The 55,851-nt window shown below is 59.3% G+C and carries 57 protein-coding genes; 40 read left to right on the forward strand and 17 right to left on the reverse strand.

From position 1 onward, the window contains the following. Nucleotides 1-265: 265 nt before the first annotated feature. Nucleotides 266-586, reverse strand: coding sequence for a DUF2288 domain-containing protein (locus QMX93_RS08825; protein WP_282354702.1), 321 nt, complete (start codon nucleotides 584-586; stop codon nucleotides 266-268). 352 nt (nucleotides 587-938) lie between these two features. On the opposite strand from QMX93_RS08825, the gene QMX93_RS08830 reads away from it, so the two are divergent. The 9 genes from QMX93_RS08830 (at nucleotide 939) to QMX93_RS08870 (ending at nucleotide 8,665) form a co-directional block, all read left to right on the forward strand. After that, nucleotides 939-2,066 carry a branched-chain amino acid ABC transporter substrate-binding protein gene (locus QMX93_RS08830; protein WP_282354704.1) on the forward strand — a complete coding sequence of 376 codons (1,128 nt, stop codon included), beginning with the start codon at nucleotides 939-941 and terminating at the stop codon, nucleotides 2,064-2,066. Nucleotides 2,067-2,296: 230 nt separating this feature from the next. Beyond that, a complete protein-coding gene (gene livH / locus QMX93_RS08835; protein ID WP_008082254.1) occupies nucleotides 2,297-3,220 on the forward strand; it encodes a high-affinity branched-chain amino acid ABC transporter permease LivH in 924 nt (307 codons plus the stop codon). Next, nucleotides 3,217-4,473, forward strand: coding sequence for a high-affinity branched-chain amino acid ABC transporter permease LivM (locus QMX93_RS08840; protein ID WP_008082257.1), 1,257 nt, complete (start codon nucleotides 3,217-3,219; stop codon nucleotides 4,471-4,473). Before livH ends, QMX93_RS08840 begins: the two co-directional genes overlap by 4 nt. Then, complete coding sequence (gene livG / locus QMX93_RS08845) at nucleotides 4,470-5,237, forward strand: high-affinity branched-chain amino acid ABC transporter ATP-binding protein LivG (RefSeq protein ID WP_034154995.1); 768 nt, start codon at nucleotides 4,470-4,472, stop codon at nucleotides 5,235-5,237. Before QMX93_RS08840 ends, livG begins: the two co-directional genes overlap by 4 nt. After that, nucleotides 5,238-5,939, forward strand: coding sequence for an ABC transporter ATP-binding protein (locus QMX93_RS08850; RefSeq protein ID WP_008082262.1), 702 nt, complete (start codon nucleotides 5,238-5,240; stop codon nucleotides 5,937-5,939). A 282-nt stretch (nucleotides 5,940-6,221) separates the two neighbouring features. Beyond that, nucleotides 6,222-6,524 carry a DUF2282 domain-containing protein gene (locus QMX93_RS08855; protein WP_053117837.1) on the forward strand — a complete coding sequence of 101 codons (303 nt, stop codon included), beginning with the start codon at nucleotides 6,222-6,224 and terminating at the stop codon, nucleotides 6,522-6,524. Nucleotides 6,525-6,549: 25 nt separating this feature from the next. Beyond that, on the forward strand, nucleotides 6,550-7,437 hold the full coding sequence (locus QMX93_RS08860) for a DUF692 domain-containing protein (RefSeq protein ID WP_282354724.1): 888 nt from the start codon (nucleotides 6,550-6,552) through the stop codon (nucleotides 7,435-7,437). Then, a complete protein-coding gene (locus QMX93_RS08865; RefSeq protein ID WP_282354726.1) occupies nucleotides 7,434-8,192 on the forward strand; it encodes a DNA-binding domain-containing protein in 759 nt (252 codons plus the stop codon). The genes QMX93_RS08860 and QMX93_RS08865 overlap by 4 nt, the downstream gene beginning before the upstream one ends. Further along, a complete protein-coding gene (locus QMX93_RS08870) occupies nucleotides 8,189-8,665 on the forward strand; it encodes a DoxX family protein (RefSeq protein WP_282354728.1) in 477 nt (158 codons plus the stop codon). The genes QMX93_RS08865 and QMX93_RS08870 overlap by 4 nt, the downstream gene beginning before the upstream one ends. A 101-nt stretch (nucleotides 8,666-8,766) precedes the next feature. On the opposite strand, the gene QMX93_RS08875 is transcribed toward QMX93_RS08870, so the two are convergent. Further along, on the reverse strand, nucleotides 8,767-9,681 hold the full coding sequence (locus QMX93_RS08875; RefSeq protein WP_282354731.1) for a LysR family transcriptional regulator: 915 nt from the start codon (nucleotides 9,679-9,681) through the stop codon (nucleotides 8,767-8,769). A gap of 104 nt (nucleotides 9,682-9,785) precedes the next feature. Between QMX93_RS08875 and QMX93_RS08880 the strand changes: the two genes are divergently transcribed. From QMX93_RS08880 to QMX93_RS08890, 3 genes are all read left to right on the forward strand, one after another. Then, nucleotides 9,786-10,385, forward strand: coding sequence for a short chain dehydrogenase (locus QMX93_RS08880; RefSeq protein WP_282354736.1), 600 nt, complete (start codon nucleotides 9,786-9,788; stop codon nucleotides 10,383-10,385). Between the two features lie 172 nt (nucleotides 10,386-10,557). Beyond that, nucleotides 10,558-11,211 (forward strand): hypothetical protein, encoded by a 654-nt coding sequence (locus QMX93_RS08885; protein ID WP_159815827.1) that lies wholly within the window; start codon nucleotides 10,558-10,560, stop codon nucleotides 11,209-11,211. A 97-nt stretch (nucleotides 11,212-11,308) separates the two neighbouring features. Further along, nucleotides 11,309-12,922 (forward strand): NAD(P)/FAD-dependent oxidoreductase, encoded by a 1,614-nt coding sequence (locus tag QMX93_RS08890; RefSeq protein WP_282354746.1) that lies wholly within the window; start codon nucleotides 11,309-11,311, stop codon nucleotides 12,920-12,922. A 118-nt stretch (nucleotides 12,923-13,040) separates the two neighbouring features. Here QMX93_RS08890 and QMX93_RS08895 read toward each other — a convergent pair whose 3' ends face one another. After that, a complete protein-coding gene (locus tag QMX93_RS08895; protein WP_282354749.1) occupies nucleotides 13,041-14,135 on the reverse strand; it encodes a PLP-dependent cysteine synthase family protein in 1,095 nt (364 codons plus the stop codon). Nucleotides 14,136-14,386: 251 nt separating this feature from the next. Between QMX93_RS08895 and nhaA the strand changes: the two genes are divergently transcribed. The 6 genes from nhaA to QMX93_RS08925 all read left to right on the forward strand — a co-directional run bounded on the left by nhaA (nucleotide 14,387) and on the right by QMX93_RS08925 (nucleotide 18,559). Beyond that, complete coding sequence (gene nhaA / locus QMX93_RS08900; protein WP_159815724.1) at nucleotides 14,387-15,574, forward strand: Na+/H+ antiporter NhaA; 1,188 nt, start codon at nucleotides 14,387-14,389, stop codon at nucleotides 15,572-15,574. A gap of 124 nt (nucleotides 15,575-15,698) precedes the next feature. Further along, nucleotides 15,699-15,968, forward strand: coding sequence for a hypothetical protein (locus QMX93_RS08905; RefSeq protein ID WP_282354752.1), 270 nt, complete (start codon nucleotides 15,699-15,701; stop codon nucleotides 15,966-15,968). Further along, nucleotides 15,965-16,705, forward strand: coding sequence for a zeta toxin family protein (locus QMX93_RS08910; protein WP_282354755.1), 741 nt, complete (start codon nucleotides 15,965-15,967; stop codon nucleotides 16,703-16,705). Before QMX93_RS08905 ends, QMX93_RS08910 begins: the two co-directional genes overlap by 4 nt. Before the next feature lie 185 nt (nucleotides 16,706-16,890). Next, the gene (locus QMX93_RS08915) at nucleotides 16,891-18,078 is read left to right on the forward strand and encodes a colicin E3/pyocin S6 family cytotoxin (RefSeq protein WP_282354759.1); all 1,188 of its coding nucleotides are present in this window, start codon (nucleotides 16,891-16,893) and stop codon (nucleotides 18,076-18,078) included. Beyond that, nucleotides 18,075-18,305: a hypothetical protein gene (locus QMX93_RS08920; protein ID WP_282354762.1), complete on the forward strand. Its 231-nt coding sequence runs from the start codon at nucleotides 18,075-18,077 to the stop codon at nucleotides 18,303-18,305. The genes QMX93_RS08915 and QMX93_RS08920 overlap by 4 nt, the downstream gene beginning before the upstream one ends. Continuing rightward, entirely contained in the window at nucleotides 18,302-18,559 is a 258-nt protein-coding gene (locus tag QMX93_RS08925) for a hypothetical protein (RefSeq protein WP_150651391.1), read from the forward strand. The genes QMX93_RS08920 and QMX93_RS08925 overlap by 4 nt, the downstream gene beginning before the upstream one ends. A gap of 63 nt (nucleotides 18,560-18,622) precedes the next feature. On the opposite strand, the gene QMX93_RS08930 is transcribed toward QMX93_RS08925, so the two are convergent. Then, nucleotides 18,623-19,087, reverse strand: a complete 465-nt coding sequence (locus QMX93_RS08930) for a glycine zipper 2TM domain-containing protein (protein WP_007918566.1) — start codon at nucleotides 19,085-19,087, stop codon at nucleotides 18,623-18,625. Nucleotides 19,088-19,264: 177 nt separating this feature from the next. Here QMX93_RS08930 and QMX93_RS08935 point away from each other — a divergent pair, with 177 nt between their 5' ends. After that, on the forward strand, nucleotides 19,265-19,501 hold the full coding sequence (locus QMX93_RS08935; protein ID WP_282354773.1) for a hypothetical protein: 237 nt from the start codon (nucleotides 19,265-19,267) through the stop codon (nucleotides 19,499-19,501). Nucleotides 19,502-19,506: 5 nt separating this feature from the next. Here QMX93_RS08935 and pdxH read toward each other — a convergent pair whose 3' ends face one another. The 5 genes from pdxH to dinG all read right to left on the reverse strand — a co-directional run bounded on the left by pdxH (nucleotide 19,507) and on the right by dinG (nucleotide 27,461). After that, nucleotides 19,507-20,154, reverse strand: a complete 648-nt coding sequence (pdxH, locus tag QMX93_RS08940; RefSeq protein WP_282354775.1) for a pyridoxamine 5'-phosphate oxidase — start codon at nucleotides 20,152-20,154, stop codon at nucleotides 19,507-19,509. Nucleotides 20,155-20,177: 23 nt separating this feature from the next. Further along, nucleotides 20,178-21,281, reverse strand: a complete 1,104-nt coding sequence (locus QMX93_RS08945) for an OmpA family protein (RefSeq protein ID WP_282354778.1) — start codon at nucleotides 21,279-21,281, stop codon at nucleotides 20,178-20,180. Between the two features lie 113 nt (nucleotides 21,282-21,394). Further along, nucleotides 21,395-22,540 (reverse strand): serine hydrolase domain-containing protein, encoded by a 1,146-nt coding sequence (locus QMX93_RS08950; RefSeq protein ID WP_053117808.1) that lies wholly within the window; start codon nucleotides 22,538-22,540, stop codon nucleotides 21,395-21,397. Nucleotides 22,541-22,749: 209 nt separating this feature from the next. Next, nucleotides 22,750-25,221, reverse strand: a complete 2,472-nt coding sequence (locus QMX93_RS08955; protein ID WP_282354782.1) for a beta-galactosidase — start codon at nucleotides 25,219-25,221, stop codon at nucleotides 22,750-22,752. Between the two features lie 95 nt (nucleotides 25,222-25,316). Further along, nucleotides 25,317-27,461 carry an ATP-dependent DNA helicase DinG gene (gene dinG, locus QMX93_RS08960; RefSeq protein WP_008085357.1) on the reverse strand — a complete coding sequence of 715 codons (2,145 nt, stop codon included), beginning with the start codon at nucleotides 27,459-27,461 and terminating at the stop codon, nucleotides 25,317-25,319. Between the two features lie 99 nt (nucleotides 27,462-27,560). Here dinG and QMX93_RS08965 point away from each other — a divergent pair, with 99 nt between their 5' ends. After that, nucleotides 27,561-28,019: a DUF2269 family protein gene (locus QMX93_RS08965; RefSeq protein ID WP_282354791.1), complete on the forward strand. Its 459-nt coding sequence runs from the start codon at nucleotides 27,561-27,563 to the stop codon at nucleotides 28,017-28,019. A 167-nt stretch (nucleotides 28,020-28,186) separates the two neighbouring features. Here the strand turns inward: QMX93_RS08965 and QMX93_RS08970 are convergent, their stop codons facing one another. The 4 genes from QMX93_RS08970 to QMX93_RS08985 form a co-directional block, all read right to left on the reverse strand. Then, on the reverse strand, nucleotides 28,187-28,945 hold the full coding sequence (locus tag QMX93_RS08970) for a collagen-like protein (RefSeq protein WP_282354794.1): 759 nt from the start codon (nucleotides 28,943-28,945) through the stop codon (nucleotides 28,187-28,189). Further along, the gene (locus tag QMX93_RS08975) at nucleotides 28,938-29,219 is read right to left on the reverse strand and encodes a DUF1145 domain-containing protein (protein WP_053117797.1); all 282 of its coding nucleotides are present in this window, start codon (nucleotides 29,217-29,219) and stop codon (nucleotides 28,938-28,940) included. Before QMX93_RS08975 ends, QMX93_RS08970 begins: the two co-directional genes overlap by 8 nt. A gap of 162 nt (nucleotides 29,220-29,381) precedes the next feature. Continuing rightward, complete coding sequence (locus tag QMX93_RS08980; protein ID WP_053117796.1) at nucleotides 29,382-30,104, reverse strand: OmpA family protein; 723 nt, start codon at nucleotides 30,102-30,104, stop codon at nucleotides 29,382-29,384. An 88-nt stretch (nucleotides 30,105-30,192) separates the two neighbouring features. Continuing rightward, nucleotides 30,193-30,888 carry an OmpA family protein gene (locus QMX93_RS08985; RefSeq protein WP_053117794.1) on the reverse strand — a complete coding sequence of 232 codons (696 nt, stop codon included), beginning with the start codon at nucleotides 30,886-30,888 and terminating at the stop codon, nucleotides 30,193-30,195. A gap of 199 nt (nucleotides 30,889-31,087) precedes the next feature. On the opposite strand from QMX93_RS08985, the gene QMX93_RS08990 reads away from it, so the two are divergent. The 4 genes from QMX93_RS08990 (at nucleotide 31,088) to QMX93_RS09005 (ending at nucleotide 32,886) form a co-directional block, all read left to right on the forward strand. Further along, the gene (locus QMX93_RS08990) at nucleotides 31,088-31,585 is read left to right on the forward strand and encodes a DUF6231 family protein (RefSeq protein WP_159815023.1); all 498 of its coding nucleotides are present in this window, start codon (nucleotides 31,088-31,090) and stop codon (nucleotides 31,583-31,585) included. Nucleotides 31,586-31,589: 4 nt separating this feature from the next. After that, on the forward strand, nucleotides 31,590-32,066 hold the full coding sequence (locus QMX93_RS08995; protein WP_282354807.1) for a YchJ family protein: 477 nt from the start codon (nucleotides 31,590-31,592) through the stop codon (nucleotides 32,064-32,066). 119 nt (nucleotides 32,067-32,185) lie between these two features. Next, nucleotides 32,186-32,680 (forward strand): LEA type 2 family protein, encoded by a 495-nt coding sequence (locus QMX93_RS09000; RefSeq protein WP_212545297.1) that lies wholly within the window; start codon nucleotides 32,186-32,188, stop codon nucleotides 32,678-32,680. Continuing rightward, on the forward strand, nucleotides 32,677-32,886 hold the full coding sequence (locus QMX93_RS09005; protein ID WP_008083915.1) for an SEC-C metal-binding domain-containing protein: 210 nt from the start codon (nucleotides 32,677-32,679) through the stop codon (nucleotides 32,884-32,886). The genes QMX93_RS09000 and QMX93_RS09005 overlap by 4 nt, the downstream gene beginning before the upstream one ends. A 265-nt stretch (nucleotides 32,887-33,151) precedes the next feature. Here QMX93_RS09005 and QMX93_RS09010 read toward each other — a convergent pair whose 3' ends face one another. Then, the gene (locus tag QMX93_RS09010) at nucleotides 33,152-33,709 is read right to left on the reverse strand and encodes a cysteine hydrolase family protein (protein ID WP_282354866.1); all 558 of its coding nucleotides are present in this window, start codon (nucleotides 33,707-33,709) and stop codon (nucleotides 33,152-33,154) included. 147 nt (nucleotides 33,710-33,856) lie between these two features. On the opposite strand from QMX93_RS09010, the gene QMX93_RS09015 reads away from it, so the two are divergent. The 11 genes from QMX93_RS09015 to pdeM all read left to right on the forward strand — a co-directional run bounded on the left by QMX93_RS09015 (nucleotide 33,857) and on the right by pdeM (nucleotide 48,162). Beyond that, entirely contained in the window at nucleotides 33,857-34,501 is a 645-nt protein-coding gene (locus tag QMX93_RS09015; protein WP_053117786.1) for a glutathione binding-like protein, read from the forward strand. A gap of 299 nt (nucleotides 34,502-34,800) precedes the next feature. Continuing rightward, entirely contained in the window at nucleotides 34,801-37,251 is a 2,451-nt protein-coding gene (locus QMX93_RS09020; RefSeq protein ID WP_282354814.1) for a penicillin acylase family protein, read from the forward strand. Between the two features lie 300 nt (nucleotides 37,252-37,551). Further along, complete coding sequence (locus QMX93_RS09025) at nucleotides 37,552-38,586, forward strand: ligase-associated DNA damage response exonuclease (protein WP_212549559.1); 1,035 nt, start codon at nucleotides 37,552-37,554, stop codon at nucleotides 38,584-38,586. Then, nucleotides 38,583-40,271 (forward strand): ATP-dependent DNA ligase, encoded by a 1,689-nt coding sequence (locus tag QMX93_RS09030; protein WP_282354817.1) that lies wholly within the window; start codon nucleotides 38,583-38,585, stop codon nucleotides 40,269-40,271. The genes QMX93_RS09025 and QMX93_RS09030 overlap by 4 nt, the downstream gene beginning before the upstream one ends. Nucleotides 40,272-40,636: 365 nt before the next feature. Further along, on the forward strand, nucleotides 40,637-41,419 hold the full coding sequence (locus tag QMX93_RS09035; protein ID WP_008083900.1) for a transporter substrate-binding domain-containing protein: 783 nt from the start codon (nucleotides 40,637-40,639) through the stop codon (nucleotides 41,417-41,419). Nucleotides 41,420-41,475: 56 nt separating this feature from the next. After that, nucleotides 41,476-42,204: an ABC transporter permease gene (locus QMX93_RS09040; RefSeq protein ID WP_008083898.1), complete on the forward strand. Its 729-nt coding sequence runs from the start codon at nucleotides 41,476-41,478 to the stop codon at nucleotides 42,202-42,204. Further along, on the forward strand, nucleotides 42,201-42,911 hold the full coding sequence (locus tag QMX93_RS09045; RefSeq protein WP_008083897.1) for an ABC transporter permease: 711 nt from the start codon (nucleotides 42,201-42,203) through the stop codon (nucleotides 42,909-42,911). Before QMX93_RS09040 ends, QMX93_RS09045 begins: the two co-directional genes overlap by 4 nt. 28 nt (nucleotides 42,912-42,939) lie before the next feature. Further along, nucleotides 42,940-44,058, forward strand: a complete 1,119-nt coding sequence (locus QMX93_RS09050) for a succinylglutamate desuccinylase/aspartoacylase family protein (protein WP_212545300.1) — start codon at nucleotides 42,940-42,942, stop codon at nucleotides 44,056-44,058. A gap of 13 nt (nucleotides 44,059-44,071) precedes the next feature. Beyond that, nucleotides 44,072-44,836, forward strand: a complete 765-nt coding sequence (locus QMX93_RS09055) for an ATP-binding cassette domain-containing protein (protein ID WP_008083895.1) — start codon at nucleotides 44,072-44,074, stop codon at nucleotides 44,834-44,836. Nucleotides 44,837-45,019: 183 nt separating this feature from the next. Then, nucleotides 45,020-47,509 (forward strand): ligase-associated DNA damage response DEXH box helicase, encoded by a 2,490-nt coding sequence (locus tag QMX93_RS09060; RefSeq protein ID WP_282354829.1) that lies wholly within the window; start codon nucleotides 45,020-45,022, stop codon nucleotides 47,507-47,509. Further along, nucleotides 47,506-48,162: a ligase-associated DNA damage response endonuclease PdeM gene (gene pdeM / locus QMX93_RS09065; RefSeq protein ID WP_282354832.1), complete on the forward strand. Its 657-nt coding sequence runs from the start codon at nucleotides 47,506-47,508 to the stop codon at nucleotides 48,160-48,162. Before QMX93_RS09060 ends, pdeM begins: the two co-directional genes overlap by 4 nt. Nucleotides 48,163-48,281: 119 nt before the next feature. Here pdeM and QMX93_RS09070 read toward each other — a convergent pair whose 3' ends face one another. Further along, nucleotides 48,282-48,491, reverse strand: a complete 210-nt coding sequence (locus QMX93_RS09070) for a hypothetical protein (RefSeq protein WP_053117770.1) — start codon at nucleotides 48,489-48,491, stop codon at nucleotides 48,282-48,284. 107 nt (nucleotides 48,492-48,598) lie between these two features. Next, nucleotides 48,599-49,165: a dCTP deaminase gene (gene dcd, locus QMX93_RS09075; protein WP_053117768.1), complete on the reverse strand. Its 567-nt coding sequence runs from the start codon at nucleotides 49,163-49,165 to the stop codon at nucleotides 48,599-48,601. A gap of 354 nt (nucleotides 49,166-49,519) precedes the next feature. Here dcd and QMX93_RS09080 point away from each other — a divergent pair, with 354 nt between their 5' ends. Then, on the forward strand, nucleotides 49,520-49,729 hold the full coding sequence (locus tag QMX93_RS09080; protein WP_002554837.1) for a cold-shock protein: 210 nt from the start codon (nucleotides 49,520-49,522) through the stop codon (nucleotides 49,727-49,729). 148 nt (nucleotides 49,730-49,877) lie between these two features. On the opposite strand, the gene QMX93_RS09085 is transcribed toward QMX93_RS09080, so the two are convergent. Next, nucleotides 49,878-50,885, reverse strand: a complete 1,008-nt coding sequence (locus QMX93_RS09085) for a DUF481 domain-containing protein (protein ID WP_159815002.1) — start codon at nucleotides 50,883-50,885, stop codon at nucleotides 49,878-49,880. Nucleotides 50,886-51,049: 164 nt separating this feature from the next. Between QMX93_RS09085 and QMX93_RS09090 the strand changes: the two genes are divergently transcribed. From QMX93_RS09090 to QMX93_RS09105, 4 genes are all read left to right on the forward strand, one after another. Beyond that, a complete protein-coding gene (locus tag QMX93_RS09090) occupies nucleotides 51,050-51,403 on the forward strand; it encodes an MGMT family protein (RefSeq protein WP_159815001.1) in 354 nt (117 codons plus the stop codon). A 43-nt stretch (nucleotides 51,404-51,446) separates the two neighbouring features. Beyond that, a complete protein-coding gene (locus QMX93_RS09095) occupies nucleotides 51,447-53,006 on the forward strand; it encodes an AmpG family muropeptide MFS transporter (RefSeq protein WP_053117762.1) in 1,560 nt (519 codons plus the stop codon). Between the two features lie 129 nt (nucleotides 53,007-53,135). Next, on the forward strand, nucleotides 53,136-54,851 hold the full coding sequence (locus QMX93_RS09100; protein WP_053117760.1) for a proline--tRNA ligase: 1,716 nt from the start codon (nucleotides 53,136-53,138) through the stop codon (nucleotides 54,849-54,851). A gap of 17 nt (nucleotides 54,852-54,868) precedes the next feature. Continuing rightward, a complete protein-coding gene (locus QMX93_RS09105) occupies nucleotides 54,869-55,822 on the forward strand; it encodes a hypothetical protein (RefSeq protein ID WP_008083883.1) in 954 nt (317 codons plus the stop codon). The last annotated feature ends 29 nt before the right edge of the window (nucleotides 55,823-55,851 follow it).

A 55,851-nucleotide genomic window follows, 5' to 3' on the forward strand; every position in this document is an offset into this window, starting at 1 on the left:
CCCCATTCGCGAGCAGGCTCGCTCCCACATTTGGAATGCATTCCCCCTGTGGGAGCGAGCCTGCTCGCGAAGGGGCCGGCACAGTCACTGAAGATTTTGCCTTTCCAATATCCAGAAACAATTAAGCAGCCGTTAGGCTGCTTATTAAACTGTTCCCGTTACGTTTACGTCACCGTGATGCCACCCTCGCTTGTGGCCTTTCTTCACGGCAACGTGCCATCACGCTACTCCGCTACACACTTTTCGCCGACCAGTGGACGCACCATCAAGGTGCAACGTCCGCAGCGACCGCCCTTTCCTGGATCAGAATCCACGGCGAAACCACCACTGCCCACAGTTGCGGATCGCGTTCGAAAAGATCCAGCGCCCGCGTTTCAGACAGCTTGGCGACTTTGTCTTCGGCCAGCCAGGCGGCGACTTTCTCGCCATCATCCGACGCCACGGCCTCGGCGGCGGCGATCAAATCCAGGTCAGGGTCGACCCACAATAGGGCGCCCTTGGCGAAGAACGGCTCCAACTCTTTCCAGGTAATAGATGCGGTTTCACCAAGCAGCTTGGCATAGAGGGTGCTAGGTTCTTGATTCATGGGAACTGTCCGGAAAAGAAATCGACGCGAATAATAACGTCGGTGATCCGTCAGCAAAACCCGGTTGCAAAAGGCTGTACCGAACGAAAAGAGCAGGAAAGCCAAGGAATGCTGCTGATTGGGGCATAACCCCACGAACGCCCCGCCGCAATTCTGTCTTTTTCATTCAAAAAAGCGACACCCTCAGGTTTTGCCCCTCGGCGCCCGCTTCCCAGGCTAACAACCGGCGCTCTACACTGTACCGGTACAGTTGCCGGGGGCATTTCCGGAGGGTATCGCAAAGATATCTGACCCGGTTCTGCTGCTACGGCGCCAGAACTCAAAAAAAATACAACAGTAAGAGTGGAGCACTATGACTAAGGCTACTAAGCAGATTTCCAAACTGTTTGCCGCTATGGTTCTGGCCGGGGTTGCCAGCCATTCGTTCGCAGCTGACACCATCAAAATCGGTATCGCCGGCCCTAAGACCGGTCCAGTAGCCCAATACGGCGACATGCAGTTCAGTGGCGCGAAAATGGCCATCGAGCAAATCAACGCCAAGGGCGGCGTCGACGGCAAGAAACTCGAAGCCGTTGAATACGACGATGCCTGCGATCCGAAACAAGCAGTAGCGGTAGCGAACAAGGTCGTCAACGACGGCGTCAAGTTCGTGGTCGGTCACCTGTGCTCCAGCTCCACTCAACCGGCTTCGGACATCTACGAAGACGAAGGCGTGATCATGATCACCCCGGCCGCCACCAGCCCGGACATCACCGCCCGTGGTTACAAAATGGTCTTCCGTACCATCGGTCTGGACAGCGCCCAGGGCCCTGCCGCCGGTAACTACATTGCCGATCACGTCAAACCGAAAATCGTTGCTGTGCTGCACGACAAGCAGCAATACGGTGAAGGCATCGCCACCGCCGTCAAATCGACCCTTGAGAAGAAAGGCGTGAAAGTTGCCGTGTTCGAAGGCGTCAACGCCGGCGACAAGGACTTCTCCTCGATCATCGCCAAGCTCAAGCAAGCCAACGTCGACTTCGTTTACTACGGCGGCTACCACCCGGAGCTGGGCCTGATCCTGCGTCAATCGGCTGAAAAAGGCCTGAAAGCCAAGTTCATGGGTCCGGAAGGCGTGGGTAACGACTCGATTTCGCAGATCGCCAAAGACGCTTCCGAAGGTCTGCTGGTAACCCTGCCGAAATCCTTCGATCAGGATCCGGCCAACATCGCCCTGGCTGATGCATTCAAAGCGAAAAAAGAAGATCCGAGCGGTCCGTTCGTGTTCCCTTCCTACTCGGCTGTTGAAGTGATTGCCGGCGGTATCACCGCTGCCAAGAGCGAAGACCCGGCCAAAGTGGCTGAAGCCATTCACGCTGGCACCTTCAAAACCCCGACTGGCGACCTGAGCTTCGACGCCAAGGGCGACCTGAAGGACTTCAAATTTGTGGTTTACGAGTGGCACTTCGGCAAACCAAAAACTGAAGTAGCCCCTCAGTAAGGCGCTGCCTGACTGACTGCCAATAAAGCCCACGGCGTGCCGTGGGCTTTGTTTTACGAATGTATGGGCCGCGCTGGCGTGATCCGCCAGTCTCCCCACCTGAAAATCTCAAAACCGTCATCAGCGGTTCGCTGGCAAAACCCGGATTCGAAGTGGATATAGATCCACGGGGCCGGGCGGGAAAATGACTCCACCAGTGAAATGCGTATCAGGTTTTTAGGAGCGTTGTAATGCCTGACCTCTATCACTTCTTCCAGCAGCTGGTTAATGGTCTGACCATTGGCAGCACGTATGCCCTGATTGCCATCGGCTATACGATGGTTTACGGCATCATTGGAATGATCAACTTCGCCCACGGCGAGGTGTACATGATCGGTTCCTACGTGGCGTTCATCGCCATCGCCGGGCTGGCCATGATGGGAATCGACAACGTCCCGCTGTTGATGACCGCGGCCTTCATTGCGAGCATCGTTGTCACCAGTTCCTACGGTTACAGCATCGAACGGATCGCCTACCGCCCCCTGCGCGGCAGCAACCGTCTGATCCCGCTGATTTCCGCCATCGGTATGTCGATCTTCCTGCAGAACACGGTTCTGCTGGCGCAAGACTCCAAGGACAAATCCATCCCCAACCTGATCCCCGGGAACATTTCCTTCGGGCCAGGTGGCGCACATGAAGTGCTGATTTCCTACATGCAAATCGTGGTGTTCGTGGTGACGCTGATCGCCATGCTCGGCCTGACGCTGTTCATCTCCCGTTCTCGCCTGGGTCGCGCCTGCCGCGCCTGCGCCGAAGACATCAAGATGGCCAACCTGCTCGGCATCAACACCAACAACATCATCGCCCTGACCTTCGTCATTGGTGCTGCGCTGGCGGCCATCGCGGCCGTGCTGCTGAGCATGCAATATGGCGTGATCAACCCGAACGCCGGTTTCCTCGTCGGCCTCAAAGCCTTCACCGCAGCAGTACTCGGCGGCATCGGCAGCATCCCCGGCGCCATGCTCGGCGGGTTGGTGCTTGGGGTGGCGGAAGCGTTTGGCGCCGATATCTTCGGCGACCAATACAAGGACGTCGTGGCTTTCGGCTTGTTGGTTCTGGTGCTGTTGTTCCGTCCGACCGGCATTCTGGGCCGTCCGGAGGTTGAGAAAGTATGACTAGGAATCTTAAACAGGCACTGTTCAGTGCCTTGCTGGTGTGGGCTGTGGCCTACCCGGTACTCGGACTGAAACTGACCATCGTCGGCATCAACCTCGAAGTGCATAACACCAGTCCGATGATTCTGGCGACCATCGCCATCTGTTCGGTGCTGATGTTCCTGCGGGTGCTGTTCAACCAGCAGATCAGCAAGGCGTGGAAATCCTCGCCGGGTATGCCGCTGATCCCGGCCAAGGCCAGCAACTTCCTGACCCTGCCGACTACGCAACGCTACTTCATCATTGCGCTGATCATCGGTGCACTGGTGTGGCCGTTCTTCGGTTCGCGTGGCGCGGTGGACATCGCAACGCTAATCCTGATCTACGTGATGCTCGGCCTCGGCCTGAACATCGTCGTCGGTCTGGCCGGTCTGCTCGACCTCGGTTACGTCGGCTTCTACGCCGTCGGCGCCTACAGCTACGCGCTGCTGTCGCACTACTACGGCTTGAGCTTCTGGATCTGCCTGCCGATTGCCGGCCTGATGGCGGCGACGTTCGGCTTCCTGCTGGGCTTCCCGGTGTTGCGTCTGCGCGGTGACTATCTGGCGATCGTGACCCTCGGCTTCGGTGAGATCATCCGTCTGTTCCTGCGTAACCTGACCGACATCACTGGCGGTCCGAACGGCATCAGCAACATCGAGAAACCGACGTTCTTCGGCCTGACCTTTGAACGCAAGGCTGCGGAAGGGATGCAAACCTTCCACGAGTATTTCGGCCTGCAATACAACTCGATCAACAAGGTGATTTTTCTCTACCTGGTTGCCCTGGTGCTGGCGCTGGCGGCGCTGTTCGTTATCAACCGTTTGCTGCGCATGCCGATCGGCCGAGCGTGGGAAGCGCTGCGTGAAGACGAGATCGCCTGCCGTGCTTTGGGTCTGAATCCGACGATCATCAAGCTGTCGGCGTTCACCCTTGGCGCTGCGTTCGCCGGTTTCGCCGGTAGCTTCTTCGCCGCCCGTCAGGGTCTGGTGACCCCGGAATCGTTCACCTTCATCGAGTCGGCAATCATCCTCGCCATTGTCGTGCTGGGTGGTATGGGCTCGCAGCTGGGTGTGATCCTGGCTGCCGTGGTAATGATCCTGTTGCCGGAAATGATGCGTGAGTTCAGCGAATACCGCATGTTGATGTTCGGTGCGCTGATGGTGTTGATGATGATCTGGCGTCCACAAGGTCTGCTGCCGATGCAACGCCCACACATGGAGTTGCGAAAATGAGCCGCGAGATCTTAAAAGTTGAGAACCTGAGCATGCGCTTCGGCGGCTTGCTGGCGGTCAACGGCGTGGCCCTGACCGTCAAAGAGAAACAAGTGGTTGCCTTGATCGGGCCGAACGGCGCGGGCAAGACCACCGTGTTCAACTGCCTGACCGGTTTCTATCAGCCCACCGGTGGCAGCATCCTGCTCGACGGCGAGCCGATTCAAGGCCTGCCGGGCCACAAGATCGCCCTCAAAGGCGTGGTGCGCACCTTCCAGAACGTGCGCTTGTTCAAGGACATGACGGCGGTCGAGAACCTGTTGATCGCCCAGCACCGTCACCTGAACACGAACTTTCTGGCCGGCCTGTTCAAGACCCCGTCGTTCCGCAAAAGCGAGCGCGAGGCCATGGAATTTGCCGAGTACTGGCTGGAAAAGGTCAACCTGAAAGAGTTCGCCAACCGTACCGCCGGCACCTTGGCCTACGGTCAGCAACGGCGTCTGGAAATCGCTCGCTGCATGATGACCCGTCCGCGGATCCTCATGCTCGACGAACCGGCCGCCGGCCTGAACCCGAAGGAAACCGAAGACCTCAAGGCGCTGATCAGCGTGCTGCGTGAGGAGCACAACGTCACCGTGCTGTTGATCGAACACGACATGAAACTGGTCATGAGCATTTCCGACCACATCGTCGTGATCAACCAGGGCACGCCTCTGGCCGACGGCACGCCGGAACAGATCCGCGACAATCCTGAAGTGATCAAAGCCTATCTGGGGGAAGCGTAAATGCTGCAGTTCGAAAACGTTTCCACCTTCTACGGCAAGATCCAGGCCCTGCACAGCGTCAACGTCGAAGTCCGTCAGGGCGAGATCGTGACCCTGATCGGCGCCAACGGTGCCGGCAAGTCCACGCTGCTGATGACGCTGTGCGGTTCGCCGCAAGCGCACAGTGGCAGCATCCGTTACATGGGTGAGGAACTGGTCGGCCAGGACTCGTCGCAGATCATGCGCAAAAGCATCGCGGTGGTGCCGGAAGGTCGTCGGGTGTTTGCCCGTCTGACCGTTGAAGAAAACCTCTCGATGGGCGGCTTCTTCACCGACAAGGGCGACTATCAGGAACAGATGGACAAGGTTCTCGGACTTTTCCCACGCCTGAAAGAACGCTTCAACCAGCGCGGCGGCACCATGTCCGGCGGCGAACAGCAAATGCTCGCCATCGGCCGTGCGCTGATGAGCAAGCCGAAACTGCTGCTGCTCGACGAGCCGTCGCTGGGCCTGGCACCGATCATCATCCAGCAGATTTTCGACATCATCGAAATGCTGCGCAAGGACGGTGTGACGGTATTCTTGGTCGAGCAAAACGCCAACCAGGCGCTGAAAATCGCTGACCGCGCGTACGTTCTGGAGAACGGCCGTGTGGTCATGCAAGGCACCGGTGAAGCGCTGCTGACCGACCCGAAAGTACGCGAGGCGTACCTCGGCGGTTGATGCATTCGCCCAACAAAAAAACGGCCTTCGGGCCGTTTTTTTTATGCCTGAAATATATCTCCTGTAGGAGCAAAGCTTGCTCGCGAAGGCGGAGTGTCAGTATCAACCTCATCCCTGACCTACCGCTATCGCGAGCAAGCTTTGCTCCTACAGAAAGAGCGTTTACCGTGGATTTCAAAAAGATTTAAGCCCCGCTGTAACGCATCGCCATGACCTTTCTCTAGAGGGTTAAGCAAGCGCAAAAACGCTTGTAAAAACCCTGACCGAAACTGGAGAAACACCATGACTGCTACCACCCGCACCCTGTCCGCTACCGCGCTGGTTCTGGCCCTCGGCTCTGCGCTGAGCATCGCTGCCGTTTCTACCGCCCACGCGGCCGATGACATGGAAAAATGCTTCGGCGTGGCCATGAAAGGCAAGAACGATTGCGCTGCAGGCGCCGGCACCACCTGCGCTGGCACCGCGAAAACCGACTACCAGGCCAACGCCTGGAAGCTCGTCCCTAAAGGCACCTGCGCCAAGACTGAAAGCAAAACCTCGCCGACCGGCTTCGGCCAGATGGAAGCTTTCAAAGCGAAGTCCTGATTCACGGCCTGCCTGAGTGACGATCATGTTCACACCTGACGACCCTGCCCTCCCCCGCACTCAGGCAGCCCTCACCGGGCTCCCGCCCCGTGCCGGGCTGGGGCTCAAGACCGGGCACTTTCGTGAAGTGCTCGACACCCGACCGGACATCGGTTTCTTCGAAGTTCACGCCGAAAACTACATGGTGGCCGGCGGCCCGTTTCATCACTTTCTCGGTTTGATTCGCGAACAGTATCCGCTGTCGCTGCATGGCGTCGGTTTGTCCATCGGCAGCGAAGGGCCGTTGGATACTCAGCACCTGCAACGTCTGGCCGAGCTGATTGAGCGCTATCAACCACACTCCTTTTCCGAACATCTGGCCTGGTCGAGCCACGGCCCAGTGTTCCTCAATGACCTGCTGCCCCTGGCCTACGACGAGCCGACGCTGAACCGCGTCTGCGCGCACATCGATCAGGTGCAAAACACTCTTAAACGGCCAATGCTGCTGGAAAACCCGGCAACGTATCTGGCGTTTCAGCATTCAACGTACGACGAGCCTGACTTCATCCATGAAGTGATCCGTCGCAGCGGCTGTGGGCTGCTGCTCGACGTCAACAATGTCTATGTGTCGTGCGTAAATCATCACCGTGATCCATTGGCGTATCTCGATGCGCTGCCACTGCACGCGGTTGGCGAGATTCATCTGGCCGGGTTTGCCGAAGATTCTGACAACCTGGGTGATCGTTTGCTGATTGACGATCATGGCGCGCCGATCGATCAAGCCGTTTGGGCCTTGTATTGGCAGACGCTGGATCGTATCGGTCCGATGGCAACCTTGATCGAACGGGACAATCAGGTGCCCTCATTCAACACCTTGCTGGCCGAAGCGCAGCAGGCAGACGAAATGCTGCTGTGCGCCGGGAGTCGGCCATGAGCACGCAAAGCGAATTCAGCGCCGCGCTGCTCGATGTGCGTCTGCCCTGCCCTGCCGGTTTGTGCAGCAGCAACGGCGCCGATCCCGCCAGTCGTTTCGCGGTGTACCGCAACAATGTGCAGAGCTCGTTGATCAACGCACTGGCGGACGGTTATCCGGTGGTTGCGCAACTGGTCGGCGAGGAATTTTTCCGCGCCATGGCGGCCACTTTCGTACAACAGCAGCCGCCGCAGAGTCCGTTGATGAGTCGCTATGGCGAAGCGTTTGCGGATTTTATCGACGCCTTCGAACCGGCATCGAGCGTGCCTTATCTGGCCGATGTCGCGCGCCTTGAGCATCTGCGCACGCAGGCCTATCACGCCGCCGACGCCGACCCCGTACGGCCAGAACAGATCACCGCAGCACTCGCCGCCCCGCAAGGCTTGAGCGATCTGTGCTTCACGCTTCATCCCTCCCTGCACCTCCTCCATTCGGCTTATGCCGTGGTTGCGATCTGGGCTGCACATCAGCAACAACCGTCACTTGAAGGCATCGAGATCCATCAGGGCCAGCACGCGCTGATCCTGCGCAACGGTCTGGAGGTTGAGGTGTTCGCCATCGATTATGGCGCCAGCGTGTTTATCCGCCATTTGATCAACGGCCAGCCGCTGCTGGCAGCTGCCGAAAACAGCCCTGAATTCGATCTCAGCCAGACCCTGGCCTTGCTGATCGCGCGCAACGTCATCACCCACTTGAACAATAAGGTAACGCCATGAACAACCTGATCACTCGCGCCATTGCGCTGCTCGAGAGAATCCCCCAGAGCCTGATCGCTTTCATTGCGCGCTTCGCGATTGCAGCGGTGTTCTGGAAGTCCGGGCAGACCAAGATCGAGGGGCTGGCGATCGACCTCATCGACGGCACCTTTCAGCTTGGCTGGCCGCGTCTCGCTGATTCGACTATTCCGTTGTTCACCAGCGAATATCACGTGCCGCTACTGTCGCCGGAGATCGCCGCACACATGGCCGCGTTTGCTGAGCACTTCTTTCCGGTGCTGATTCTGGTTGGGTTTGCTACGCGCTTTTCGGCCATGGCGTTGCTGGGGATGACGATTACCATTCAGCTGTTTGTGTACCCGGATGCTTACCCGACTCACGGTACGTGGGCGGCGGTGTTGCTGTATCTGATGGCGACCGGGCCGGGCAAGTTGTCGATCGATCACCTGATCGCCCGCCGTTTTTCCCGCTAAACAAAAATCCCTGTACGAGCTGCCGAAGGCTGCGATCTTTTGCTCTTGAAAAGAAAGATCAAAAGATCGCAGCCTTCGGCAGCTCCTACAGGGGATCACCGTTAACGCTGGAGTCGATCCAGCGCCTCGCCGCTGCGTTTGAACCAGCCAATCAGATAGTCCGCCAGCACTTGCGTGCGCTTGGGCAAACCGCCCTGATACGGATGCACCAGGTACATCGGCATGCGCCGCGTCTGATAATCGCGCAGGAGCCAACGCAATCGGCCGTCAGCCAATTCCGCTTGCAACAGATAGGAAGGCAATCGCGCAATACCGGCGCCGCTGAGCGCGGCTTTTTTCAGCAAGTTGTAGTGATTGCTGGCAAACGGCCCGGACACGCGTACTCGCAACAATTCGTGCTGTTGGTGATACAGCCATTCTTCGCGGCCGCTGTAGTGGCTGTTGAGCAGGCAACGGTGCTCGGCCAGCGCCTGTGGTGTCGCCGGTTCGCCGAATCGATCCAGATAAGCGGGACTCGCACAGGTCATTTCCTGCCAGGCCAGCAACGGCTTGGCCACCAGTCGTTCGTCATTGGCCACTTCTGAACGGATCGCCAGGTCAAAGCCATCGCGGGACAGATCGCGGTAGCTGTTGTTCAGCTCCAGCTCGATCTGCACCTCGGGATACTGATGCGAAAACTCCAGCAACAATCCATCGAAAAACGTTTCCCCCAACGACACCGGAACCGTCATACGCACCGGGCCGGCCATGTCGTCCTTCAACCGCGCCAATGCCTGACGGGCTTTTTCGACCTGGACTACAAGCGCCTGCGCCTGCGGCAATAACGCAGCGCCCGCCGCCGTCAGGCTCAGGCGTCGAGTGGTGCGTTGTAGCAACACCACGGAAAACTGCGCTTCGAGCTGACTGATGCGTTTGGACAACTGCCCCTTGCTGCAGCCCAATTGCTGCGCCGCCAAGGTGAAACTGCCGGCTTCGATCAACACGGCGAACGCCGCCAGATCATCCATTTCGCTCATGGATTGTTTCCATTTGAAAACCAAAGGTTGCCTATTAGTGCGCTTATCCACAGAAAAAACCACTCTAGACTGAAACCTCGTTCACACACTTGAGGTACAGCTCGATGAAGATTCTGTTGATAGGCGCCGGCGGCACCATCGGTTCGGCCGTGGACAAAGAACTGTCGCAACGCCACGAAGTGATTCGTATCGGCCGCACCAGCGGTGATTTCCATGTGGATATCAGTGACAGCACGTCGATCCGCAAGCTGTTCGAGCAGACCGGCAAATTCGACGCACTGGTCTGCGCCGCTGGCAACGTCACCTTCGCCCCGCTGGGCGAGATGAGCGAAGACAGCTTCGCCCTCGGCCTCAAGGACAAGTTGATGGGCCAAGTGAATTTGCTGCTGATCGGCCGCGAATTCGCCAACGATGGCGCCTCGTTCACCTTCACTACTGGCGTACTCAGCCACGATCCGATTCGCAGCGGTGCGTCGGCAGCGCTGGTCAACGGTGCGCTGGACAGCTTTGTGCGGGCAGCGGCCACTGAGTTGCCGCGTGGCCTGCGCGTTAACTCGATCAGCCCGACGGTGTTGCTGGAAGCGATGGGCAAATATGCGCCGTACTTCCGTGGCTACAAGCCGGTTCCTGCGGCGGATGTGGCGTTGGCCTACGCCAAGAGTGTTGAAGGGCTACAGACCGGGCAGACGTTTCATGTGTGGTAAGATCAAGAGATCGCAGCCTTCGGCAGCTTCTACAGGAGAGTGTCGGGGTTGCGATGTTTTGCATTTTGTCGGCGGGCGGCGTAACTCGGTGTAGGAGTTGCCGCAGGCTGCGATCTTTTGCATTTGACTGACAGGCTGCGTAACGTGGCGACACTTGTCTGGAGAGCCGAAGATGCGTGTTGCCCGTTCGTTAGTCCTTGTTGCCCTGCTGCCGTTGTTTGCGGCGTGCCAGTTGTTCGATGGCCCGCGTGAAAGTGCCTCGCACGTCGGGCAAACGCGGATGCAGGGGCAACTGACCGCCGCTGACGGCAAACTGGTGTTCCAGCCGTGTCAGGATCAGCGCCAACTGGTGGTCAACGACATCGGCGGCACCAGCGTGCTGCAAGAAGCCGCCACCCTCGCCGACGAGCAAGGCAAGCTGTTCGCCGATGTTCGCGGCAAAGTCTCCGGCGATCGCCTCGATCTGACTCAGCTGTATCGCGTCGAGCGCTCCGGCACCGCGTGTGATGATCCGAATTTCAAACTGCTGATCCTGCGTGCCGCCGGCCATGGCCCGGAGTGGAACGTCAAGGTCAGCGGCAAAGGTATGGTCATCGACCGTGAAGGCCAGCCGCCACTCGCCGTGCCATACATTGAAGATCAATTGGGCGACGGTCGCTTCAATCTCAGCAGCGAAGCCAACAACCAGCGCATTGAATTGTGGGTCGCGCCGCAGCGCTGCATCGACAGCAACACCGGCAGCGTGCAGCACATGAGCGCCGAGTTGCGTATCGACGGCAAGGTGCAGCGCGGTTGCGGGTATTTCGGCGGATCGCGCAACGACTGAGCGTTTTAGCCTCACCGGATCCGGCCTTTGCGGCTTATAATCGCGGCCTTCAAACGCCTTGGCGCAGTTGTGCGCCCCGCGAACCCGGATCCTCGCCATGTTACGAATCACTGAACTCAAGCTGCCAATCGACCATCCCGAAGAAGACCTGCGCCCTGCCATCGTGCAGCGCCTGGGCATCGCCAGCGATGATTTGCTCGATTTCACCTTGTTCAAGCGCAGCTACGACGCGCGCAAAAAGTCCTCCGAACTGTGCTTTATCTACACCATCGACCTCGAAGTGCGCGACGAGGCCAACGTGTTGGGCAAGTTCGCCGACGACCGTAACGTCAACGTGGCGCCGGATGTCAGCTACAAATTCGTCGGCGAAGCGCCAAGCGACCTGAGCCAGCGCCCGATCGTTGTCGGTTTCGGCCCGTGCGGCATCTTCGCCGGCCTGCTGCTGGCGCAAATGGGCTTCAAGCCGATCGTCCTCGAACGCGGCACCGAAGTCCGTCAGCGCACCAAGGACACTTGGGGCCTGTGGCGTAAAAGCGTACTCAATCCCGAGTCCAACGTGCAGTTCGGCGAAGGCGGCGCGGGCACGTTCTCCGACGGCAAGCTGTACAGCCAGATCAAGGATCCGAAGTTCCTTGGCCGCAAAGTCCTGCACGAGTTCGTCAAGGCCGGCGCGCCGGAAGAAATTCTCTACGTCAGCAAGCCGCACATCGGTACGTTCCGTCTGACCGGCATGGTTGAAAACATGCGCGAGCAGATCCGCGAACTGGGCGGCGAAGTGCGCTTCCAGGAACGCGTCACCGACGTGCTGATCGAAGACGGCCAACTGGTCGGCGTCGAACTGGCCAGCGGCGAAACCCTGCATTCCAAACACGTGGTTCTGGCCCTCGGCCACAGCGCCCGCGATACGTTCCGCATGCTGCACAGCCGTGGCGTGTTCATGGAAGCCAAACCGTTCTCGGTGGGTTTCCGTATCGAACACCCGCAATCGCTGATTGACCGCGCGCGTCTGGGCAAGTACGCCGGCCACCCGAAACTCGGTGCCGCCGACTACAAACTGGTGCACCACGCCAAGAACGGCCGTTCGGTCTACAGCTTCTGCATGTGCCCGGGCGGCACCGTGGTCGCGGCGACTTCCGAGCCGAACCGCGTGGTCACCAACGGCATGAGCCAGTACTCGCGTAACGAGCGCAACGCCAACTCCGGCATCGTCGTCGGCATCACCCCGGAAGTCGATTATCCGGGCGGCCCGCTGGCCGGGATCGAGTTGCAGGAACGCCTGGAATCCCACGCGTTCATCCTTGGCGGCAGCGATTACAAGGCGCCGGCGCAACTGGTTGGCGACTTCATCAACGACATTCCTTCGACCGAACTGGGCGAAGTCGAGCCGTCGTACAAACCGGGCGTGGCGATGGGCGATCTGTCCCTGGCATTGCCGGAATTCGCGATTGAAGCGATTCGTGAAGCCTTGCCGGCGTTCGAGAAGCAGATTCGCGGTTACTCGCTGCACGATGCGGTGTTGACCGGGATCGAGACACGCACCTCGTCGCCGCTGCGCATTACGCGTAACGAAACGCTGCAGAGCATGAACGTGAAGGGCTTGTTCCCGGCGGGTGAAGGCGCGGGTTATGCGGGCGGGATTCTGTCGGCGGGTGTGGACGGGATTCGGATTGCCGAGGCCGTGGCACGCGACATCCTCGGCCTGACTGACTGACTGACTGACACAAAACCTTGTAGGAGCAAGGCTTGCCCGCGAAGACGGATTAAGATTCAACATTGAGTTGACTGATCTGTCGCCTTCGCGGGCAAGCCTTGCTCCTACAGGGGCTGTGTCAGATATTGGCACGTAGCACTGAAGTCGGCAGCGGTTCACCGCGCTCGGCACTCGCCGCCACCGCCTCAATCAACCCACTCAACTCATACCCCTGCGCCGTCAGCCAATCCTGATCGTAATACGTGTCGGCATACCGCTCGCCGCCATCGCACAGAATCGCCACGATCGACCCCGACTCCCCCGCCGCTTTCATCTGCTGCGCCGCCATCAACGCGCCGATCAGATTGGTGCCGCTCGACCCACCGACATGCCGGCCCAGACGCTGCGCCAGATAATGCATGGCCGCCAGCGACAAGGCGTCCGGCACTTTGACCATCGCATCGATCACCTTCGGCAGGAACGACGCTTCCACCCGCGGCCGGCCAATGCCTTCAATCCGCGAGCCGCAATCCAGACGCAAAGTCGCGTCGCCAGTCTGGTAGTAATCGAAGAACACCGAACGCTCGGCGTCGGCGCACAAGACGCGAGTGCAATGCTGGCGATAGCGCACGTAACGACCAAGGGTCGCGGTGGTGCCGCCGGTGCCGGGGCTGGAAATCAGCCAGCTCGGTTCCGGGTGCGTCTCGAAACGCATCTGCTGGAAGATCGATTCAGCGATGTTGTTGTTCGCGCGCCAGTCGGTGGCGCGCTCGGCGTAGGTGAACTGGTCGATGAAGTGACCATCGTGTTCACGGGCCAGACGCTCGGATTCAGCGTAAATCTGCGTCGGATCTTTTACCAGATGGCTTTTGCCGCCATAGAACTCGATCTGGGCGATTTTTTCTTTCGAGGTGGTCGCCGGCATCACTGCAATAAACGGCAAACCGAGCATCCGCGCGAAATACGCTTCGGAAATCGCCGTCGAACCGCTCGACGCTTCAATCACCGGCGCGCCGGGTTTGAGCCAGCCGTTACACAGCGCATAAAGGAACAGCGAACGGGCCAGGCGATGTTTGAGGCTGCCGGTCGGATGACTGGATTCATCCTTGAAGTACAGCTCGATGCCCGGAAAACCCGGCAGCGGCAAGGGGATCAGATGGGTGTCGGCGCTGCGCTGGAAGTCCGCTTCGATGATGCGGATGGCTTCGCGGGCCCACTGTCGGTTGTCGCTCATGGTCTGTGTTCTCGTTGAATCGGGCAGGAGATTGGCCTCCTGAAAAGGTTCGTACGTCAGATTAGGATTAATCCTATATTCCGCACAGATACAGCTGAGTCTCAATATGTCAGGCAACTGCTAGGCTCACCGTGGCTTGAGCCAGACAGCCTGTAACGACATATAACAAAAAAGAATATAACTTTTGTTTTAACAACTAACAGTACGGGTTAGGGTGTTCCACCTTTTTGACGATTCGATGGAGAGCGACCTTGCCTCTGCGTAGCACTTTCACGCGTTTCTTTCAGTTGGAAGCTGCCAGCGGTCTGTTATTGATCGCCGCGGCCATCCTGGCTCTGATTATCAACAACTCGCCACTGTCGTGGCTGTACACCGGCCTGCTCGACACCCCCGTGGTGGCGCAGATCGGTGCGTTGAAAATCGCTAAACCCCTGCTGCTGTGGATCAACGATGGCCTGATGGCGATGTTCTTCCTGCTCATCGGCCTGGAGGTGAAACGCGAGGTACTCGACGGTCAGCTGTCGAAGCCGTCGCAAATCGTCCTGCCCGGCGCCGCAGCCATCGGCGGCATGCTGGTGCCGGCGCTGATCTACTGGTTCCTCAACCGCGACAACCCTGCGGCCCTCAGCGGCTGGGCTATTCCGACCGCCACCGACATCGCCTTCGCCCTCGGCGTACTGGCCCTGCTCGGCAAGCGTGTACCGGTATCGTTAAAGCTTTTCCTGATGACGTTGGCGATCATCGATGACCTCGGCGCCATCGTCATCATCGCGATCTTCTACTCTGGCGAACTGTCGACTCTGTCGTTGGGCCTCGCGGCCGCGTGCATTGCGTCGCTGGTGGCGATGAACCGACTCGGGGTGGTCAAGCTCGGGCCGTACATGATCATCGGGCTGATCCTCTGGGTCTGCGTGCTCAAAAGCGGTGTCCACGCGACGCTGGCCGGCGTGACCCTGGCCTTCTGCATCCCGCTGCGCACGAAAAACGCCGAGCCGTCGCCACTGCTGACCCTCGAACATGCGCTACATCCGTGGGTCGCCTACGGCATCCTGCCGCTGTTCGCCTTCGCCAACGCCGGCCTGTCGCTGAGCGGCGTCACCGTCGAAAGCTTCACCCACGACGTGCCGATGGGCATTGCGGTCGGCCTGCTGCTCGGTAAAACCGTCGGCGTCTTCGGCCTCACCTGGCTAGCAGTCAAAGTCGGCATCGCCGCCCTGCCGCAAGGCGCCAACTGGGGCCAGGTCATGGGCGTGGCGATCCTCTGCGGGATCGGCTTCACCATGAGCCTGTTCGTTGGTTCGCTGGCCTTTGAACCGGGCGTGAGCGACTACGCCGGGATGGATCGAATGGGCATTCTGACCGGCTCGATTCTAGCGGCGCTGATTGGTTATGCGGTGACGGCGGCGGCGAGTCGAAAGAACACCTTACAAAACGCCTGAGATACATCTTTCTACAAAAATCAGAGCCCCTCTCTTATAGAGGGGCTTGGCTCTAAACCTTGCAAGTGTGCTATATCTTTCGTTGCCGCAGCACCTTTTCAGCAGCGACTGTCTGGAGTCATCCATGTCACGTAAAGCAGAAAAACGCCCAATGACGGACGATCAGATTTCCGTCCAGGAATCGCGGATTCCAGATATCGCTCTGAAGGCCTTCAACAACGCCTATAGGATGGCGCTCGCCAATGGCGCAGTGGTGCTCGTCGCTAAAGACGGCCAGTTGTTTGAAGTGACTGAGAAGACTTCCGTTGCACTGCGCTCAATCGGTACCTATGGAAATCTGAAAAGCGGCACTCGCCTGCACATTAACAAATCCTCAAAACAGGTCACTTCTTGAGCACACCCAGAATACGGATATTTGCAGGCCCGAACGGCTCAGGAAAAAGTACTTTCAATCGACTGGTTCCCGCGCATTTGCTGGGAAACTACATAAATCCTGATGACATAGAACGGGCAATCAAAGATACAGGTTATTTTGATTTCACCTCCTACCGCATCGAGGCTCACAAGGAAGGCATTTTCGACTTCTTCCGTGAGCATGCCCTACTCAAGAAGTCCCCTCGTTCGTTAGCAAAGCTCGATACCCTTACGATTGATGGCGAACGCCTAAGCTTCTTCAATACGGAAATCGACTCCTACGTCGCATCCGCCCTCTCCGACTTCATACGTAGGTCTCTGATCAAGGAACGCATCAGTTTCACGTTCGAAACAGTCATGTCCTCCTCAGACAAAGTCAGCCTGCTCGCCGAAGCCCATCAGTCTGGCTACCGGGTTTACGTTTACTACGTCGCTACCGCTGATCCTCAGATCAACATTGCCAGGGTTGCCTATCGTGTGTCCCAAGGCGGACACAGCGTTCCTCCCGAAAAAATAGAAGCGCGATACTGGCGCTCTCTTGAGCTTTTGTCTGAAGCTATCCTGACCTCAAACCGGGCCTATATATTCGATAACTCGGATGAAGGTAGTGAAGGCTTGACGCAAATAGCAGAGATCACTGATGGCGAGCTGATTGAAATCAAATCAGACACCCAACCACCTTGGTTCAAAGAGTTCGTGCTCGACAAACTACTTTAGGTCGGTAGAACAGGCTTCTCTGTGGACTCATGGCTCTAAACCTCTTCAGATCAGTACCTCACTGATACACAGCGACTAATCCCCACGTCTTTAGAGACGCGTCCTACAGCCACAAATTTCCCGCTTCGTTAACGTTGCCCAGTCCCTTGCGAGGGGCTGTCGATGGATGAACGAAAGGACGATCAGTGGCTGGCAACAAGGACATTCCCCGGGTTTCCAACCCTCCGCAAGGCGACGGGCATCACGTCACCTACCGCTACATGACGGCCAGTGAACTGGCTGACCGCGACGCCAGACAAAATGCTTACGACGCCATGCTGGCCCGGCAGGAGGCTTTCGAGCGTGGTCGGGAAGTGGCGGCGAAAAAGGACGATGTCGTTCGGGCCGGCTGCGTATTCGCCAAGTCCTGCAAATTGCCGGACGCGATCATCGACTACACCAATCCTTCGGGGATGGTGTCGACTGACAGTCTGAAGGACTACGGTGAGCTGATTTTGCTGGGCGCGCGTGAGGCTGATGATAGCGGCGGCGTCCCGCTCAAGAAAATCGGTGCAACCGCCATTCCGGCCGGGTTTGGCAGTCTGGCGTTGGCGGGTTCGGTGTTTGAAGCCCTGCCCGCAGTGGTATCCAGTGCGGCCGTTGCGCCTTTGGTGGGTTTGGTCGCGCTGTTCATGCCATCGAGTCTTGGCGACAGTGCGCTGTATACCGACGAGCAGTTGCGCGGACTTGAGCAGGCGCGAACTCGTGTTCGGCTGAGAATCGAACAACAGGCCGAAGGCAGTCTGAAAGGTTACGGTTTCTACACCGGCAAGAATCGTGATTGGGAAATGGTTGATGTCGTGCAGTTCACCGCGCGCGGCAGCCAGTTCATTGCGGATCTGGGTGAAGACGTCGAACTGATCTGGACGCCTGCTGTGGATGGCTCCGACATTCTCGGTATTCCGGCGCTGGAGGCTGCACCGCAAGCGCCGCATATCTGGGTGTATCCACCGACGAAAGCGGCGGACGGGATTCTGGTTAATCCGGTTTATCCGCCGGAGTACCGGGATTTCATTTTGGTTTTTCCGGCTAATTCGGGTGTTAGACCGGTATATATAGTCTTAAACGTTCCAAACGATTTCAAATACCACCCCGCCCCTGCTTCGCTGCCGGCCTATCCAGACGCAAAACCTGCACCACTGAAAACCTCCGTTCGCGGTGGAGGAAAAAAGCGAAGACGTTGGAAAGATGCATCGGGGAAAATTTATGAATGGGACTCTCAGCATGGCAAGGTTGAGATGTACACCAAGCAAGGAAAACATCTTGGAGAATACGACCCGAAAACAGGGAAACAAACAAAGACTGCCGATTCCACAAGGAGAGTAGAAAAATGAAGCATGTCATAGAGGTATTCGATCGAACGACTGAGGATTTGCTCCTTACCGTAGAGATCGCGGCGCATCACAAGGAAGCATTGAAGGCGCTGATGAACTGGCAAGAACCTGAAGATGAGTTCGATGGCTCTGATTTAGACGAAGAGCAGATCAAAGTTTTGGAGGACTGGACTGGAGAAAAGCTCTTGGACGCAACTCACATAGTTCAGTTGGTGTGCATCGAATGACTTACGGCAATTTCAAGCTCAATCACACCGTCGAGGCATTTAATAAACGCACAGATCGGTTGGTTTTCGAGATCCCCGTTCCCGATGGAAACATTGAGCGGCTCAGAATAATCATGCATTGGGTCAACCCCGAAGACGAAATCTTTGGTTATGACCTAGACCAAGAGCAGATAAAGCAATTGGAAGCTTTAATCGGTCGAGCTTTCTACGACTCTAAGTACAATTTTCAAATGGGTTGTCATGGAAGCGAGTAAATTTCCTATAAAAAACCCCGACCAGTCACCTGATCGGGGCTTTCTTCAACAACTCGCTATCGCTTAGTGCGAAACGCGGCTCGTCCCGCCGACAGTCGAAATCCGTACCCGCTCGCCAACACGGAACACTTCGTTCTCCTGAACCTGCTGCACGTAGGCGCGCATGCTGCCGTCGTCTTCACGTACGGTGATTTCCACACCCTGAGTACGGGTCAAACCTTCTTCCGTGGCCGAACCAATCAAACCACCCGCCACCGCACCGATGACCGCTGCAACGATGCTGCCTTTGCCGCCGCCGATGGCACTGCCGCCGACGCCGCCGACTGCTGCACCGGCGAGGCCGCCGATCGGGGTTTTGGTGCCTTCGATTTTGACCGGGCGCAGGGATTCGATGGTGCCCATGCGAATCGTCTGCACGCGACGCGCTTCGTCACGGGAGTAGGAGTCACCGGTCAGGCTCGATTGGCAGCCGGTAAGCAACATCGCCATCGTGGAAAAGGAAGCAACCAGCAGAACAGACTTACGCATAGCATCAACTCCAAAAGAACATATATTCATTAAACTCCGCTGCTTGACGCCTGTCACGGCGCAGCCCGGACAAATTTGCTTTCATTCAGGCGAGGTACAGACGCCTGCACGTTTCCTTCTAGAGCCCTACAGTAGCGCCAAATTACGGATCCTGCGCCACCGCCCCCAAGGATTTTCATGGATTACTTCATCATAGTCGTCACCACGCTCGCCGGGCTGTACTTCCACGGGTGGCTGTACGTGCGGATCAAACGCTGGATGGATCGCGACCTGGCGCTGTCGATGGCCGGCAAGGATGAAGGTAAACGCGCCTACATGCTCGAGCAACTGGCGAGCGCTCGGGCGCAGAAGATCAAGCGCCGCGATCTGCCGCAGTGGCTCAATGCCGCTGCGACAAACTATCTCGCTCGGTAGACTGCTTAAGGTGCCAGACGTTCAACAGACCATTGGCCGGTCTGCAGACGGTAGTTGAGGCGATCGTGCAGACGGCTCGGACGGCCCTGCCAGAATTCGATGCGCTCAGGCAGCAAGCGGTAACCGCCCCAGTGTTGCGGGCAATCTGGCTGGCTGTCGGAGAAACGTAGTTCAGTCGCTTTGAGCAAGTCTTCCAGTTCACCACGGCCGTTGATCACCCGGCTTTGCGGCGACGCCCAGGCACCGAGACGACTGCCCAGCGGACGCACTTGATAATACGCATCGGATTCTTCCGGCGTGACCTTCACGACGCGCCCTTCGATGCGCACCTGGCGCTCTAGGGTTGGCCAGAAGAACGTCATGGCGGCAAACGGATTCGCCGCCAGATGCTGGCCCTTGGCACTTTCGTAATTGGTGAAGAAGGTAAAGCCCTGCGCGTCCAGGCCCTTGAGCAGCAGAATGCGGCAATGCGGACGACCGTCCGCATCAACCGTGGCCAGGGTCATGGCGTTGGCTTCCACCGGTGCCTGCTCGGTTTTCACCGCGTCGGCGAACCACTGGTGGAACAGCGCAAACGGCTCGGCCGGGGCTTGCGCCTCGGACAAACCATCCCGGGTGTAATCACGACGCATATCTGCCAGAGCCTGGGTCATGGCGCATTCCTTTCGTTAGCGAATCACTTTTTGGTGGTATCGGTCGCCGCGACTTTCTTGTCGGTGGTCGACGCTTTGGCTGGCGTGGTTTTCTTCGCCGGTGCCTTGGCCGGGGCTTTTTTCGCAGGCGCTTTGGCAGCGGCTTTCTTCGCCGGGGCTTTTTTGGTTGCCGGTACAGCGGCTTTCTTCGCGGCCGGAGCCGGAGTTACCGGTTTAGCCACTGGCTTGACGTCTTGCGCCGCCACCATGGTGACGGGTTTCGGTGCTGGCATGTTGTACTTGCTCAGCAGGGCAACCATGGTGTTTTGCGGAGTGACCAGCATCTCGACGCGACGGTTCAGGGCGCGACCTTCAACGCTGTCGTTGGCCGCACGCGGTGCTTCGGAACCCATGCCGCGCAGCATCAGACGATCACGCTGCAAACCGCTGAGGCGGAAAATCGCCGCGATGGCTTGTGCACGCTCCTGGCTCAGCTTGACGTTGGCTGGCGCGGAACCGCTGGTGTCGCTGTGACCGAGTACCAGCACAGCGGTTTTCGGATCGGCTTCGAGGATTTTAGCCACGCGAGTGAACGGGCCAAGGGTGACTGGCAACAGCATGGCCGGGCGATCCGGGTTGAACGAACCTTCTACCGGTGCGGTAACGACCAAGACGTTTTCACGGCGCTCGAGTTGCAGGTTGCTGTCCTTGACCGCTTCGCGCAGGCGCGGCTCGTAATCGTCGAGCCAGGCCTGGGTTACCTTCGGATCTGGCATCGGCACGGCTTTAGGGGTTTGATCGTCCTTGGCGCCGAACGGCCACCACCATTTAGCGCCCGAATCGGCCTCAGCCTTGGCCACGGCGACCGGTTTTTTCGCTTCAGGCGCGACTTCGGCTTTCATGTCAGCTTTGACGGCTTCGTCATCGGAACCGAACGGCCAGTACCAAGGGTTGCTGCTTTCAGACTTGGCAACCGGCGCGGTTGCGGCAGGTTTCAACGGGGCTGGAGCTGGCTCTTTGGCCGCGACTTTGTCGGAGGAACCGAACGGCCACCAGGTGCTGGTGCCTTCCGCATCGTTTTTTGGGGTCTGTGCGCAACCGGTGATCGCTACACACAGGGCCAGGGCGAGGGTCTTTTTAGATGACATTGAAAATCCACAAAATAAAGTAATGAAAAATCAGAGCACTTTCGCCCGGATAAACTGTCGCTTTGAATCGAAAAACTGCACGAGGTTCCGATGCAGAGACCTCGGGTGTTGCTTTATAGACAAGTGGCAAGTACCCGCGCGAGCTTCTGCGCGCGCGGATCCATCAAAACGTAAGGCCCAAGGGTATTTGTCACAAAACCAAACGCGACATCGTGCTCAGGGTCAGCAAAACCGATCGATCCGCCCGCGCCCGGATGGCCGAACGCCCGTGGGCCGAGGCCGTAGGTGGCGTTAGGCACATCGGGTTGGTCGAGCATGCAGCCCAGACCAAAACGGGTGCGGGTCAGCAGGGTTTTATCTTCGCCGAGGCTGTGTTCGCGGGTCAGCTCTTCGAGCATGTCGCTTTCCAGCAGGCTGCCGTCGAGCAACCCGGCATAGAAGCCGGCGAGGCTGCGCGCATTGCCGTGACCATTGGCCGCCGGTTGCTGCATGCGTCGCCATTCCGGTTTGTTGGTGCTGGTGAGCACCGACGGCGGATTGGTAAAGGCGCGGGTGCTCATGGCAGTCGGTTCACGCATAGTCACTTGCAGCAGACGTTGCGCGGCGGCATCGCCGGGATTGCCTTTGCCGCGCGCAATATGCGCCACGCGATGGAATTCTTCGTCAGCCAGACCCACGTGAAAATCCAGCCCCAACGGCTTGGCCACGCGGGCGACAATCGATTCGCCCGGGCCGCGACCGTCGGCACGTCGCAGCAATTCGCCGATCAGCCAGCCATAGGTGATTGCCGCGTAACCGTGGCCAGTACCCGGCGTCCACCATGGCGTTTCCGCCGCGAGGGCGTCGACCATGGTTTGCCAGTCGTACAGGGCTTCCGGCGCCAGCAATTCTCGCAGCGCCGGCAGACCGGCCTGGTGGCAGAGCAATTGGCGCAGGGTGATGGATTCTTTGCCGGCGGCGGCAAATTCCGGCCAGTAGCGGGCGACCGGCACATCGAGTTGCAACTTGCCTTCGGCGACCAGTTGCAGCGCGGTGACGGCAGTGAAGGTTTTGGTGCAGGAGAACAGGTTGGCGATGGTGTCGCTGTGCCAGGCCTCGGCGCCGTCCTTGTCGGCTGTACCTGACCAGAGGTCGAGGACGGTTTCTCCGCCGACCTGAATGCACAAGGCTGCGCCGCGTTCCTGGGGATCTTCGAACAGCGCGGCGAAAGCATCGCGCACCGCTTCGAATTGAAGCTCGTAATGTCCCTGAATCTGCACCCGCAACTCCCCCGCGAAAACGCTCTACAAAGTGGCCCGCATTGTTCCAGCCCTTGAGGGATTTGGGAACAGCTGCGGGCTAGACGGTTATTTCAGATTTTGGGTTGAGGCGACTGACGCCTTCGCGAGCAAGCTCTGCTCCTACAAGGGCAGCGCTAATCCGTAGGAGCAAAGCTTGCTCGCGAAGAACGATAACGCAGTATCACGCCTTAATGACCATTCCCCGAATGCCCACCCGCATGCCCGGCCCCCGCACCCTTGCCGGCCTCGCCTTTGCGGCCACCTTCAGCTTCATGCACCGGGGCTTTCTGCGCCTGCTGACCCAACTGATCCATCGCCTGCAAATTGCTCTTGCGCACGGTTTCAACAAACCCCTGATACGGCAGATCGGTCACGCCCACCAAACCAAAGTGACCATTCTCGCCATCGAGCAGACGCCCGGTCACCGGTTGATCCAGATACTGGAACCAGTGCACGCCGACGATCGACGGTTCGCTCAGTGCCTGCTTGAGGAAATTGGCATACGCCGGGCCACGGTCTTCTTCTTTGCTCAGTTGCGTCACGCCGCCCCAGAACGGGCCGCGATCAGCCGAGCCAAAGTTGAATTCGGTAATTAGCACCGGTTTGTCCAAAGCTCCCAGCGCAGCGAAGTCATATCCATCCTGTGGCTTGAGCGTATACATGTTGAAGCTCAGCACATCGCAATACTGCGCGCAGGACGCCACGGCTTCCGGGGTGCTGGTGGCGAAGCGACCGCCCAACAGCATCTGGTTGGGCGCGTGCCATTTCAGCGAATCGGAGATGGTCTTGAAGTAGGTGTCAGCGAAGACTTTCTGGAAATATTTGAAGTCTGCCTCGATTTCCGGGTGCTCGGGGTTCGGCAGCGGCGGCACGAACCCCGGGTCTTCCATCAATTCCCACGCCGGCAGATCAATGCCCCACGCCTTCGACAGGCCCGCCTGATTGCGATACTTGTCGCGCAATTGCTTGAGAAACGCACGTTTGGCCGGCACGTCGGTGGTCATTTTCAACGTACCGTAGGCCAGCGCGTAACGGGATTTAGCATCGTCGCCCGGACCCGCCCAGGCCAGTTCGTTGTCGGCGTAATAGCCGATCAACCATGGATCGTCGCGGTGATCGCGAGCAGCGATGGCCACGGCACGCTCGGTGGCCATGGCGAAACGCGGGTCGAACGGATCGGGCATGCCGCCCCACCAGTCGCTGCCGGTGCTGATGCTGGTGTAATCGCCGACGATCGACAGCGGCAAGGTGTACGGCACGCGCTCGGCTTCACTCAGCGAATCGGCGCTCCAGTTGCCGACCGTGTTGAAGCCCCAGGCTTGCAGGCGATCGAGCGTGTGGTTGGCCCACTGTTGCTCATTAATAGTTGCTTTGCACGGCGCGGCAGCCTTTTCAGTGGCCACTTGCACGGTTTCAGTCTTGGCCGCTTCGGCGACGCCTGACTTCGGCTCTGCCGGCACAGCGGCAGGTTCTGCGGCTTTGACGGCGGCGGTTTCAGTGGCTTCAGCCTTCGCCGCAGCAGCGACGCCGGATTTGCCTGCGCTGTCCGCTTTGCACGGTTCGCCGTACACACGCTGCAAGTTGGCGCCGTAGAAATCGTACCAGCGGCCATTGCCGTAGCCACGACCTTGATCAACACCATTGCCGCCACGGTTGTCGCCTTCACCAAAGTGACTGGCCAACGGCTCATCCGGTTTCGGCAAGGATTCGAACATGAACTCGCGACCTGCCACGTACGTCTGGCTGACGTCGGGGCTGACGGTGTTGACGCCCAGGGAGTAGAACGGATGCCCCTCAGGCGTGACCAGATACCAGCGGCCGTCACGCTTTTCAGTACGGAAGAAGCCGCTGGCCTTGAACGCCGGGCCTTTGTTCCAGCCACCAAACTTGTCCAGCGAGGACTTCTCGCGCTCGGCCAGCCAGGTTTTCAGCTGTTGCTGTTCCTTGGCGGCGGCGGATTTCAGTTGTTCGTCGCTGGCGACTTTTTCCGGCCATTTGCTGCGGGTCGATTGCCCGTAAGCGTCGACCAGATTGCCGTACACCGCTTGGCTGACCGACTCGCCGTCCTGCACGCCGAAACGCTCAAGCAGCAAGCTCTGCGCGACTTTCGGCTGATCCATCGACAGACTCACCGATACCACTTGGCTGCGATCAATCTCACCGCTGCTCGCGGCCAGCAAAATGCGCTGACCGTCGACGGTCATCGGCATCGGCGGCCCGGCTTTCATGCCTTGGCTCAGCGGCGTCGACGCCACCAGCGGCACCAGCAAGGTCTGCGCAGGGCCGGCCGGCAGATCGACGCGGCTGACCAGTGTGCGGCCGTCATTGCTCTGGATTTGCACACAGACCGTCACGGCCCAGTTCATCGCGCTCTGCAGACGCAGGCTCATCATGCCCGACTGCGACCAGTCCCAGGCACCGGTCTGCGGGGTCAGACGCAGGGTCGGACGGGCCACCGGGTTGAACGTCACCCGGCGCAGCACTTCGCCTTCTGCGGTTTGCTCAGCGTTGGCTTGCGGCAGATCGGTGTTTTCGGTGGTGACTTTGACCACGTCCGCCGGGCGGACAAAGTTGAACAGGGTCTGCTGACCGGCAGGCGCTGCCATCAGAGGGGCAGCGAAGATCAAGGCGAAAACGGCAGGCAGCGAACGGCGGATCATAAGAACGGAGTTCTCCCTAACGACCAATAATGGCCAATGGAAAAGCGATGACAGAGAGATAGACAACACGGCGGGCAAAACTGCCCACCGATGTCTCAGGATATTTCACGACGGAAGGGCGGCAACGCATTGAGGATCGCCTTGCCGTAGCGCTGGGTGACCAGGCGCCGATCCAGCAAGGTGATGGTGCCGCGGTCTTCTTCGGTACGCAGCAGACGACCGCAGGCCTGAACAAGTTTCAGCGAGGCGTCGGGCACCGAGATTTCCATGAACGGATTACCGCCACGGGCTTCGATCCATTCCGACAGCGCCGCTTCGACCGGATCGTCCGGCACCGAGAACGGAATCTTGGCGATGACCACGTGCTCGCAGTAGGCACCCGGCAAGTCGACACCTTCGGCAAAACTGGCGAGACCGAACAGCACGCTGGAATCACCGCCATCGACGCGCGCCTTGTGCTTGTTCAGGGTTTCCTGTTTCGACAGGTTGCCTTGAATGAACACTTGCTTGCGCCAGTCGCGGTCGAGGCCGTCGAACACGTCCTGCATCTGTTTGCGCGAGGAGAACAGCACCAGCGTGCCGCGCGAGCCTTCGACCAGATCCGGCAGATCACGAATGATCGCGGCGGTGTGCGCGGGAGCATCGCGCGGATCGGCTTTCAGATCCGGCACTCGCAGCACGCCGGCATCAGCGTGATGGAATGGGCTCGGCACCACGGCGGTGACGGCTTTTTTCGGCAGACCGGCGCGCATGCGGAAGCGGTCAAAAGTGCCCAGCGCGGTCAGGGTCGCCGAGGTGACGAGGCAACCGTAGGCGACGTTCCACAGGCTGCGGCGCAAAGTTTCGGCGGCCAGAATCGGGCTGGCGTTGACCTCGATGTCGAACAGCGAACCGCTTTCGGCCAAAGTCAGCCAACGCGCCATCGGCGGGCTGTCTTCCGGGTCTTCGGCGGTGAAGGCTGTCCACAACTCCCAGTTGCCGGAGGCACGGGACAGCAGGCTGCCGAACAGCGGATACCACTCTTCCGCCTGATTGCTGGCGATGCCGATGTTGACCTCACCGTCCATGCCTTCCTTGAGCAAGTCGGTCAGACGGGTGAACAGATCGTTGAGGCGCGAGAAGCCTTTCTTCAACTCGATGCCCATTTCGCGCATGTGCTCGGGAATCACCCCGGCGACGAACCGATGACGCGGCCGCTCACGGCCCTCGACGTCTTCGCCCGGTTTGAAATCGGCGACCTGTTCGCAGGCGCTGAACATGAACTGCTGCTGCGCCTTGATCTCCCGCGCCAGCTCCGGCACTTGCTCGATCAACTTGCCGAGATCGCCCGGCAGCGGATGCTGGGCGAGCAGTTTGGTGAGGTTCTTGGCGGTGGTTTCCAGCCAGTCGGCGGTGGAACGCAGACGCGTGTAATGGGCGAAGTGGCCGATAGCCTTGTCCGGCAGGTGGTGACCTTCGTCGAACACGTAAATGGTGTCACGCGGATCGGGCAGTACCGCGCCGCCGCCCAATGCCAGGTCAGCCAACACCATGTCGTGGTTGGTGACGATCACGTCGACCTTGCCCATGCCTTCGCGGGCCTTGTAGAAGGCGCACTGGCCGAAGTTCGGGCAATGACGGTTGGTGCACTGACTGTGATCGGTGGTCAGACGCGCCCAATCGGCGTCTTCCAGCGCATTCGGCCAGCTGTCGCGGTCGCCGTCCCATTTATTGCCGGCGAGTTTCTCGATCATGCTGGTGAACAGCTTCTGACTGGCCTCATCGACCTCGATCTTGAAGCCTTCTTCCTCGAACAGCTGCGCGGTGGCGGTTTGCGCGTGGCCTTCCTGCAAGAGCATGTCGAGTTTGGACAGGCACATGTAGCGGCCACGGCCCTTGGCCAGGGCGAAAGTGAAATTCAGCCCGCTGTTGCGCATCAGGTCGGGCAAATCCTTGTAGACGATCTGCTCTTGCAGCGCGACGGTCGCCGTGGCGATGACCAGACGCTTGCCGGCGGCTTTGGCCGTGGGGATCGCCGCCATGCTGTAGGCCACGGTCTTGCCGGTACCGGTGCCGGCTTCCACCGCAACAATTGCGGGGTCGCCACTGCGCCGGCCTTCGTCATCGGTGTCGATATCCCCGAGGACTTTGGCGATTTCAGCGATCATCAGGCGCTGGCCGTAACGCGGTTTGAGGCTCTTGGCTTCAAGAAAACGCGAGTAGGCGCCCTGGATCGTGGTTTTGAGTTCAGTGCTGATCATTGAGTGTCGGGCGCAAAAAACGCTGGATAAATTTTCAGTGGTTTGGATCGGCGGCTATCATACCCCGCGAATCGATCCTGCGCAGAACGGAGTAACCCAATGACACTTTTTAGCCTCGTCTACCCCCTGCATGTCCTGTCCGCCCTGGTGTGGGTCGGCGGCATGTTTTTCGCCTGGATGGTCTTGCGCCCCGCGGCCGTGAAGGCCCTCGACGGCCCTGCCCGGCTGTCGTTGTGGGTGGAAGTGTTTCAAGGTTTTTTCCGCTGGGTATGGGTCGCGGTGATCCTGTTGCCGATCAGCGGTGTGGGCATGCTGCATCTGCAGCAGGTCGGGTTTGAAACCGCGCCGAAATATGTGCAGGTGATGATCGGGTTGTACGTGGTGATGACGGCGCTGTTTATCCGCATTCAAGGGCTGATGCTGCCGGAATTGCGCACGGCGGTGGACGCCAAGGACTGGCCGACGGGTGCGGCGGTGTTGGGGCGAATTCGCCGGGTGGTGGGGATTAATTTGATTGTCGGGTTGGTGCTGGTGGCGATTGCGGCGGCGAGGCCGTGATCGTTCCCACGCTCTGCGTGGGAATGCCGCAAGGGACGCTCCGCGTCCGGTGACGCGGAGCGTCACGGGCTGTGTTCCCACGCAGAGCGTGGGAACAATCAGCCATGGATAGCGTGAGTCATCTCGGTCGGCTCCCTCTCCCTCCGGGAGAGGGCTAGGGTCTGCTTTTACAGGCGCTGAACAGTCACAGCCCCCGCCGCACCCACTGGCCCAGGCTGTCCATCCGCCCCGGCCTTGCCGTTCTTGCCACCATCGGCGCGGTACACCAGGCAGCCCTTGGACTTGCCGCCCTTGCCTGCCTTGCCGCCGACACCTGCCGGACCACCGTTGCCACCGGTCACATTGACCTTGATCAGCTCTGCAGGAAATTCACGCGGCACTTCCAGCCGCACCAACGCACCCGGTGCACCCGGCTGGCCGTCAGCGCCGTCACTGCCATCAAAACCGTGGCCGGCCGAACCATAAGTGCAGCCCGGGTCTTCACCGTTGCCGCCATCCAGACCGACAAACCCCGGCGCACCGGTGCCGCCACGGGCATCGACCAACAGTTGCGGCGCGTTCAACGCTTTGAATTGCAGATTCAGATTGCGCCCCGCACGCGCGGCTTTTTCGTAAGTACCGGGAGCACCGCGTGCGGTGATCTGGCTGCCTTCGCTCAATTCAGCGCGCGCCACTTTCATCTCCAGCGCCTGTTCGGCCGGGACGATGGCGATGCGTGCTTCATGACCCAGACGCAATTCGCCCACGGTCAGTTCGGTCACATTCGATGGAATCAGCAACGTGCCGTAATCAGCCACGTCCAGCCGTTCAAGTTGCAACGTGCTGGTAGTGTTGGGCAGGCGCATCAGCGAGTTGGTTTCAACCGTCACCACTTGGGCGCAGGCCAAAGGGCTGATGAATGCAGCGAGCAGGCAGAGTTTACGCATGGGAAGAAGCCTCCGGAGCGGCCGGGGCCGGGATGGTTTGCAGGTGGAATACGCCGAACAACAGGATGCGGCCACGGTCACGCCAAGGGTGTGGACGCCCCTTGAGGCTGCGATTGCACAGCAGCACTTCGAGCACGTGGATCAGCAACAACAGACCGCCAGCCAGATTGACCAGCAGGTGCAGCGGATGAACGAATGGCACCAGTTGATTGGCCAGCACCACGCAGCAGAACAGCAGGGTCAACAACCGCCCCAGCCCCCAGAACACTTTCATACGCTCCCCCGTGTTGCGAATTATTCTTTGGACGCACAGTAACGGCTTCTGCGGGGGATAAGCCAGAGGGGAAAAGAAAAAATCCAGACAAGTCGCCAAATGGCCGCCGGGTCAACGATGATCGAAGCCCGGCGGCTCTAGCCTGCGCCCTACAGACGCGTCCTAACGATTGATGTGCAATTCCACGCGACGGTTTTTCGCGCGGCCCTCATCGGTTGCGTTGTCAGCCACCGGTTCACTCTCGCCACGTCCTTCACTGGTGAGTTTGTTCGGCGACAGACCCTGACTCAGCAAATACGAAGCGACACTGCTGGCGCGACGTTCCGACAGTGCCTGGTTGTAAGCGTCCGAACCTTTGCTGTCGGTATGACCGATGACCTTGATGCTCACCACGTCGGCATTACGCAGTTTGTCCATCAGCGTATCGAGTTGGGCTTTGGCCGAAGGCGTCAGGTCAGACTTGTCAAAATCGAACAAGACATCGCCGGCATCACTGAGGGTGATGACTTCCGTTTGCGGCACAGGCTCCGGTGTTTTTTCGGTGACTGGATATTGCGGCAACGGGCAGCCACGGTGATCGACCGGGGTATTGGCCGGCGTATCGGGGCAACGGTCGCGGCGGTCGAACACGCCATCGTCGTCTTCATCGCCATCCTGGGCGTAACAGATCAGTCCGCCGGCAAGAATCCCCAGCGCTGCGCCGCCACCGGCCCAGCCGCCACTTTCAATGGCGCCAAGACCGCCACCGACCAAGCCGCCAAGAAGGCTGCAGACCGGCCACGTACGTTGATTGAGGGGTGCAGTGCCATCGCTGTGCGTGGCGCAACCGGTGAGCAAACTGCCTAGCAGCAGAACCGGCAAGACGGACCTTGAGAAAACACTCATTTGAAAGCTCCTGTGTCACCGGCCCATACCGGTTACACAGGAGTAAAGACCCGCATCCGCGACTGCACAAGCCGCGGATGCGAGGGGGCTAGCGTTGGATTTTGATTTCGGTGCGACGGTTTTGCGCGCGACCGTCTGCCGTTTTGTTGTCAGCGACCGGCTGGCTTTCACCCAGACCCGACACCGAAACGAAGCTGGCACGTGGCACGCCCTGCTGGATCAGGTACTCCACCACCGAGTGCGCACGGCGATCCGACAATTTTTTGTTGTAGGCATCGCTGCCCACGCTGTCGGTGTGACCAGTGACGGTCAGTTGTGCAGTCGAGGATTCCTGTTTCAGGCGCGTCGCGACTTTATCGAGCACTTGTTTGTCAGGGCTGGTCAGTGTGGCTTTGTCGAACTGGAAGTGCACATCACGAATAACGATGGTTTCTTCTTTGACCACTACCGCTTCTTCAACCACGGGGGCTGGAGCCGGTGGTGGGCAGCCGTCAGCATCGACCTGCACGCCTTTTGGAGTGCCCGGGCACTTGTCGCGGCTGTCCGGCACACCATCGCCGTCTTCGTCGCCATCACCGTGTACCCAGCAATACGCCGCTGCCGTACCGCCTACGATCAGCGCGCCGTAGCCCGCCCACGCCGAACTTTCCGTCGCGCCAAGACCGGCCCCGACGACACCACCGACCGCCGCACAGGTCGGCCAGTCGGTTTTCTGCAAACCTGCGCAACCCGTCAACACACTGGTTAGCAGAATCAAAGGTAATGCTGTCCGCACTATGCTCATCTGGTTTTCTCCTGAGGGATCGGCTTGAAACCGATTCAGGGAGTAAAGACCGGAGTTTTAATCTCCGCCAGCAATAGGCCACTGCTGTTTGCGACCGTGTTCACAGGACTTCGGCGCAATTGCCGCAAAGTCGCGGGACAGGGCTCTTTGCGGGCGTGATCAGGCAGGCTAGTCTTGGCGGTCTGATTGAGGAGCTTCGATGAACGTCGCCATTTCTTCCCGCACGCCGCAACAGGCGTTGGCCGCTTTGCTGGATCGCTACGCGCCGGCGCGTTTGCTGTTGATCGGCGCCAGCGAATTCCCGGCCCTGACTGCTTTCAAGGAGGCGCACCCGGATTCCGTTGTCGCCCACGCCGCCCCCGGTGCTTTGCCCGCCGAGCTGGCTGCGCAGCGTTTTGATCTGGCGCTGGTGGTCGATTGCCTGGAACATTTGCCCAAGCGCGATGGCCTGAATCTGTTGGGCGGGATTCGAAATTTAAATGCCAGCCGCATCGCGGTACTGGCAGATCTGTCGGCTTGCGGCTGGCAGGAAACCGATTTCTATTCGCTGGCCCTGCAAGCCAGCGAACGTTTTCAGCGCGACGATCAAGTGTTAACCCTGTTCACCTACGATCTGCTTGACTACAAACAAGTCCCCGACTGGCTCAACGCGCGGTTCTGGGCCAATCCGGAAAATTTCGGGAAATACTGGTGGTAATGCAATGAGTACAGCCATTTGCCCGTGCGGCAGCGGCAACCTGCTGGATGCCTGCTGCGGCCATTATCACGACGGCCTGCCGGCGCCGTGTGCCGAAGCCTTGATGCGTTCGCGCTACAGCGCTTATGTGCTGGGCCTGATCGACTATCTGGTGGCGACCACCCTGCCCGCTCAGCAAGCGGGTCTGGATCGGCAGTCGATCAGCAACTGGAGCGCGCAGAGCACCTGGCTCGGCCTGGAAGTCGAGAACTCGGAAGTCTTTGGTGGGCAGCCGGAACATGCGTTTGTGACCTTCACTGCGCGCTGGCACGACGATCAGGGTGAGCACAGCCATCGCGAGCGTTCCTCGTTTGTGCAGAACGCCGGGCGCTGGTATTTCATCGACCCGACAGTGCAATTGAAACTGGGGCGCAATGACAGTTGCCCGTGCGCCAGCGGGCAGAAGTTCAAGAAGTGCTGCGCGGGGTATTTCGGCGCTTGAGGTTGGAGATCAAAAGATCGCAGCCTTCGGCAGCTCCTACGGGGGACGCGATCTCCTGTAGGAGCTGCCGAAGGCTGCGATCTTTTAAGGCTAGACTGAGCACCAAAGGGAGTTATCACATGCTCGGTTGCAGGCGCACATTCCAATTCTTGATCCTCACGCTGTTCCTCAACCTCGGCGGCTGTGCCTCGTGGTTCAGCGACGACAGCGTCGATCCCGCCGTGCACTTGGTGAACGTCGAAGTGGTGCGGGCGAAACTGCTCGAGCAGAAATTCATCCTGCACTTTCGTGTCGACAATCCCAACGACAGCGACCTGACCGTGCGCGGCCTTGAATACCGCATTCATCTGGGCGATATGCTGTTGGCTGAAGGCGAGCATGAACACTGGTTCACCGTCGGGCCGAAGCACAGCGCGTACTTCAAGGTGCCGATCCGCACCAACCTGTGGCCGAAGGTCAAAGACGTGGTGAAACTGCTGAAAAAACCCGACCAGCAGATTCCTTATCGATTGCAGGGTGAAATGGAAACCGGTTTATTCATCGCCCACTACGTGCACCTTGAGCGCAATGGCGTGATAATCCCCGCCGATTTTATTCCGGAGCAACACCGATGACTCAGCAACCTCATGTCCATGGCCCTGACTGCAACCACGATCATGATCATGACCATCACCACGATCATGACCACGGTCACGTACACGGCCCGAACTGCGGCCACGCCCACCAGGAACCGGTGCGCAACGCCCTGAAAGACGTCGGCCGCAACGACCCGTGCCCATGCGGCAACGGCAAGAAATTCAAGAAGTGCCACGGGGCGTGATGCTCTGGGCGGAGAGCTTCTTCGCCTGATCTGACGCCTTCGCGAGCAAGCCCGCTCCCACAGTTGACCGCGTTCCTTCAGTTGGAATGCATTTATTGTAGGAGTGAGCCTGCTCGCGATTGCGGTGTGTCAGTTAATGAATACCTGACAAACTGCTATCGCGAGCAGGCTCACTCCTACAGTTGACCGCGTTCCTTCAGGTGGAATGCAATCCCCTGTGGGAGCGAGCCTGCTCGCGAAGAGGCCCGCACATTCACCAACAATTTCAGCCCGCCGCCAATACCTGCGCCGCACTCACCACCGTCGCATACTCCCCCTGCAAATTCCCCAACGACATCCCGTGCACCTCTTCAGCCGTCCGCAACGTGCCGAAATAATCGGCCTTGTCGAAGGTAAAGCACGCATCCTCCGCCACCCACGTATCAAACCCCAGATTCCCCGCCGAACGCGCCGTCGATTCCACCGAGTTATTCGTCGCCACGCCAACAATGATCAACTGCCCAACCCCCGCCTCACGCAAACGCGCCGCCAGTCCGCTGGCACAAAACGCATCCGGCACTTGTTTCTGAATCAGCCATTCAGCGTCCTGCGGCAAGAACCGTTGCTGAAACTCCACGCCTTCCTGCTCAGGCCAAAACACCGAGTCCGGTTCGCGCGACAGATGCTGCACATGAATCACCGGCCGTCCGCTGCGCCGCCAGAACCCCAGCAGATCAACAATTCTTTCTTCCGCCTGAGGATTATTCCGTCGCCCCAAACGTGGCTGCAGGATGCCTTTTTGCTGGTCGATGATGATCAGTGCTGCGTTGGCCTGAAGCTCCATGGCGATTTTTCTCACGGGCGGGTCATTGAATTCTGCGCAGTTCAGCATCACCTCCTGATAACAGGCAAGCTATCGAACGCACACGGGATCACCTGACGCTGGCGTTTGCTGTCCGCACGTAAGCCATTTTCTGATTTGGAGCTTTCCATGATCGACCTGTATTACTGGACCACCCCCAACGGCCACAAGATTTCCCTGTTCCTCGAAGAAGCCGGCCTGCCCTACAAGGTTCACCCGATCAATATCAGTCAGGGTGAGCAGTTCCAGCCCCACTTTCTGAAAATTTCCCCGAACAACCGCATCCCGGCGATCGTCGATCATCAGCCGGTTGATGGCGGCGAGCCGTTGTCGGTGTTTGAATCCGGGGCGATTCTTCTGTATCTCGCGGAAAAAACCGGCCAGTTCTTGCCCAAGGATCTGCGCGGGCGGCAAACCGCGTTGCAGTGGTTGTTCTGGCAGATGGGCGGATTGGGGCCGATGGCCGGGCAGAATCATCATTTCAGCCAGTTCGCGCCGGAGAAAATTCCTTACGCGATCAAGCGCTACATTGATGAAACGGCGCGGTTGTACGGCGTATTGAACAAGCAATTGGCGGATAACGAGTTTGTTGCTGGCAGTGAATACAGCATTGCCGACATGGCGATTTATCCGTGGATCGTCTCGCACAAATGGCAGAGCCAGAACCTTGAAGACTTCCCGCATGTGCAGCGCTGGTTCAACCACATCAAGGATCGCCCGGCGACGGTGAAGGCCTATGCGCTGGTGCAGAAGATCAATCCGCCGAAATCCTGAACCGACCTGATTTGTAAGGCGGTCGAGTAAAAACTGTGGTGAGGGGATTTATCCCCGACCGGCTGCGTAGCAGTCGCAAAACCTGCAAATGCGGTTTAACTGTCAGACCGCGTTGACCGGATTAGGGCCGCTTCGCAGCCCGTCGGGGATAAATCCCCTCACCACAAGTACTGGACTCGACTTCCAGGTTGCTGTTTATCAGACAAATCTTGAAATAACCCCCACCCCCGCTTGCGCGGCACCCTCCTGCTCACTAACGTAGCGCCTTTACTGACGCTACCCCCCGCAGGAGCTTTGCCATGGCCTCGCCAGCCCTTACTCATTTTCTTCCCCGGTTCGGCGTTGCCGCAGCAGTGGCCGGTGTTTTGGGCCTGTCCGGTTGCCAGACCTGGAACGCTCAGGACACCCTCCCGCCAACCTCCGGCGTGCAACCGCTCAAGGGCCTGGCGCAGAATGTTTCGGTGCGACGCAATGCCATGGGCATGCCGTTGATCGAAAGTAATACCTTCCATGACGCACTGTTCAGCCTCGGCTACGTCCACGCCAGCGACCGGATCAACCAGATGGTCACCCTGCGCCTGCTGGCTCAGGGCCGTCTGGCGGAAATGTCCGGCGCCTCGATGCTCGACGCCGACCGCTACATGCGCGCGGTCAATCTGAAGAAAAGCGCCGCCGAGTTGTACAAGGCCTCGTCGCCACGCCTCAAGCGTTTCTTTGAAGTCTATGCGCGGGGCGTCAACGCTTACCTGTTCCGCTACGCCGACAAGCTGCCGGGCGACCTCGCTTCCAGCGGCTACAAACCCGAATACTGGAAACCGGAAGATTCGGCGCTGATTTTCGCCCTGCTGAACTTCAGCCAATCGGCCAACCTGCCGGAAGAAATTTCCTCGCTGGTGCTCGCGCAAACCGTGACCACCGACAAACTCGCCTGGCTCACCCCGTCGGCGCCGGACGAAAACCTGCCGCTGGCCGAAGCCGACAAGCTGCAAGGCCTCAAGCTCAACGGGCAGATCCCCGGCCTGACTGAATTGAGCAGCGCCAGCCAGCAGCTGTCGATGCTGAACCTCTTGGGCGCGACGTCTTCGAACAACTGGGCGATCGCCCCGCAACGCAGCCGCAGCGGTAAAAGCATTCTCGCCAGCGACGCCCATGGGCCGCTCGCCGCGCCGTCGCTGTGGAGCTTCGTGCAGATCCGCGCACCGAAATATCAAGCCGCCGGCGTCACCGTTGCCGGTTTGCCGCTCGTACTGGGTGGTTTCAACGGCAAAGTCGCCTGGAGCATGACCAGCGTGCTTGGCGACAACCAGGATCTGTTCCTGGAAAAAATCCGTCGTCAGGGCAGCAGCCTGACCTACGAGGTCAACGGCAAATGGCAGCCGCTGGGTGTGCGCAACGAAACCTACTTCGTCAAAGGTCAGCGACCGATTCGCGAAGCGGTGTACGAAACCCGTCACGGTGCGTTGCTCAACAGTGCACAGGCAGCGGCGCAAGGCAGTGGCTACGGGCTGGCTTTGCAGACGCCGAGCTTCACCGACGATAAATCGCTGGATGCATTTTTCGATCTGACCCGCGCGCAAACCGTGGAACGTGCCTCGGACGCCAGCCGTGAAATCCGCGCCATCGCCCTGAATCTGGTGTTCGCCGATGCGAGCAACATTGGCTGGCAAGTCACCGGGCGTTTCCCTAACCGTCGCGAAGGCGAAGGTTTGCTGCCCTCGCCGGGCTGGGAAGGTCGTTACGACTGGGACGGTTACGCCGACCCGATGCTGCACCCCTACGATCAGGATCCGGCGCAAGGTTGGCTCGGCACCGCCAACCAGCGCGTGATTCCTCACGGTTACGGCATGCAGCTGTCGAATTCGTGGGCCGCACCGGAACGTGGCGAACGCCTGGCCGAACTGGCCGGCAGCGGCAAGCACGACAGCCGCAGCGTGATCGCCATGCAATACGACCAGACCACCACGTTTGCCGCCAAGCTGAAGAAAGTCTTCGAAGCGCCGGGCATGAAGCAGCCGCTGAAGCAGGCGATCGATGCCCTGCCGGAAGCCGACCGCAGCAAGGCCCGAGAGGCGTTCACACGGTTGATGGCGTTCGACGGCAAGCTCAGCCCGACCTCGGCGGACGCGGCGATTTATGAGCTGTTTCTGCAAGAAAGCATGAAGCAGATATTCCTCGACGAACTCGGCCCGGAATCGAGCCCGGCGTGGAAAGCATTTATCGCCAACGGCGATTTGTCCTACGCGGCACAGGCCGATCATCTGTTGGGGCGTGAAGACAGTCCGTTCTGGGACGACATCCGCACAGCGCAGAAAGAAGACAAAGCGCTGATTCTTGCCCGCAGCCTTGCGGCGGCGATCAGCGCTGGCGACAGTCAGTTGGGCGGCGATCACCGGGCCTGGCAGTGGGGCAAGTTGCACAGCTATGCCTGGAAAAACAGCAATGGTCAGACCGTGCGCGGCCCATTGGCGGCGGGCGGCGATCACACCACGTTGAACACGTCGGCATTCGCTTGGGGTCAGGACTTCAACACCACGCGCGCGCCGTCGATGCGCTTTATCGTCGACTTCGGCCAGACCGAACCGCTGATGGGGCAGAACGGTACGGGGCAATCGGGCAATCCGCAGAGCCCGAATTACCTGAACGGGATTGATCAGTGGTTGAAGGGGCAATACATCGGCTTGCCGATGCAGCCGCAGAACTTTGAGCGGGTGTATGGCAAAACCCGTTTGACCCTGACTCCCGGGAAATAAACCTGACGTCAAAAGCCCCTCACCCTAACCCTCTCCCGGAGGGAGAGGGGACTGATTGGGGGTGGCTGCAGAACTATGCCGACCTGAAGGTGCTGTGCTGAATCCGGGATTTGCTCGGTTCCTGCAGTGCCGAAACCATAATCGACCCGGTTTTTCAGGTCGATGTCATTCGCCAGACACCTCGGTCGGCCCCCTCTCCCTCCGGGAGAGGGCTGGGGTGAGGGTGGCGCTTCAAAGTCGATAGAACTTCCAGCCCAGCGCCAGCCTCATAGCTAACAAGCCCCCCATTGTGGTCACGCCATGGACCTTGTTATCGCGCGTCCCGAAGGTCTTTATTGCCCTGCGGGTGATTTCTACATCGACCCCTGGCGCCCCGTCGAGCGCTCGGTGATCACCCATGCCCACGGTGATCATGCGCGCACCGGCAATCAGCATTACCTGTCCAGCAGCGCCAGCGAAGGGATTCTCCGCGCGCGTCTGGGTCAAGACATCAACCTGCAAACCCTCGACTATGGCCAACGCCTCACCCACCACGGCGTCACCCTCAGTTTCCACCCGGCCGGCCACGTGCTCGGTTCAGCACAAGTGCGCCTCGAATACGGTGGCGAAGTCTGGGTCGCGTCCGGCGATTACAAGATCGAACCGGACGGCACCTGCGCCCCCTTCGAACCGGTGCGCTGCCACACCTTCATCACTGAATCGACCTTCGGCCTGCCGATCTATCGCTGGCAGCCGCAAGCGCAGGTGTTCAGCGAAATCAATCAGTGGTGGTCAGCCAATATCGCCGCCGGCAAGGCCAGCGTGCTGTTCTGTTATTCGTTCGGCAAAGCCCAGCGAATCCTTCACGGCATCGACGAAAGCCTCGGCCCGATCCTCAGCCACGGCGCGGTCGAGCCGCTGAACCGTGTGTACCGCGAGGCCGGCGTATACCTGCCGCCGACGATCTACGCCGGCGACGTCAGCAAAAACGATCCGCTCATGCGCCAAGCCCTGGTCATCGCTCCGCCTTCTGCTGGCGGCAGTAGCTGGATGCGCCGTTTCGGTGATTTCAGCGACGCCTTCGCCAGCGGCTGGATGCGCTTGCGCGGCACCCGTCGGCGGCGTGGTGTCGATCGTGGTTTCGTTCTTTCCGATCACGCCGACTGGCCCGGCCTGTTGTGGGCGATCAATCAAACCGGCGCCGAACGCGTGATGGTCACCCACGGCTCAATCGGCGTGCTGGTGCGCCACTTGCGTGAGCAAGGCCTCGACGCGCAAGGCTTCAACACCGAATACGGCGATGACGAGGAAGACAACATCGCCGCCGAACCCACCGTCGCCGAGACTCCCACATGAAAGCCTTCGCCGAGTTGTACGCCGAGCTCGACGCCACTACTTCAAGCAACGCCAAACTCGCAGCGATGCAGGCCTACTTCGCCCAGGCTGCACCGCAAGACGCGGCATGGGCGGTGTATTTTTTGTCCGGCGGACGGCCTCGGCAGTTGGTGCCGGTGCGGATTCTGCGCGAGATTGCCGTGGAAATGTCGGGCCTCGAACCGTGGCTGTTCGAGGAGAGCTATCAGTCGGTCGGCGATCTGGCGGAAACCATTTCGCTGGTGCTCCCGGAGAATCCGCACAGCTCTGAAGCCGGCCTCGCCGAATGGATCGAAGAAAAGCTGCTGCCGCTGCGTGGTGAAACACCCGAGTTTTTGAGCAGGCAACTGCCAACGCTGTGGGCGCAACTCGATCGATCAAGCCTGATGCTGTGCATCAAACTGATCACCGGCAGCTTCCGCGTCGGCGTGTCGAAATTGCTCGTCACCCGCGCGCTGGCCTCAATGGCTGGCCTGGACAGCAAACGCGTGGCGCAGCGACTGGTGGGTTACACCGACCTGTCGAACCGCCCGAACGCCGCCAGTTACCTGAAACTGATCGCCCCAGAATCCGCCGACGAGCACGCACAGCGCGGCGGTCAGCCGTATCCGTTTTTCCTCGCTCACGCGTTGTCGCAACCGGTTGAAGAATTTGAAGCGCTGATCGGCCCGGCGAGCAATTGGCAGATTGAATGGAAATGGGACGGCATCCGCGCGCAAGTGGTCAAACGCGACGGCAAATTGTGGGTGTGGTCACGCGGCGAAGAGCTGGTCACCGAGCGTTTTCCTGAACTGGATGTGCTGGTGCACGGCTTGCCGGATGGCACGGTGATCGACGGCGAAATCGTTGTGTGGAAAAGCACTCACCCGACCACCGAAGACGCCTTCGATCCGCAATCGACAGAGCCGCCAGCGGTGCAGCCGTTCGCCCTGCTGCAACAGCGCATCGGCCGCAAAACCCTCGACAAGAAAATCCTCGAAGAAGTACCGGTGGTGGTGCTCGCCTACGACTTGCTCGAATGGCAGGGCGAAGACTGGCGCAACCAGCCGCAGGCCAAACGTCGCGCGCAACTTGAAGAGGTCATTCCAAGGTGTAACAGTCCGGTGTTGCTGTCCTCCCCCGTGCTGACCGGCAGCGACTGGTTCGACCTCGCCCGCCAGCGCGAAGCCTCTCGGCGACTGGGTGTGGAAGGCATGATGCTCAAGGCGCGGGATTCGCTGTATGGCGTCGGACGCACCAAGGACATGGGGGTGTGGTGGAAGTGGAAGGTTGATCCGTTCAGCGTCGACGCGGTGTTGATTTATGCGCAGCGCGGGCACGGTCGGCGCGCCAGTTTGTACAGCGATTACACCTTTGCCGTGTGGGACGGCCCGCCGGAGTCGAGCCAGCGGGCGCTGGTGCCATTTGCCAAGGCGTATTCGGGGCTGACGGATGCGGAGATGCGTCAGGTCGACAGCATTGTGCGCAAGACCACGGTGGAGAAATTTGGGCCGGTGAGTAGCGTGAAACCGAGTCTGGTGTTTGAGCTGGGGTTTGAAGGGATCGCGTTGTCGCGGCGGCACAAGAGCGGGATCGCGGTGCGCTTCCCGAGGATGTTGCGCTGGCGGCAGGATAAAACCGTGGAAGAAGCGGATAGCCTCGCGACCTTGCAAGATCTGTTGGCCTGATTCATTGCCCGGTGACAACGCAAAACCCTGTGGCGAGGGGATTTATCCCCGTTCGGCTGCGAAGCAGTCGTAAAACCTGAGTATGCGGTCTTCCAGTAGAACTGCTGGGGGCCGCTTCGCAGCCCAACGGGGATAAATCCCCTCGCCACAATGGTTTGTTGCCATGACATCGAACCAGGTTGGTGCAGCGTTATTCATGTGCCCATTTCCGGGCATTCAATCGCCCTCATCCCTCCCCGCCCAACCTTTTAAAACACTTGTTCGGGACTATGGTTCGGAAATTGCTACTTTCTATAGGTCGTACGCGTTCCAGTAACAATAATTCTGCGCCACAAGCGCTCATATTGGTTCTTAGGGATTGAATAATGAAAAAAGCATTGCTGACCCTTTCTGCACTGGCGTTGTGCATGGCCGCTGGCTCCGCGCTGGCCAAGGAATACAAAGAGCTGCGCTTTGGCGTTGACCCTTCGTATGCACCGTTTGAGTCGAAAGCGGCCGACGGCAGCCTGGTGGGCTTCGACATCGACCTGGGCAACGCGATTTGCGCCGAACTGAAGGTCAAGTGCAAGTGGGTCGAAAGTGACTTCGACGGCATGATTCCGGGCCTCAAAGCCAACAAATTCGACGGTGTGATCTCGTCGATGACCGTGACCCCGGCCCGCGAGAAAGTCATCGACTTCTCCAGCGAGCTGTTCTCCGGCCCGACGGCTTACGTGTCGAAAAAAGGTTCGGGGATCACCGCCGACGTTGCATCGCTGAAGGGTAAAACCGTTGGCTACGAGCAAGGCACCATTCAGGAAGCCTACGCCAAAGCCGTGCTGGACAAGGCCGGCGTGAAAACCCAGGCCTATCAGAACCAGGATCAGGTGTATTCCGACCTGACCTCCGGCCGTCTCGACGCCGGTATCCAGGACATGCTGCAAGCCGAACTGGGTTTCCTGAAGTCGCCACAGGGCGCCGACTATGACGTCAGCAAGCCAGTCGACAACGAATTGCTGCCAGCCAAAACCGCTGTCGGTATTAAGAAAGGTAACACTGAGCTGAAGGCGCTTTTAGATAAAGGTATCAAAGCGTTACACGATGACGGCAAATACGCCGAGATTCAAAAGAAACACTTTGGCGATCTGAATCTGTACAGCGGCAAATAATGCCTCGGCGCCCATCTTCGATGGGCGCCTTTTCCATCCGCTCAGGTTGCTGATTTATGTTCGAAACCCTCCTGCAAAATCTGGGGCTCTCTGCCTTCAGCCTCAAGGGCTTTGGTCCATTGCTGCTGGAAGGCACCTGGATGACCATCAAATTATCGGCGTTGTCGCTGCTGGTGGCCGTGTTGCTCGGCCTGCTCGGCGCCAGTGCCAAACTGTCAAAAATCAAACTGGTGCGCCTCCCCGCCCAGCTCTACACCACGCTGATTCGCGGGGTGCCGGATCTGGTGCTGATGCTGCTGATTTTCTACAGCCTGCAAACCTGGCTGACGTCCCTGACCGACTACATGGAATGGGAATACATCGAGATCAACCCGTTCAGTGCCGGGGTGCTGACCCTGGGCTTCATTTATGGCGCGTATTTCACCGAGACTTTCCGTGGCGCGATTCTCGCGGTGCCGCGCGGCCAGGTTGAAGCTGCCACCGCCTATGGCCTCAAACGCGGCCAGCGCTTTCGCTACGTGGTGTTCCCGCAAATGATGCGTTTCGCCCTGCCCGGCATCGGTAACAACTGGATGGTGATGCTCAAGGCCACCGCGTTGGTGTCGATCATCGGCCTCGCCGATCTGGTCAAAGCCGCGCAGGACGCCGGTAAAAGCACCTATCAACTGTTCTACTTTCTGGTACTCGCCGCGTTGATTTATCTGCTGATCACCAGTGCGTCGAACTTCATTCTGCGCTGGCTCGAACGCCGTTATGCCGCCGGTTCCCGGGAGGCCGTACGATGATCGAACTTCTGCAGGAATACTGGCGCGCCTTCCTTTATACCGACGGCCAGAACATCACTGGGCTGGCGATGACGATGTGGCTGCTCACGGCCTCAATCGTTATCGGTTTCCTTGTGTCGATTCCGTTGTCGATCGCGCGGGTGTCGCCGCACTTCTACATTCGCTGGCCGGTGCAGTTCTACACCTACCTGTTCCGCGGCACGCCGCTGTATATCCAGTTGCTGATTTGCTACACCGGGATCTACAGCCTTGCCGCCGTGCGTGCGCAGCCTTTGCTCGACAGCTTCTTTCGCGATGCGATGAACTGCACGATCCTCGCTTTCGCCCTCAACACCTGCGCCTACACCACGGAGATTTTCGCCGGGGCGATCCGCAGCATGAACCACGGCGAAGTCGAAGCGGCCAAGGCCTATGGTCTGACAGGCTGGAAGTTGTATGCCTACGTGATCATGCCGTCGGCCTTACGCCGTTCGTTGCCTTACTACAGCAACGAAGTAATCCTTATGCTGCACTCGACCACGGTGGCTTTCACCGCGACCATTCCCGACATCCTGAAAGTCGCGCGGGACGCCAACTCGGCGACCTTTCTGACCTTTCAGTCGTTCGGCATCGCCGCGCTGATCTACCTGACCATTACCTTTGCGCTGGTCGGCCTGTTCCGCCTTGCCGAACGCCGATGGCTGGCCTTCCTCGGCCCGACTCACTAGGACCGGCCCCAGAAAAAAAGAGATGCCAATGCGCCACCTGATCCATGACTTGCTGGCCCCGCTGCCGGGGACTGCGCGACAGATTCACAGCTTCCACTTCGGCCCGGAGCAGGCCAAGGGCAAGGTTTACATTCAGTCTTCGCTGCACGCCGACGAACTGCCGGGCATGCTCGTCGCCTGGCACCTCAAGCAGCGACTGGCGGAGCTGGAGGCCGCCGGCCGCCTGCGCAGCCAGATCGTGCTGGTGCCAGTGGCCAACCCGGTCGGCCTCGAACAAGTGCTGATGGACGTGCCGCTGGGCCGTTACGAACTGGAGAGCGGGCAGAATTTCAACCGCTGGTTCGTCGACCTCAGTGAAGAGATCGGCAACGCCATCGAGGGCAAGCTCAGCGACGATCCGCAGCACAACCTCGAACTGATCCGCAGCCATCTGCGCGACGCCCTCGCCCGCCAGACCGCCACCACGCAACTGCAATCCCAACGCCTGACCCTGCAACGGTTGGCCTGCGATGCGGACATGGTGCTGGACTTGCACTGCGATTTCGAATCGGTGGTGCACCTCTACACCACACCCGAAGCGTGGCCGCAGGTCGAACCGCTGGCGCGCTACATCGAATCCCAGGCGAGCCTGTTGGCCACCGATTCCGGCGGCCAGTCGTTCGACGAATGCTTCACCCTGCTGTGGTGGCAACTGAAGGAACGCTTCGGCGAACACTTCGAGATTCCGCTCGGCAGTTTTTCGGTGACCGTCGAGTTGCGCGGTCAGGGTGACGTCAATCACCCGATGGCCAGCCGCGACTGCCAGGCGTTGATCGACTACTTGATTCAGTCCGATGCGATCGTTGGTGAAACCAAACCGCAACCGCCGCTGCCGTATCCCGCTACACCACTGGCGGGCGTGGAACCGGTTACCACGCCGGTCGGCGGCTTGCTGGTGTACACGGCGGTTGCCGGCCAATACCTGGAAGCGGGGCAGCAGATCGCCGAAATCATCGACCCGATCCACGACCGCATCACTCCAATTCATAGCTCGACTGCCGGGCTGATGTACGCCCGCTCGCTGCGCCGCATGGCCACCGCGGGCATGGTCATCGCCCACGTGGCGGGCGCCGAAGCCTATCGCAGCGGCTACCTACTTTCGCCTTGAGGATGTCTGTCCCATGTACAAACTGACCGTTGAAGGCCTGCACAAAAGCTATGGCGACCATCAGGTGCTCAAAGGCGTTTCGCTCAAGGCCAAGACCGGCGACGTGATCAGCCTGATCGGCGCCAGCGGCTCGGGCAAAAGCACCTTTTTGCGCTGCATCAACTTTCTCGAACAACCCAACGACGGCGCCATGAGCCTCGATGGCCAGACCATCCGCATGGTCACCGACCGCCACGGCATGCACGTCGCCGACGCCGATGAACTGCAACGTTTGCGCACGCGACTGGCGATGGTGTTCCAGCATTTCAACCTGTGGAGCCACATGACCGTGCTGGAAAACATCACCATGGCCCCGCGCCGGGTGTTGGGTTGCAGCAAGCAGGAAGCCGATGATCGCGCGCGGCGTTATCTGGACAAGGTCGGTTTGCCGGCGCGGGTGGCGGATCAGTACCCGGCGTTTTTGTCCGGTGGTCAGCAGCAGCGCGTGGCGATTGCCCGGGCACTGGCGATGGAGCCTGAGGTGATGCTGTTTGATGAACCGACGTCGGCGCTTGACCCCGAGTTGGTGGGGGAAGTGTTGAAGGTGATTCAAGGTCTGGCCGAAGAAGGCCGAACCATGATCATGGTCACGCACGAGATGAGCTTCGCCCGCAAAGTCTCCAGCCAGGTATTGTTTCTGCACCAAGGCCTGGTCGAAGAAGAAGGCGCCCCCGAAGACGTGCTCGGCAACCCGAAAAGCGAACGCCTGAAACAATTCCTCAGCGGCAACCTCAAGTAACCCCGGTTCCCCTGTAGGAGCTGCCGAAGGCTGCGATCTTTTGATCTTGTTTTTCACAATCAAAAGATCGTCTGATCGCGGCCCGAGCCTTCGGCAGCTCCTACAGGGGTTCGCGTTGTTTTTAAACCTTTCGCTTGTCAGCGTGGTCTCTGGAAGAACCCCTCCAGAGCGCGCGCAGCCGGCATGGCGAAATCTCTCGACCTCGCAAAAATCTGGTTCAGCGCCCGCGACTGGAAGCCCTTCGCCTTTCAGAAACAGGTGTGGGCGGCCGTCAAAAACGGCGAATCCGGTCTGCTCCACGCCAGCACCGGCGCCGGTAAGACCTATGCCGTGTGGTTCGCCGCCCTCAATCGATTCGCCAAAACCCTTCCCGTCGATGCTCCACTACGCAAACGCAAACAACCTGCCGAACCACTGACCGTGTTGTGGATCACACCGATGCGGGCACTTGCCGCCGACACCGCGCGCGCCCTGCAAACACCCGTCGATGATCTGCAAATCCCGTGGAGCATCGGCCTGCGCACCGGTGACACCAGCAGCAGCGAACGTGCGCGGCAGGGTCGACGTTTGCCAACCACGCTGATCACCACGCCGGAAAGCCTGACCCTGCTACTGGCCCGTGCCGACGCACAGACCGCGCTCGCTTCGCTAAAGATGATCGTCGTCGATGAATGGCACGAATTACTTGGCAACAAACGCGGCGTGCAACTGCAATTGGCGCTCGCTCGTTTGCGCCGCTGGCAGCCTGATCTGATCGTATGGGGGGTGTCCGCCACGCTCGGTAATCAATCCCACGCCGAACACGTGCTGATCCCACAGGGCAGCGGCGTGAGTATTCAGGGACAAAGCGAAAAAACGCTGAAGGTCGACACCCTGATCCCACCGTCCATTGAGCGTTTTCCGTGGGCCGGGCACATCGGTCTGAAGATGCTCCCGCAAGTCGTCGCCGAGCTCGATGCCTGCGCCAGTACGCTGGTGTTCACCAACACCCGGGCGCAATCTGAAATCTGGTATCAGGCATTACTGGAAGCGCGGCCGGACTGGGCCGGGTTGATTGCGTTGCATCACAGTTCACTGTCTCGCGACACCCGTGACTGGGTCGAAAAAGCCTTGAAGGATGGTTTGTTGAAAGCGGTGGTCTGCACGTCGAGTCTGGATCTCGGTGTGGATTTTTTACCGGTCGAACGCGTGCTGCAAATCGGCTCGGCCAAAGGCGTTGCGCGTTTAATGCAGCGTGCCGGACGCTCCGGTCACGCACCGGGACGCACCTCGCGGGTGACGCTGGTGCCGACCCACAGTCTTGAACTGATCGAAGCCGCTGCCGCGCGCGACGCCGTCGAACAACGGCGCATCGAACCGCGCCTGTCGCCGCATCAATCGCTGGACGTGCTAGTACAGCATCTGGTCAGCATGGCGCTGGGTGGCGGATTTTTACCGGATGAGCTGTACGAAGAAGTCCGCACCGCCTGGGCTTATCGCGACCTGACGCCTGCGGATTGGGCGTGGGCGCTGGCTTTCGTACGCCATGGCGGGATGTCTCTGACAGCCTATCCGGATTATCGCCGGGTCGAACCGGATGAGCACGGCGTGTGGCGCGTGCCCGATGCGCGATTGGCGCGGCGGCATCGCATGAGCGTCGGCACCATTGTCAGCGATGCGAGCATCAACCTGAAATTCTGGAGCAAGGGCGGCGGTGGCAAGCAGCTCGGCAGCGTCGAGGAAGGCTTTATCGCCCGACTGAAACCCGGTGATGGGTTTCTGTTTGCCGGGCGTTTGCTGGAATTGGTGCGGGTGGAAAACATGACGGCGTACGTCAAACGCAGCACCGTGAAAAAAGCGGCAGTGCCACGCTGGAATGGCGGGCGGATGCCGCTCTCCAATGAACTCGCGCAAGCGGTGGTTGCACGGTTTAGTGCGGCCGCCGAAGGTGAATTCGTCGGCCCGGAAATGCAGGCGCTGCGCCCGCTGCTGGAGACTCAGGCCCGCTGGTCAGGCTTGCCGACGGTTAATAATCTGCTGGCGGAGGTACTGAAATCCCGCGAGGGCTGGCACCTTTTCCTCTATCCGTTCGCCGGTCGCCAGGTGCATCTGGGGCTGGCGAGCCTGTTGGCGTGGCGCGTCAGCCAGCGCCAACCGGTGACCTTTTCCATCGCGGTGAATGATTACGGGCTGGAACTGCTCAGTGCCACGCCGGTGGATTGGTCGCAGCACCTCAACGCTGAATTGCTCGACCCTGCGGATCTTTTGGCTGATGTGCTCGCCAGTCTCAATGCCGGTGAATTGGCCTTGCGCCGTTTCCGGGAAATCGCCCGAATCGCCGGGTTGGTATTCGCCGGCTATCCCGGCGCGCCGAAAAGTACCCGGCAGGTACAGGCTTCGAGCGGATTGTTTTTTCAAGTGTTCAAACAATATGACGCCGACAACCTGTTGCTCGCCCAGGCCGGGGAAGAAGTCCTACGCGAAGAACTGGATATTCGCCGGTTGGAACAGACACTGGAGCGGATCAACGGGATGAAACTCGATGTGCATCAGATCAAACGTCCTACGCCGCTCGGGTTCCCGCTGCTGGTGGAACGCATGCGCGAAAGCATGAGCTCGGAAAAACTCGCTGACCGGATCAGGCGCATGGTCGGTGATCTGGAGAAGTCTGCCGACAACGGTAAATCGTCATGAACGCGGCGTATCCCGTGCGTTTGGCCGGCGAGGAGTTGTGGTTACTTCCGGAAAAGGCGCTCTACTGGCCAGCGCAAGAGGCGTTGTTGATCGCCGATGTGCATTTTGGCAAGGCAGCGGCCTATCGCAGCCTCGGACAACCAGTGCCGCAGGGTACGACGGCGAGCAACATTGCGGTGATCGACCAGTTGTTGGCCGTGCTGCCGTGTCGGCAACTGATCTTTCTGGGGGATTTCCTGCACGGGCCGGGCTCGCATGCGGTCGGTACGCTGAATGCGCTGGCGCAATGGCGTGAGCGTCATGCGGATCTGCCGATGACGTTGATTCGCGGCAATCACGACAAACGCGCGGGGGATCCACCGGCGTCGCTGAACATTCGCGTGGTGCCGGAGCCGCTGCTCTTAGGGCCGTTTGCGCTTCAGCACGAGCCTGATCCGCACCCGGAGCGGCATGTATTGGCCGGCCACGTCCACCCGGTTTACCGGTTGTTTGGCAAAGGGCGGCAAAGTTTACGATTAGCCTGTTTCAGACTGGGCGAGCGAATCAGCCTGCTACCGGCATTCGGAGCGTTTACCGGCGGCTATCCGGTTGAAAAAGATGAGCAATGCCGAATCTTTGTCACCGGCGACAACGAAATCTGGCCCATCAACTAATCACACCCCGCCCTTGTAGGAGCAGAGCTTGCTCGCGAAAGCGTTCGTCCAATCAAAATCGATGAATCAGACAAATCGCTTCGCGAGCAAGCTCTGCTCCTACAAAAGCAGGTAATTAATCAGGCAACTGGCGCCGGTGGTGGCTCGTCCGGAAGCGTTGGCTCGCCCGGCTCGGTCGGTTGCTCATTGGGGGTATCTGGATCAGGCTGACCAGGAATTCCGCCGGCCATGTTGATAGGCGGGTGTGCCAACAAGGACCAGGCCAATACGCCAATCTGATTGGGCTCAAGCCTTGCCAGTTCGGCAGTGATATGCGGATCGATCTTCATAAAGCACTCCTCGGCGAAGGCCCGCATTTGCTGAAACAAAAACGGGCAGTACACCCCATAGAGTGTCTGCCCGCCAAAGAATTCCCGGCATCCGCCGGATGGACGAATCAGGTACGTGGCAGCGTTACGCCACGTTGGCCCTGGTACTTGCCGCCGCGATCCTTGTAGGAAACTTCACACTCTTCATCGGATTCGAGGAAGAGCATCTGTGCCACGCCTTCGTTGGCGTAGATTTTCGCCGGCAGGTTGGTGGTGTTGGAGAATTCCAGCGTCACGTGACCTTCCCACTCAGGCTCGAGCGGCGTCACGTTAACGATGATGCCGCAGCGTGCGTAGGTGCTTTTACCCAGGCAGATGGTCAATACGTTGCGCGGAATGCGGAAGTATTCAACGGTGCTGGCCAGGGCGAAGGAGTTCGGCGGAATAATGCAGACATCACTGTGGACGTCGACGAAGCTGCCCGGATCGAAGTTTTTTGGATCGACGATCGACGAGTTGATGTTGGTGAACACCTTGAAATGATTGGTGCAGCGCACATCGTAGCCGTAGCTCGAGACACCGTAGGAGATGACCCGGCTCTCGTCGCTGCCGCGCACCTGGCGCTCGACGAAAGGTTCGATCATGCCGTGTTCCTGCGCCATGCGGCGAATCCACTTGTCCGATTTGATGCTCATGGCGGGCTGTCCTGAATAGCGAGGTGGAAAAATTCTGTCCGGCATCTTACCGGGCGCGCCGCCCTCTTCAAAGTGCGCGCTGCAATTCTCGCCGAACACCCCGTATTTACGCGCGCTGGCGACGAACTGTCACACCGCTGGTCCCTAAATCTTAGAAACCTTCGCAAGAAGCATTGGCACGTTCCGGAAAAAGGGTTAAGGTGGCGCCACTGTGCTGCTTGTGTCACTGAGAATCTCTACACGATATGTTGAATTTCGATCCAACCATCTACAAGAATTTTTCCTGCTCTTTGCACTCAGTCTCGGCCAGGGTTCTTCCTGTGTCGCAGTTATCTTTGTTCAAGGAGTTACACCATGTCTAATCGCCAAACCGGTACCGTTAAGTGGTTCAACGATGAAAAAGGCTTCGGCTTCATCACTCCACAATCCGGTGACGACCTGTTCGTTCACTTCAAAGCTATCCAATCCGACGGCTTCAAAAGCCTGAAAGAAGGCCAACAGGTTTCTTTCATCGCTACCCGCGGTCAGAAAGGCATGCAAGCTGAGGAAGTACAAGTTATCTAACTTGTAGCTTCTTTAGAAAAGAGCCCCGCCCTTAAAAGCGGGGCTTTTTTGTGGGCGTCTGTTTTTCAGGCGCAAAAAAAATCGCGGCCTTCAGCCCCACACAATCCGTGCAGGAGCTGCCGAAGGCTGCGATCTTTTGCTTTAAACGTTACCAGGCCACGCCAAACCCAGCGGTATAACGGGTCTTGCTCAAATCCGCATCATCGGTACCACTGATAATGTCGCGCTCAGCTTTCAAATTCAGAGACGCCCATTCAGTAACCTTGTAGCGCAGCCCCATCTCGGCATCCAGCGCGTAATCCGCGACACCCGACAATGGCTTGCCAAACTCTCCGTTGGTGAAGAACTCGACCTTCTTGCCGATCAGGTAACGGTTGTAATCCCACTTCATCGCGACCGAATAGAAGTTGTCCTTGCCGCCATCGCTGTATTCGTAATCGGTACGGTTGAGCAGCGAACCGAGCGAGAACGCGCCCAACTCGTCATCCCAGAACTGGTAACCCGGACCGGTACCGACCACGCGCTGGCGCGAAAGGTCTTCAACATGGTCGCGCTTGTAATTCAGGCGCCCCTGCCAGAACCACTTATCGGTCAGGAAGCGGTCGAGGGAGTATTCGGCGCGCCAGTTGTTGGTGGTGACTTCGTCGTCCTGCACTTCGCGGTTGTACTCGCCCTCGGCGGTGTGACGCCAGCGACCGTGACGCGCGGAGGTTTTGAAATCGATGTCGTAATCGTCGGTGTCTTTTTCCGCGCGCTGATAATCCATTGCCAGGTCGACATTGCCCTTCCACACCAGATCCTCGACCACCGGTTTCGGCTTGAGAATCTGCTGAATGCTCGCCAGCTCGACAGTTTTTGGCGCCTCGCCGTTGGCCAGGGTGACCTTGCCGTCTTCCGCTGCGGTCAGCGACTTGGAGACTTCGCCGGTGTAGGCATCCTGTTTGACCAACAGGTGCTGATCGCTCTCAAGGGTCTTGACCTCTTTCCAGTCGATCGTGACTGCTCCGGCGTACTTGGTCTGAATCAACAGTTTGCCGCCGTCGAACAGGGAAATGGTGCCGCTCAACTTGTCACCGTTCTTCAACCAGACGGTGTCGGCAAGCAGGGGCGTGGACGCACTGAAAACAGCAAGGCACAGCAAGGTTCTGGACAACATAAGCGAATCGAGGGCTCAAGTTTGCGAAAAAAGGTGGGCATTATCCGTAGGAATAAGACCCTGACAAGGACTGACCGGACTATTTCTATTGAGTTCATTTCTCAACTGCACGACGAGGGATTACGCTTAGGGCCTCGATACGATCAAGTTCAGGAACTCCGTACGTGAAAGACCCGAACCTCGAAGGGGACAGCGAAGCGCAAATCCGACGCACGGCGCTCTACTCGACACTCGCCCAAGTGCCCGAAGGCAAAGTCGTCAGCTATGGTCAGTTAGCCGAACTGGCCGGGTTGGGGCGCGCCGCCCGCTGGGTCGGCCGCGTATTGAGTCAGTTGCCTGGTGATACCAAACTGCCCTGGCACCGTGTATTGGGCGCCGGCGGTCGTATCAGTTTGCCGGTGGGCAGCCCGTCGGGCGATGAACAACGGGCGCGTTTGCGCGTGGAAGGCATCACCGTCCAGAATAATCGTGTGGATATTCAGCGCCATGGCTGGCGTCCGGTAGAGCACAGCGGTTAGAGTGCGCGCTTTGTTTTCGCAATCTTGAGGCAGACTTCAGCCCATGCCCCGTAAAACCTGGCGCGCCGCGCTAGCTGCTTATGCCAGTCCTTCGACGCTCGTGCTGTTGTTGCTCGGTTTCGCCGCCGGCCTGCCGTACATGCTGGTGTTTTCAACGCTTTCCGTCTGGCTACGTGAAGCGGGCGTAGCCCGTGAAACGATTGGCTACGCAAGCCTCATCGGCCTGGCCTATGCGTTCAAATGGGTCTGGTCACCGCTGCTCGACCAATGGCGCCTGCCGTTGCTCGGCAAGCTTGGCCGACGCCGCTCCTGGCTGGTGCTCTCACAAGTCCTGGTGATCCTTGGCCTGATCGGCATGGGTTTCTGTGATCCGCAGAAGCACCTGTCCTGGTTGATCGCGATTGCCGTGGTCGTCGCCTTCGCTTCCGCTACCCAAGACATTGCGGTCGACGCCTATCGACTGGAAATCGCCGACGACAATCGTCAGGCTGCACTCGCCGCCAGCTACATGTCCGGCTACCGTGTCGCCGCACTGCTCGCCACCGCTGGCGCATTGTTTTTTGCCGAAGGTTTCGGTTCTACCGGTTTCAACTACAAGCACTCGGCGTGGACCGGCACTTATGTGTTGTTCGGCGCGTTGATGATCCCTGCCCTGCTCACTACGCTGTTCATGCGCGAACCGCCGGTGCCGCTGCGCACGCAATTGCAGGCCGGGCGCTATACGTTCATGCATCAATTGATGTCGGTGTTCGTGCTGATCGTCTTGCTCGTGTCGGTGCCGGCGATGTTCACCCAGCTGTACAACACCGATTTCGCCAGCGTGCTGTTCGGCAGCATGAGCCCGCTCGATCTGCTGCTCGAAGACCGCGCCTTCCTGCGCGCCATCCTCTATACGCTGCTGACCGGTCTGTGCCTGTCGACCATGGGTCGCCGTGGCCTGGCGCCGGTGCTGACGCCGGTCAACGACTTCATCCTGCGTTATCGCTGGCAGGCACTGCTGTTGCTCGGTTTGATCGCGACCTACCGGATGTCGGACACGGTCATGGGCGTAATGGCCAACGTGTTCTACATCGATCAGGGCTTCACCAAGGATCAGATCGCCAGTGTCAGCAAGATTTTCGGCCTGATCATGACCCTCGTCGGCGCCGGCATGGGCGGCTTGCTGATCGTGCGTTTCGGCATCCTGCCGATTCTGCTGATCGGCGGTGCCGCCTCGGCAGGCACCAACCTGCTGTTCCTGATGCTCGCCGACATGGGCCCGAACCTGAAGATGCTGGTGGTGACCATTTCCCTCGACAACTTCAGTTCGGGTCTGGCGACATCGGCGTTTGTCGCCTACCTGTCGAGCCTGACCAACCTGAAGTTCTCCGCGACGCAATACGCCCTGCTCAGCTCGATCATGCTCCTGCTGCCGCGCCTGATCGGCGGCTATTCCGGGGTAATGGTGGAGAAGTTCGGTTACCACAACTTCTTCCTGATCACCGCGTTGCTCGGTGTGCCGACGCTGGTGCTGATCGCTCTGCACTGGTTCCAGGAAAGTCGCCGCGAAGGCCCGACACCCACGCCCGAGCCCGTCCCGACGCCCGTCGCGGAAGAGTCGTAAGACATTTCGTCAATGGCGGGAGGAATCCCGCCGTTGAACTCCTCCACCGGCCACACGCCTGTACGTCAGCAAAAGTCGCCGGTACACTGCTCCGTCATTTCCAGTCATAGCAACCGACAACGGCCAACCATGCGCACCAGTCAATTTTTGCTCGCCACACAGAAAGAAACGCCTTCCGACGCGGTCGTGATCAGCCACCAGCTGATGCTGCGCGCCGGCATGATCCGCAAACTCGCCTCGGGCCTGTACACCTGGCTGCCGATGGGCTTGCGAGTGATGCGCAAGGTTGAAGCCATCGTTCGTGAAGAAATGAACGCTGCCGGCTCTCTGGAAGTGTTGATGCCGAGCACCCAACCGGCCGAGCTGTGGCAGGAATCGGGGCGCTGGGAAGAATACGGCCCTGAGCTGCTGCGCATCAAAGACCGCCACGGTCGTGATTTCTGCGCGGGCCCGACCCACGAAGAAGTGATCACCGATCTGATGCGCAACGAGTTGAGCAGCTACAAACAGCTGCCAATCAACCTGTACCAGATCCAGACCAAATTCCGTGACGAGATCCGTCCACGCTTCGGTTTGATGCGTGGCCGCGAATTCATCATGAAGGACTCCTACTCCTTCCACGCGGATCAGGCATCGCTGCAGATTACCTACGACCGCATGCATGAAGCCTACTGCAACATCTTCACGCGTCTGGGTCTGAAATTCCGTCCGGTGGAAGCCGACAACGGTTCGATCGGTGGTGCTGGTTCTCACGAATTCCACGTACTGGCCGAGTCCGGCGAAGACGACATCGTTTTCAGCAACGGTTCCGACTACGCAGCGAACATCGAAAAAGCCGAAGCCGTGCCGCGCGAAACCTCGCGCGCCGCTGCGACTGAAGAACTTCGCCTGGTCGATACGCCTGACACCAAAACCATCGCGGCGCTGGTGGAGAAATTCAATCTGCCGATTGAAAAGACCATCAAGACCCTGATCGTGCGCGCCGAAGAAGAAGGCAAGCTGATCGCGCTGGTGATCCGTGGCGACCACGAACTCAACGAAATCAAGGCAGCCCAGCAAGCTGGCGTGGCCAATCCGCTGGTCATGGCCACCGATGCCGAACTGCGTGACGCCATTGGCGCCGGCGCCGGTTCGCTCGGCCCGCTGAACCTGCCGCTGCCAATCATCATCGACCGCTCGGTCGAACTGATGAGCGACTTCGGCATCGGCGCGAACATCGACGACAAGCACTACTTCGGCGTGAACTGGGAGCGCGATCTGCCGGTTCCGACCGTGGCTGACCTGCGTAACGTGGTCGCCGGCGACCCAAGCCCGGACGGCAAAGGCACGCTGGAAATCAAACGCGGCATCGAAGTCGGGCACATCTTCCAGCTGGGCAACAAGTACAGCAAAGCGATGAAGTGCGAAGTGCTGGGCGAAAACGGCAAGCCAGTCACGCTGGAAATGGGTTGCTACGGCATCGGCGTTTCCCGCGTGGTGGCGGCAGCCATCGAGCAGAACAACGACGCCAACGGCATCATCTGGAGCGACACCCTGGCGCCGTTCCAGATCGCGCTGGTACCGCTGCGTTATGAAACCGAGCAGGTGCGCGAAGCCACCGACAAGCTGTACGCCGAACTGACGGCGGCCGGCTTCGAAGTGCTGCTGGATGATCGCGACAAGAAAACCAGCCCGGGCATCAAGTTCGCGGACATGGAGCTGATCGGCATTCCTCACCGGATCGTGGTCAGTGACCGCGGCCTCGCCGAAGGTAACCTGGAATACAAGAGTCGTACCGAAGGCGAAGCGCAAGCACTGCCGGTCGCCGACGTACTGTCCTTCCTTCAGGCCCGTATCCGCCGCTGAAACCAGATAGAGACGTCATGTTCAAGCGAAACACCTTAGGCCTCGGTGGCACCGCCCTGTGCGGTGCCCTGCTGGTCAGCGGCTGTGCCAATCACATGTCACAGCGCAGCGAGCACGAAGAGCGGGTCGAGCGTAAGTTGCTCGACCACAGCCTGCAGATTGATGTCGGCGAGCCTAAGGAGCTTGAGCTGCCGCAGCGACGCGTGAAGATCAACGAACAGAAGACTTTTGAAGTCACCGAGTTCGAAGTGACACGTCGTTACGATCGCTACACGCCTTACCAGCCTTGGCGCGAGGTCTACGAGATTCCGCTGGGCGTGGTGGCGGTGGTCGGTGGTGTCGGCGCCAACGTGGTCAACGTGTTTGCCCTCGGCAATCTGCCGGACAGCGTCACCAAGGATTGGCTGAGTTACGGTTTTGCCGGGCTCAACCCGTTCATGAACGTGCAGTCCAACGGCCGTGCGCAGCAGAACCTGGCCGGTATCGATGAAGTCCAGCGCGACAAGCGCACGGAGTATTCGAGCCTGCCGTGGAGCGAGCGGCCGGTGCAGGTCAAGGCTGGCAAACAGACCTTCGACATGACCACCGACCGCAACGGCGTGCTGCGTGTGAACCTGCTCGACAGCCCATTCGCTGAGCATGACCTCAATTACGTCGGCAAACTGCAGATCAGTGTCGAGGACGCCAAGGATGACGTGCATTCCGACTCGTCCCTGGCGATCAGCAGCCACTTGCGTGGCAAGTTGCTCGAAGCGCACGGCTTGATTTACGACGATCTGGAAGACGACGAAGTGAGCCAGTGGGTACACCGGGTCAAACGCCTGTCGGAACTGGGTCTGGAAGAAGAAGCCAGCGAACTGGAACAAAGCCTGATCGAATTGACGCGCAACGATCCTGAGTTGCAGACTGAGTTTCTCAAGTCGCTGACCAAGGATGCGGGGCGGTTGGTGGCTGATCCGGGGCCGAATTAAAAGCTGAAAGCTTCGCGAGCAAGCCCGCT

The organism is Pseudomonas sp. PS01303 (assembly GCF_029959385.1).
In the GTDB taxonomy this organism is placed as follows: domain Bacteria; phylum Pseudomonadota; class Gammaproteobacteria; order Pseudomonadales; family Pseudomonadaceae; genus Aquipseudomonas; species Aquipseudomonas rustica.

Coding starts and splice junctions, on each gene's coding strand:
- QMX93_RS08890 (WP_282354746.1), top strand. CDS start 11,309: ATGTTACGAATCACTGAACTCAAGCTGCCAATCGACCATCCCGAAGAA.
- QMX93_RS08895 (WP_282354749.1), bottom strand. CDS start 14,135: ATGAGCGACAACCGACAGTGGGCCCGCGAAGCCATCCGCATCATCGAA.
- QMX93_RS08860 (WP_282354724.1), top strand. CDS start 6,550: ATGTTCACACCTGACGACCCTGCCCTCCCCCGCACTCAGGCAGCCCTC.
- QMX93_RS09025 (WP_212549559.1), top strand. CDS start 37,552: ATGGACCTTGTTATCGCGCGTCCCGAAGGTCTTTATTGCCCTGCGGGT.
- QMX93_RS09060 (WP_282354829.1), top strand. CDS start 45,020: ATGGCGAAATCTCTCGACCTCGCAAAAATCTGGTTCAGCGCCCGCGAC.
- QMX93_RS09015 (WP_053117786.1), top strand. CDS start 33,857: ATGATCGACCTGTATTACTGGACCACCCCCAACGGCCACAAGATTTCC.
- QMX93_RS09055 (WP_008083895.1), top strand. CDS start 44,072: ATGTACAAACTGACCGTTGAAGGCCTGCACAAAAGCTATGGCGACCAT.
- QMX93_RS09045 (WP_008083897.1), top strand. CDS start 42,201: ATGATCGAACTTCTGCAGGAATACTGGCGCGCCTTCCTTTATACCGAC.
- QMX93_RS09035 (WP_008083900.1), top strand. CDS start 40,637: ATGAAAAAAGCATTGCTGACCCTTTCTGCACTGGCGTTGTGCATGGCC.
- livG (WP_034154995.1), top strand. CDS start 4,470: ATGAGCCGCGAGATCTTAAAAGTTGAGAACCTGAGCATGCGCTTCGGC.
- QMX93_RS08985 (WP_053117794.1), bottom strand. CDS start 30,888: ATGAGCATAGTGCGGACAGCATTACCTTTGATTCTGCTAACCAGTGTG.
- QMX93_RS09080 (WP_002554837.1), top strand. CDS start 49,520: ATGTCTAATCGCCAAACCGGTACCGTTAAGTGGTTCAACGATGAAAAA.
- QMX93_RS08920 (WP_282354762.1), top strand. CDS start 18,075: ATGAAGCATGTCATAGAGGTATTCGATCGAACGACTGAGGATTTGCTC.
- QMX93_RS08980 (WP_053117796.1), bottom strand. CDS start 30,104: ATGAGTGTTTTCTCAAGGTCCGTCTTGCCGGTTCTGCTGCTAGGCAGT.
- QMX93_RS08830 (WP_282354704.1), top strand. CDS start 939: ATGACTAAGGCTACTAAGCAGATTTCCAAACTGTTTGCCGCTATGGTT.
- QMX93_RS08855 (WP_053117837.1), top strand. CDS start 6,222: ATGACTGCTACCACCCGCACCCTGTCCGCTACCGCGCTGGTTCTGGCC.
- QMX93_RS08935 (WP_282354773.1), top strand. CDS start 19,265: ATGGATTACTTCATCATAGTCGTCACCACGCTCGCCGGGCTGTACTTC.
- livH (WP_008082254.1), top strand. CDS start 2,297: ATGCCTGACCTCTATCACTTCTTCCAGCAGCTGGTTAATGGTCTGACC.
- QMX93_RS08930 (WP_007918566.1), bottom strand. CDS start 19,087: ATGCGTAAGTCTGTTCTGCTGGTTGCTTCCTTTTCCACGATGGCGATG.
- QMX93_RS08875 (WP_282354731.1), bottom strand. CDS start 9,681: ATGAGCGAAATGGATGATCTGGCGGCGTTCGCCGTGTTGATCGAAGCC.
- dcd (WP_053117768.1), bottom strand. CDS start 49,165: ATGAGCATCAAATCGGACAAGTGGATTCGCCGCATGGCGCAGGAACAC.
- QMX93_RS09070 (WP_053117770.1), bottom strand. CDS start 48,491: ATGAAGATCGATCCGCATATCACTGCCGAACTGGCAAGGCTTGAGCCC.
- dinG (WP_008085357.1), bottom strand. CDS start 27,461: ATGATCAGCACTGAACTCAAAACCACGATCCAGGGCGCCTACTCGCGT.
- QMX93_RS08955 (WP_282354782.1), bottom strand. CDS start 25,221: ATGATCCGCCGTTCGCTGCCTGCCGTTTTCGCCTTGATCTTCGCTGCC.
- QMX93_RS08905 (WP_282354752.1), top strand. CDS start 15,699: ATGTCACGTAAAGCAGAAAAACGCCCAATGACGGACGATCAGATTTCC.
- QMX93_RS09095 (WP_053117762.1), top strand. CDS start 51,447: ATGCCCCGTAAAACCTGGCGCGCCGCGCTAGCTGCTTATGCCAGTCCT.
- QMX93_RS08995 (WP_282354807.1), top strand. CDS start 31,590: ATGAGTACAGCCATTTGCCCGTGCGGCAGCGGCAACCTGCTGGATGCC.
- QMX93_RS09030 (WP_282354817.1), top strand. CDS start 38,583: ATGAAAGCCTTCGCCGAGTTGTACGCCGAGCTCGACGCCACTACTTCA.
- QMX93_RS09005 (WP_008083915.1), top strand. CDS start 32,677: ATGACTCAGCAACCTCATGTCCATGGCCCTGACTGCAACCACGATCAT.
- QMX93_RS08850 (WP_008082262.1), top strand. CDS start 5,238: ATGCTGCAGTTCGAAAACGTTTCCACCTTCTACGGCAAGATCCAGGCC.
- QMX93_RS08865 (WP_282354726.1), top strand. CDS start 7,434: ATGAGCACGCAAAGCGAATTCAGCGCCGCGCTGCTCGATGTGCGTCTG.
- QMX93_RS09020 (WP_282354814.1), top strand. CDS start 34,801: ATGGCCTCGCCAGCCCTTACTCATTTTCTTCCCCGGTTCGGCGTTGCC.
- QMX93_RS08975 (WP_053117797.1), bottom strand. CDS start 29,219: ATGAAAGTGTTCTGGGGGCTGGGGCGGTTGTTGACCCTGCTGTTCTGC.
- QMX93_RS09050 (WP_212545300.1), top strand. CDS start 42,940: ATGCGCCACCTGATCCATGACTTGCTGGCCCCGCTGCCGGGGACTGCG.
- QMX93_RS08970 (WP_282354794.1), bottom strand. CDS start 28,945: ATGCGTAAACTCTGCCTGCTCGCTGCATTCATCAGCCCTTTGGCCTGC.
- QMX93_RS08990 (WP_159815023.1), top strand. CDS start 31,088: ATGAACGTCGCCATTTCTTCCCGCACGCCGCAACAGGCGTTGGCCGCT.
- QMX93_RS08965 (WP_282354791.1), top strand. CDS start 27,561: ATGACACTTTTTAGCCTCGTCTACCCCCTGCATGTCCTGTCCGCCCTG.
- QMX93_RS08840 (WP_008082257.1), top strand. CDS start 3,217: ATGACTAGGAATCTTAAACAGGCACTGTTCAGTGCCTTGCTGGTGTGG.
- pdxH (WP_282354775.1), bottom strand. CDS start 20,154: ATGACCCAGGCTCTGGCAGATATGCGTCGTGATTACACCCGGGATGGT.
- QMX93_RS08880 (WP_282354736.1), top strand. CDS start 9,786: ATGAAGATTCTGTTGATAGGCGCCGGCGGCACCATCGGTTCGGCCGTG.
- QMX93_RS09010 (WP_282354866.1), bottom strand. CDS start 33,709: ATGGAGCTTCAGGCCAACGCAGCACTGATCATCATCGACCAGCAAAAA.
- QMX93_RS09105 (WP_008083883.1), top strand. CDS start 54,869: ATGTTCAAGCGAAACACCTTAGGCCTCGGTGGCACCGCCCTGTGCGGT.
- QMX93_RS08825 (WP_282354702.1), bottom strand. CDS start 586: ATGAATCAAGAACCTAGCACCCTCTATGCCAAGCTGCTTGGTGAAACC.
- QMX93_RS08945 (WP_282354778.1), bottom strand. CDS start 21,281: ATGTCATCTAAAAAGACCCTCGCCCTGGCCCTGTGTGTAGCGATCACC.
- QMX93_RS09100 (WP_053117760.1), top strand. CDS start 53,136: ATGCGCACCAGTCAATTTTTGCTCGCCACACAGAAAGAAACGCCTTCC.
- QMX93_RS09085 (WP_159815002.1), bottom strand. CDS start 50,885: ATGTTGTCCAGAACCTTGCTGTGCCTTGCTGTTTTCAGTGCGTCCACG.
- QMX93_RS08925 (WP_150651391.1), top strand. CDS start 18,302: ATGACTTACGGCAATTTCAAGCTCAATCACACCGTCGAGGCATTTAAT.
- QMX93_RS08885 (WP_159815827.1), top strand. CDS start 10,558: ATGCGTGTTGCCCGTTCGTTAGTCCTTGTTGCCCTGCTGCCGTTGTTT.
- QMX93_RS08870 (WP_282354728.1), top strand. CDS start 8,189: ATGAACAACCTGATCACTCGCGCCATTGCGCTGCTCGAGAGAATCCCC.
- QMX93_RS09040 (WP_008083898.1), top strand. CDS start 41,476: ATGTTCGAAACCCTCCTGCAAAATCTGGGGCTCTCTGCCTTCAGCCTC.
- pdeM (WP_282354832.1), top strand. CDS start 47,506: ATGAACGCGGCGTATCCCGTGCGTTTGGCCGGCGAGGAGTTGTGGTTA.
- QMX93_RS09000 (WP_212545297.1), top strand. CDS start 32,186: ATGCTCGGTTGCAGGCGCACATTCCAATTCTTGATCCTCACGCTGTTC.